58 protein-coding genes and 2 riboswitches (2 of these 60 running past the window's edge) are annotated in these 57,671 nt (G+C 38.2%); of the genes, 37 read left to right on the top strand and 21 right to left on the bottom strand.

Annotation, left to right across the window (positions count from 1 at the left end; all coding sequences use genetic code 11):
• The 3 genes in view from essC to essA are tightly spaced (each overlapping or abutting the next) and all read left to right on the top strand, a layout consistent with a single transcriptional unit that may run on beyond the window.
• Positions 1–32, top strand: the end of a protein-coding gene (gene essC, locus AC0C45_RS24470; protein WP_047931881.1) for a type VII secretion protein EssC. The gene continues 4,447 nt to the left of window position 1, outside the view; the window shows 32 of its 4,479 coding nt (coding positions 4,448–4,479); the start codon falls outside the window, past its left edge; it ends in the stop codon at positions 30–32.
• The gene (gene esaA, locus AC0C45_RS24475; protein WP_257064089.1) at positions 29–3,202 is read left to right on the top strand and encodes a type VII secretion protein EsaA; all 3,174 of its coding nucleotides are present in this window, start codon (positions 29–31) and stop codon (positions 3,200–3,202) included. Before essC ends, esaA begins: the two co-directional genes overlap by 4 nt.
• Positions 3,180–3,677: a type VII secretion protein EssA gene (gene essA, locus AC0C45_RS24480; RefSeq protein WP_016762830.1), complete on the top strand. Its 498-nt coding sequence runs from the start codon at positions 3,180–3,182 to the stop codon at positions 3,675–3,677. The genes esaA and essA overlap by 23 nt, the downstream gene beginning before the upstream one ends.
• Positions 3,678–3,727: 50 nt before the next feature.
• On the opposite strand, the gene AC0C45_RS24485 is transcribed toward essA, so the two are convergent.
• Positions 3,728–4,204, bottom strand: a complete 477-nt coding sequence (locus AC0C45_RS24485; RefSeq protein ID WP_013081504.1) for a hypothetical protein — start codon at positions 4,202–4,204, stop codon at positions 3,728–3,730.
• A gap of 288 nt (positions 4,205–4,492) precedes the next feature.
• Between AC0C45_RS24485 and AC0C45_RS24490 the strand changes: the two genes are divergently transcribed.
• Positions 4,493–5,647, top strand: coding sequence for an endonuclease (locus tag AC0C45_RS24490; RefSeq protein WP_257064091.1), 1,155 nt, complete (start codon positions 4,493–4,495; stop codon positions 5,645–5,647).
• Between the two features lie 104 nt (positions 5,648–5,751).
• Positions 5,752–7,389, top strand: coding sequence for a family 14 glycosylhydrolase (locus AC0C45_RS24495; protein WP_472928928.1), 1,638 nt, complete (start codon positions 5,752–5,754; stop codon positions 7,387–7,389).
• A 49-nt stretch (positions 7,390–7,438) separates the two neighbouring features.
• On the opposite strand, the gene msrA is transcribed toward AC0C45_RS24495, so the two are convergent.
• Positions 7,439–7,954, bottom strand: coding sequence for a peptide-methionine (S)-S-oxide reductase MsrA (gene msrA / locus AC0C45_RS24500; RefSeq protein ID WP_016762833.1), 516 nt, complete (start codon positions 7,952–7,954; stop codon positions 7,439–7,441).
• A gap of 368 nt (positions 7,955–8,322) precedes the next feature.
• Between msrA and AC0C45_RS24505 the strand changes: the two genes are divergently transcribed.
• On the top strand, positions 8,323–9,660 hold the full coding sequence (locus AC0C45_RS24505) for an ATP-binding protein (RefSeq protein ID WP_472928929.1): 1,338 nt from the start codon (positions 8,323–8,325) through the stop codon (positions 9,658–9,660).
• 163 nt (positions 9,661–9,823) lie between these two features.
• A complete protein-coding gene (locus AC0C45_RS24510; protein WP_128821326.1) occupies positions 9,824–10,720 on the top strand; it encodes an amidase in 897 nt (298 codons plus the stop codon).
• 194 nt (positions 10,721–10,914) lie between these two features.
• Here AC0C45_RS24510 and AC0C45_RS24515 read toward each other — a convergent pair whose 3' ends face one another.
• Positions 10,915–12,471: an ABC-F family ATP-binding cassette domain-containing protein gene (locus AC0C45_RS24515; protein ID WP_034654765.1), complete on the bottom strand. Its 1,557-nt coding sequence runs from the start codon at positions 12,469–12,471 to the stop codon at positions 10,915–10,917.
• Positions 12,472–12,732: 261 nt separating this feature from the next.
• Here AC0C45_RS24515 and AC0C45_RS24520 point away from each other — a divergent pair, with 261 nt between their 5' ends.
• Together AC0C45_RS24520 and AC0C45_RS24525 are read left to right on the top strand one after the other, a co-directional pair.
• On the top strand, positions 12,733–13,665 hold the full coding sequence (locus AC0C45_RS24520) for a D-2-hydroxyacid dehydrogenase (protein ID WP_171777753.1): 933 nt from the start codon (positions 12,733–12,735) through the stop codon (positions 13,663–13,665).
• A gap of 98 nt (positions 13,666–13,763) precedes the next feature.
• Positions 13,764–14,849, top strand: a complete 1,086-nt coding sequence (locus AC0C45_RS24525; RefSeq protein ID WP_171777752.1) for a nitric oxide synthase oxygenase — start codon at positions 13,764–13,766, stop codon at positions 14,847–14,849.
• Positions 14,850–14,898: 49 nt separating this feature from the next.
• On the opposite strand, the gene AC0C45_RS24530 is transcribed toward AC0C45_RS24525, so the two are convergent.
• Positions 14,899–15,030 (bottom strand): YflJ family protein, encoded by a 132-nt coding sequence (locus AC0C45_RS24530; protein ID WP_016762840.1) that lies wholly within the window; start codon positions 15,028–15,030, stop codon positions 14,899–14,901.
• Positions 15,031–15,203: 173 nt separating this feature from the next.
• Complete coding sequence (locus AC0C45_RS24535; RefSeq protein ID WP_047931889.1) at positions 15,204–15,653, bottom strand: RrF2 family transcriptional regulator; 450 nt, start codon at positions 15,651–15,653, stop codon at positions 15,204–15,206.
• A 216-nt stretch (positions 15,654–15,869) separates the two neighbouring features.
• Here AC0C45_RS24535 and hmpA point away from each other — a divergent pair, with 216 nt between their 5' ends.
• The 4 genes from hmpA (at position 15,870) to AC0C45_RS24555 (ending at position 20,175) form a co-directional block, all read left to right on the top strand.
• Entirely contained in the window at positions 15,870–17,051 is a 1,182-nt protein-coding gene (gene hmpA / locus AC0C45_RS24540; RefSeq protein WP_415761198.1) for an NO-inducible flavohemoprotein, read from the top strand.
• Between the two features lie 72 nt (positions 17,052–17,123).
• Complete coding sequence (locus AC0C45_RS24545; RefSeq protein ID WP_257064101.1) at positions 17,124–18,413, top strand: lysine N(6)-hydroxylase/L-ornithine N(5)-oxygenase family protein; 1,290 nt, start codon at positions 17,124–17,126, stop codon at positions 18,411–18,413.
• A 143-nt stretch (positions 18,414–18,556) separates the two neighbouring features.
• Positions 18,557–19,069, top strand: coding sequence for a type 1 glutamine amidotransferase domain-containing protein (locus AC0C45_RS24550; protein ID WP_013081517.1), 513 nt, complete (start codon positions 18,557–18,559; stop codon positions 19,067–19,069).
• Positions 19,070–19,428: 359 nt separating this feature from the next.
• Entirely contained in the window at positions 19,429–20,175 is a 747-nt protein-coding gene (locus AC0C45_RS24555; RefSeq protein WP_034654774.1) for a CAP domain-containing protein, read from the top strand.
• A gap of 238 nt (positions 20,176–20,413) precedes the next feature.
• Here AC0C45_RS24555 and ade read toward each other — a convergent pair whose 3' ends face one another.
• Both ade and AC0C45_RS24565 read right to left on the bottom strand, forming a co-directional pair.
• Complete coding sequence (gene ade, locus AC0C45_RS24560; RefSeq protein WP_237893348.1) at positions 20,414–22,150, bottom strand: adenine deaminase; 1,737 nt, start codon at positions 22,148–22,150, stop codon at positions 20,414–20,416.
• Positions 22,151–22,233: 83 nt separating this feature from the next.
• A riboswitch (purine riboswitch) is annotated at positions 22,234–22,335 on the bottom strand.
• Between the two features lie 182 nt (positions 22,336–22,517).
• Positions 22,518–22,745, bottom strand: a complete 228-nt coding sequence (locus AC0C45_RS24565) for a DUF1128 domain-containing protein (RefSeq protein ID WP_013055127.1) — start codon at positions 22,743–22,745, stop codon at positions 22,518–22,520.
• A 177-nt stretch (positions 22,746–22,922) separates the two neighbouring features.
• Here AC0C45_RS24565 and AC0C45_RS24570 point away from each other — a divergent pair, with 177 nt between their 5' ends.
• From AC0C45_RS24570 to AC0C45_RS24580, 3 genes are read left to right on the top strand one after another with little or no spacing between them, the layout of a single operon-like run.
• Positions 22,923–23,396 carry a low molecular weight protein-tyrosine-phosphatase gene (locus tag AC0C45_RS24570; protein WP_472928930.1) on the top strand — a complete coding sequence of 158 codons (474 nt, stop codon included), beginning with the start codon at positions 22,923–22,925 and terminating at the stop codon, positions 23,394–23,396.
• A gap of 39 nt (positions 23,397–23,435) precedes the next feature.
• A complete protein-coding gene (locus AC0C45_RS24575) occupies positions 23,436–23,774 on the top strand; it encodes a hypothetical protein (protein WP_047931894.1) in 339 nt (112 codons plus the stop codon).
• 14 nt (positions 23,775–23,788) lie between these two features.
• Positions 23,789–24,628, top strand: a complete 840-nt coding sequence (locus AC0C45_RS24580; protein WP_016762848.1) for a YihY/virulence factor BrkB family protein — start codon at positions 23,789–23,791, stop codon at positions 24,626–24,628.
• Positions 24,629–24,857: 229 nt separating this feature from the next.
• Here AC0C45_RS24580 and AC0C45_RS24585 read toward each other — a convergent pair whose 3' ends face one another.
• On the bottom strand, positions 24,858–26,777 hold the full coding sequence (locus AC0C45_RS24585) for a heavy metal translocating P-type ATPase (protein WP_095380375.1): 1,920 nt from the start codon (positions 26,775–26,777) through the stop codon (positions 24,858–24,860).
• A gap of 224 nt (positions 26,778–27,001) precedes the next feature.
• On the bottom strand, positions 27,002–27,151 hold the full coding sequence (locus AC0C45_RS24590; RefSeq protein ID WP_013055132.1) for a BH0509 family protein: 150 nt from the start codon (positions 27,149–27,151) through the stop codon (positions 27,002–27,004).
• A gap of 208 nt (positions 27,152–27,359) precedes the next feature.
• Here AC0C45_RS24590 and AC0C45_RS24595 point away from each other — a divergent pair, with 208 nt between their 5' ends.
• A complete protein-coding gene (locus tag AC0C45_RS24595) occupies positions 27,360–27,677 on the top strand; it encodes an ArsR/SmtB family transcription factor (protein ID WP_013081523.1) in 318 nt (105 codons plus the stop codon).
• A 15-nt stretch (positions 27,678–27,692) separates the two neighbouring features.
• Entirely contained in the window at positions 27,693–28,616 is a 924-nt protein-coding gene (locus AC0C45_RS24600; protein ID WP_013081524.1) for a cation diffusion facilitator family transporter, read from the top strand.
• Positions 28,617–28,631: 15 nt separating this feature from the next.
• Here AC0C45_RS24600 and AC0C45_RS24605 read toward each other — a convergent pair whose 3' ends face one another.
• Positions 28,632–29,816 (bottom strand): MFS transporter, encoded by a 1,185-nt coding sequence (locus AC0C45_RS24605; RefSeq protein WP_472928931.1) that lies wholly within the window; start codon positions 29,814–29,816, stop codon positions 28,632–28,634.
• A 375-nt stretch (positions 29,817–30,191) separates the two neighbouring features.
• Between AC0C45_RS24605 and AC0C45_RS24610 the strand changes: the two genes are divergently transcribed.
• Together AC0C45_RS24610 and AC0C45_RS24615 are read left to right on the top strand one after the other, a co-directional pair.
• A complete protein-coding gene (locus AC0C45_RS24610; RefSeq protein ID WP_016762853.1) occupies positions 30,192–30,680 on the top strand; it encodes a phenolic acid decarboxylase in 489 nt (162 codons plus the stop codon).
• 189 nt (positions 30,681–30,869) lie between these two features.
• Complete coding sequence (locus tag AC0C45_RS24615) at positions 30,870–31,253, top strand: OsmC family protein (RefSeq protein ID WP_472928932.1); 384 nt, start codon at positions 30,870–30,872, stop codon at positions 31,251–31,253.
• 145 nt (positions 31,254–31,398) lie between these two features.
• On the opposite strand, the gene AC0C45_RS24620 is transcribed toward AC0C45_RS24615, so the two are convergent.
• Positions 31,399–31,815 (bottom strand): pyridoxamine 5'-phosphate oxidase family protein, encoded by a 417-nt coding sequence (locus tag AC0C45_RS24620; RefSeq protein WP_016762855.1) that lies wholly within the window; start codon positions 31,813–31,815, stop codon positions 31,399–31,401.
• Between the two features lie 200 nt (positions 31,816–32,015).
• Here AC0C45_RS24620 and cax point away from each other — a divergent pair, with 200 nt between their 5' ends.
• Together cax and AC0C45_RS24630 are read left to right on the top strand one after the other, a co-directional pair.
• Positions 32,016–33,071 (top strand): calcium/proton exchanger, encoded by a 1,056-nt coding sequence (gene cax, locus AC0C45_RS24625; protein ID WP_016762856.1) that lies wholly within the window; start codon positions 32,016–32,018, stop codon positions 33,069–33,071.
• 178 nt (positions 33,072–33,249) lie between these two features.
• Positions 33,250–34,050 carry a YfkD famly protein gene (locus AC0C45_RS24630; RefSeq protein ID WP_013081530.1) on the top strand — a complete coding sequence of 267 codons (801 nt, stop codon included), beginning with the start codon at positions 33,250–33,252 and terminating at the stop codon, positions 34,048–34,050.
• 36 nt (positions 34,051–34,086) lie between these two features.
• Here AC0C45_RS24630 and yfkAB read toward each other — a convergent pair whose 3' ends face one another.
• Positions 34,087–35,205: a radical SAM/CxCxxxxC motif protein YfkAB gene (gene yfkAB / locus AC0C45_RS24635; protein ID WP_047931898.1), complete on the bottom strand. Its 1,119-nt coding sequence runs from the start codon at positions 35,203–35,205 to the stop codon at positions 34,087–34,089.
• A 203-nt stretch (positions 35,206–35,408) separates the two neighbouring features.
• On the opposite strand from yfkAB, the gene AC0C45_RS24640 reads away from it, so the two are divergent.
• The 6 genes from AC0C45_RS24640 (at position 35,409) to AC0C45_RS24665 (ending at position 44,069) form a co-directional block, all read left to right on the top strand.
• A complete protein-coding gene (locus AC0C45_RS24640; RefSeq protein WP_013081532.1) occupies positions 35,409–35,594 on the top strand; it encodes an SE1561 family protein in 186 nt (61 codons plus the stop codon).
• Positions 35,595–35,757: 163 nt separating this feature from the next.
• A complete protein-coding gene (locus tag AC0C45_RS24645; protein ID WP_016762857.1) occupies positions 35,758–37,299 on the top strand; it encodes a fumarate hydratase in 1,542 nt (513 codons plus the stop codon).
• A 94-nt stretch (positions 37,300–37,393) separates the two neighbouring features.
• A complete protein-coding gene (gene pdaA / locus AC0C45_RS24650) occupies positions 37,394–38,203 on the top strand; it encodes a delta-lactam-biosynthetic de-N-acetylase (protein ID WP_034654793.1) in 810 nt (269 codons plus the stop codon).
• Between the two features lie 162 nt (positions 38,204–38,365).
• Entirely contained in the window at positions 38,366–39,751 is a 1,386-nt protein-coding gene (gene rlmD / locus AC0C45_RS24655) for a 23S rRNA (uracil(1939)-C(5))-methyltransferase RlmD (RefSeq protein WP_047931899.1), read from the top strand.
• Between the two features lie 251 nt (positions 39,752–40,002).
• Positions 40,003–40,083, top strand: a riboswitch (glycine riboswitch).
• Between the two features lie 159 nt (positions 40,084–40,242).
• Complete coding sequence (locus tag AC0C45_RS24660) at positions 40,243–41,595, top strand: amino acid permease (protein ID WP_047931900.1); 1,353 nt, start codon at positions 40,243–40,245, stop codon at positions 41,593–41,595.
• A 332-nt stretch (positions 41,596–41,927) separates the two neighbouring features.
• The gene (locus tag AC0C45_RS24665) at positions 41,928–44,069 is read left to right on the top strand and encodes a PAS domain-containing sensor histidine kinase (protein ID WP_280168807.1); all 2,142 of its coding nucleotides are present in this window, start codon (positions 41,928–41,930) and stop codon (positions 44,067–44,069) included.
• A 426-nt stretch (positions 44,070–44,495) separates the two neighbouring features.
• Here AC0C45_RS24665 and AC0C45_RS24670 read toward each other — a convergent pair whose 3' ends face one another.
• The 4 genes from AC0C45_RS24670 to AC0C45_RS24685 form a co-directional block, all read right to left on the bottom strand.
• A complete protein-coding gene (locus AC0C45_RS24670; protein WP_013055148.1) occupies positions 44,496–44,612 on the bottom strand; it encodes a YfhE family protein in 117 nt (38 codons plus the stop codon).
• A 101-nt stretch (positions 44,613–44,713) separates the two neighbouring features.
• Positions 44,714–45,274, bottom strand: a complete 561-nt coding sequence (locus tag AC0C45_RS24675) for a GNAT family N-acetyltransferase (protein WP_171777746.1) — start codon at positions 45,272–45,274, stop codon at positions 44,714–44,716.
• Positions 45,275–45,529: 255 nt separating this feature from the next.
• On the bottom strand, positions 45,530–46,657 hold the full coding sequence (locus AC0C45_RS24680) for an amidohydrolase (protein WP_098622112.1): 1,128 nt from the start codon (positions 46,655–46,657) through the stop codon (positions 45,530–45,532).
• A gap of 61 nt (positions 46,658–46,718) precedes the next feature.
• On the bottom strand, positions 46,719–47,621 hold the full coding sequence (locus tag AC0C45_RS24685; protein WP_257064121.1) for a TIGR01777 family oxidoreductase: 903 nt from the start codon (positions 47,619–47,621) through the stop codon (positions 46,719–46,721).
• Positions 47,622–47,718: 97 nt separating this feature from the next.
• On the opposite strand from AC0C45_RS24685, the gene recX reads away from it, so the two are divergent.
• A complete protein-coding gene (gene recX, locus AC0C45_RS24690; protein WP_013081541.1) occupies positions 47,719–48,528 on the top strand; it encodes a recombination regulator RecX in 810 nt (269 codons plus the stop codon).
• A gap of 289 nt (positions 48,529–48,817) precedes the next feature.
• On the opposite strand, the gene AC0C45_RS24695 is transcribed toward recX, so the two are convergent.
• Positions 48,818–49,471 carry an SDR family NAD(P)-dependent oxidoreductase gene (locus AC0C45_RS24695; protein ID WP_016762864.1) on the bottom strand — a complete coding sequence of 218 codons (654 nt, stop codon included), beginning with the start codon at positions 49,469–49,471 and terminating at the stop codon, positions 48,818–48,820.
• An 82-nt stretch (positions 49,472–49,553) separates the two neighbouring features.
• Between AC0C45_RS24695 and AC0C45_RS24700 the strand changes: the two genes are divergently transcribed.
• Entirely contained in the window at positions 49,554–49,868 is a 315-nt protein-coding gene (locus AC0C45_RS24700) for a YfhH family protein (protein WP_034654804.1), read from the top strand.
• Between the two features lie 78 nt (positions 49,869–49,946).
• Here the strand turns inward: AC0C45_RS24700 and AC0C45_RS24705 are convergent, their stop codons facing one another.
• Positions 49,947–50,102: a small, acid-soluble spore protein K gene (locus tag AC0C45_RS24705; RefSeq protein WP_016762865.1), complete on the bottom strand. Its 156-nt coding sequence runs from the start codon at positions 50,100–50,102 to the stop codon at positions 49,947–49,949.
• Positions 50,103–50,237: 135 nt separating this feature from the next.
• Here AC0C45_RS24705 and AC0C45_RS24710 point away from each other — a divergent pair, with 135 nt between their 5' ends.
• A complete protein-coding gene (locus AC0C45_RS24710; protein WP_013055156.1) occupies positions 50,238–50,507 on the top strand; it encodes a YfhJ family protein in 270 nt (89 codons plus the stop codon).
• A gap of 63 nt (positions 50,508–50,570) precedes the next feature.
• Here the strand turns inward: AC0C45_RS24710 and AC0C45_RS24715 are convergent, their stop codons facing one another.
• The gene (locus tag AC0C45_RS24715; RefSeq protein ID WP_171777872.1) at positions 50,571–51,551 is read right to left on the bottom strand and encodes a metal-dependent hydrolase; all 981 of its coding nucleotides are present in this window, start codon (positions 51,549–51,551) and stop codon (positions 50,571–50,573) included.
• 239 nt (positions 51,552–51,790) lie between these two features.
• On the opposite strand from AC0C45_RS24715, the gene mutY reads away from it, so the two are divergent.
• Positions 51,791–52,885, top strand: coding sequence for an A/G-specific adenine glycosylase (mutY, locus tag AC0C45_RS24720; protein WP_047931906.1), 1,095 nt, complete (start codon positions 51,791–51,793; stop codon positions 52,883–52,885).
• A 33-nt stretch (positions 52,886–52,918) separates the two neighbouring features.
• On the opposite strand, the gene AC0C45_RS24725 is transcribed toward mutY, so the two are convergent.
• A complete protein-coding gene (locus AC0C45_RS24725) occupies positions 52,919–53,143 on the bottom strand; it encodes a hypothetical protein (RefSeq protein WP_014461827.1) in 225 nt (74 codons plus the stop codon).
• Positions 53,144–53,259: 116 nt separating this feature from the next.
• Between AC0C45_RS24725 and fabL the strand changes: the two genes are divergently transcribed.
• The 5 genes from fabL (at position 53,260) to AC0C45_RS24750 (ending at position 57,503) form a co-directional block, all read left to right on the top strand.
• A complete protein-coding gene (gene fabL, locus AC0C45_RS24730; protein WP_016762867.1) occupies positions 53,260–54,009 on the top strand; it encodes an enoyl-[acyl-carrier-protein] reductase FabL in 750 nt (249 codons plus the stop codon).
• Between the two features lie 97 nt (positions 54,010–54,106).
• A complete protein-coding gene (locus tag AC0C45_RS24735) occupies positions 54,107–54,400 on the top strand; it encodes a gamma-type small acid-soluble spore protein (protein WP_013081547.1) in 294 nt (97 codons plus the stop codon).
• A 189-nt stretch (positions 54,401–54,589) separates the two neighbouring features.
• Positions 54,590–54,850 carry a YgaB family protein gene (locus tag AC0C45_RS24740; RefSeq protein WP_014461824.1) on the top strand — a complete coding sequence of 87 codons (261 nt, stop codon included), beginning with the start codon at positions 54,590–54,592 and terminating at the stop codon, positions 54,848–54,850.
• 195 nt (positions 54,851–55,045) lie between these two features.
• Positions 55,046–55,582, top strand: a complete 537-nt coding sequence (ntdP, locus tag AC0C45_RS24745) for a nucleoside tri-diphosphate phosphatase (RefSeq protein WP_013055163.1) — start codon at positions 55,046–55,048, stop codon at positions 55,580–55,582.
• A 169-nt stretch (positions 55,583–55,751) separates the two neighbouring features.
• Positions 55,752–57,503, top strand: a complete 1,752-nt coding sequence (locus AC0C45_RS24750; protein ID WP_016762869.1) for an ABC transporter ATP-binding protein — start codon at positions 55,752–55,754, stop codon at positions 57,501–57,503.
• A 35-nt stretch (positions 57,504–57,538) separates the two neighbouring features.
• Here the strand turns inward: AC0C45_RS24750 and AC0C45_RS24755 are convergent, their stop codons facing one another.
• Positions 57,539–57,671, bottom strand: the 3' portion of a protein-coding gene (locus tag AC0C45_RS24755) for an FUSC family protein (RefSeq protein WP_013081550.1). It continues 956 nt past the right edge of the window; 133 of the gene's 1,089 nt are visible here — the last part of the coding sequence; its start codon lies off the right edge, out of view; the stop codon is at positions 57,539–57,541.

A 57,671-nucleotide genomic window follows, 5' to 3' on the forward strand; every position in this document is an offset into this window, starting at 1 on the left:
TATGTGTAAGTGAAAGGAAGATCTTAACATGACCGAACAGCGTAAGTATACACTTAAAGTCATATTAGCTGTTGTTTTAATTTTGGCTCTTCCTTCTTTCTTTTTCCAGTATATTGGAGACAACCCGCTGCAAGTCACAGAAAACTCAACAAGAACGATTGCGGTGGTTAACGAAGATAATGGAGTAAAAGAAAATAGTGAAAAAGCGATAGAGTTTGGAGAAAAAGTGACTCCTCTTTTACAGGAGGGGTCGGATTATCAATGGACCGTGCTTGGACGAAGCGCAGCTACAAGCGGTTTACAGAATGGAAAATATGATGCGGTTATCTATATTCCCTCGACCTTCTCACAAAATATTTTATCGTATCAGGAAAAAAAGCCAGAAAAAGCTACTTTGGAATACAAAGTTCAAAGTCAGCTTAACGCAGTTAATAAGGAAAAAGTAGTAGGGGAATTAGAAGATGCTACTACAAAGGTTAATAATGAAATGTCCTCTTTGTACTGGAGTTATGTATCACAGGAAGTGGATAAGGTACGCGGACAGTTCGATAAAATTCTAAATAAAGAAATAGCCTTTCAAAAAACAATGGTCGCTTTTTATAAACCGAATTCAAAAGATTTAGCAGGTGAATTAAATGATCAAAAGAAAATTCTTCAGCAAATCCAAGATAATGTAAATAAAGCGGAAAAAGGTTCGAGTGACAGACAAGGCGACGTAGAACAGGTTGAAAAGAATTTAAACAGCTTTATTGAATATGTAAATCAATATCAAACATATCAAGAAACACAGAAACAAATGCTTGAAAAAACGCAGGCTCAAAGCGTCACTGCGATTCAAGAAGGGCTGTCTTCCCTTGAATCTAATCAGCCAAGCTCTAAGCAAAATTTTAATGAGCAGGCCAATCAAGTGTTTAGTGGCTTATCTTCCATTCAACAGCAGTTGGATCAAAATCAAAAAGCCGTCGGAGAACTTGGAGACCAACAAGCGGATAACGTCATTGAACAAGAAAAAGCTCTGCAAGATTTAAACGGCCAAATAGTCAGTTCATATAAACAGCAGTCTGAGCAAACAACCCTAAATCAAATTGAAAGTAAGCTAAAGCCGCTTCGTGCGCAGCTAGAGACAGCTTCATCAAATGAGGGTGGCGGAGGCTCAACGGATCCAGGAGAAGACGGCGAAACTCAGCCAGATCCAAATCAAGGCGGAGAGACGCCAACGGACCCTGGGGAAGGTGACGGAACTCAGCCAGATCCGAATCAAGGTGGAGAGACGCCAACGGATCCTGGAGAAGATGATGGAACTCAGCCAGATTCCGGTCAAGGTGAAGGAACGTCAGAACCAATTAAAGTGGATTTATCTCAGCAAACAGCAAAGCTTGATGATATATCAAAAGGGCTTGAAGACTTAGAACAGCAGCTCCAAGGAATGGTGAACGAAACACCTGAAGCGCCTGAAGTACCTGAGACATCTGAGGGAACGGAAACGCCTGAAACACCGGACACATCCGATGCATCAGGTACATCCAATGCTGTGAAAAGTGCGCTTGAAAAAGTGGCTAATCTGAAAACACAGGTACAAGCAGTCAAAGATGAGCTGCAAAATGTAACAGTTCAGCCGGAAGCTTCAGGAGAAAATACGGATGAGCTGAAGCAGAAAATTGCCAGTTTGGAAGCAGACGTTAAGTCTTTGACAGCACAGAAAAACAAAGCAGAGAAAGACTTAGAAGAAGCGACCAAGTCGTCGAGCAGTCAAATTGCTAAGCTTCAAGAAGAAAATGAACGATTAAAAAAAGAGAATGAAAAGTTGAAAGAAGACGGCAAAAAGCCTTCTAAAGGTAGTGTGAATGTAGACAATCTCATTACGATGATTACAAACAAAGAAGATAAAATTTTATCTTCTCCAAACCTTTCAGCTTCTCGCAAGGAAAAGTTGAGCAATACATTCTCAGGTAAGATTCAAAGCAGCAGTGCAGAAGATCTGCTAAAGTACTACGGTGATTTATCGCAGTATGATTTGACTTTAGCTCAGGTAGGAAATACAGACATACAGAACAGCGTCCTTAACAATGACTCTATTAAAGGAAGTTTGCAGCAGGCGTTAGCTGGCACCGTCTCTTCTCAAGATGCACGTAAGCAAATCCAACAAAACCTGTCTCTAACAAAAGAAGAGTTAGCACAGTTCCAAAGTTCAGTGCAAGATTTTGCTGATCAATATGGACAAACAGTTGATGCTGAACAAGCATCTATTATGGAAGAGCTATCAGCTATTCAAGAAAAAGCAAATGCAATGAATCAAGAGCTTCAATCTAGCGCAGGTGAAGATCAAGCATTAGAAAAGAAAGAAGCTCCGGACGTAACGGGCTTAATGACGTTGCAGCAAAGTATGGGTCAAGAGTTGAAGGGAATGAACGAACTCATTTCATCTTTAGGTGAAAGACAAGCAAATGTTGTCACATACACAGATGAATTGCAGAAGCGTGTAAATGAAGTCCAGGATAAAGCTGACACGCTTAACAGCAAGTGGGCCCAAAACGTGGATTCAACGAAGTTGGTTCGCGGCCAGGTATACCGTTTGTTAAATAATACATTAATAGATGGACAGAATAATGATTACGTTTATCATTATTTAGCTAATCCTCTTCAAGTAAGCGGTGAAGTGCCGGCTGAAAAAGTAAAAGAGGTTCCACCAGTTGTCATTTTGGTTATTATCTTAATCAGCAGCTTACTAATTGGCTATTTCAGTCAATACTACCGACATGCACCTATGCTTGTGAAAGGTACGCTGTTTGGGTTATTGAATTTGATTGTAGGGTTAATGGTAAGTATCTTTAGCCTTAATATTTATTCGTTATCGGGAGACCGGGCAATGGAATGGTCAATCTTTACGATCGTCTTATTGCTTGCTACATCTACACTCGTACGTATTGCTTTCTTATTAGGAAGCTTCGCTGGATGGGTGACGACAGTAGGGTTGATTTTATTTTATATTACCCCGCTTCTTAACTTATCTATGCCAAACTTTAATTACGAAGATCCAGTATCTAAAGTATATATGTCAATTCAATATGATACGCAGTCTCTGTTTGGACAGGCGCTTATTGTATTACTGGGAATGACTGCCGTTTTAAGTGTTCTGCCATCTATTATTCGTGCTTTAAAGACGACTAAAGAGGTTGAAAATGATGAAACCTATAGTGCTTAATAAGAAGATTGGAAGTATTGTTCTTATTTTTTCACTTCTTTATTTCCCTATAGCAGCAGCGGCTGAAGCTGATGACGGAAACGTTGAAGAGATTAAACCAAATGTATATAAGGATGATCCGATTAACTTGGACCCCGAATCTTTGCTAGAAAATAAAAAAGAAGTAGGAAATATTCCGGAGGAAATAAAGGATCTTACATTTGAAAAAGAGGAAGATGTAGAGAAAGAGAGCTTAAAAGAAAGTCTTTTTGCGAACGCATCAGCTGAAGATAATACGATTTCTGCGAAAGCAAAAGAATATAACTTGTTTTCTTCTAAAAACACTTCCTACAAGAAAGATCGAACAGAACAAACTGCTTCTGAAAAGTCATCAGACCTACAATGGTTTTATTTATTATTGATTGGTGTGGGGGTTGTTGTATTATTTGCGGTTTTAATACCGCGCATTAGCCCTCAGCCTTCTGTGAAAAAATGAAAAAACCTCGCTGTTAATCAACAGCGAGGTTTTTGCGTATAGACGCAAGCTTATAGGCGGCGGAAGCCTTCTTCAAACAAATAATCTTCTGCTTCTTCGTAAGATAGAAATGCTGCCTCTAAATTCAAGCCAGAATAAACATTCCACAGATCATCTTCATGAACAAGTAAAAGCGTTGCATTGTCTGGGCCGTTCCAGCGCTGTTCATTTCCATTCCCTACAATAGCTTCTTCTCTAGCTGTATCAGGAAGGGTTGACAAAGATTCAATAGAAGCTTCAATAATTGAGCGAAGCTCTTCTTCTGTATAATCACGGATATTTACAAGACCTTTGTCATTTGTTTCATATCCTTTTAAAAACCCTCCATATACAAATCCATTTCCGTTAGGATGCAGATGATGCACAACAACCGTTTTATCGTACACGCTTTCTTCATAATGAAAATTCACGCGTCCTAAAGATACATCTTTTCGATGCAGCTCTGGAAACGATGAAATAATAGCTAATTTTTCGTCAAAACTAAGCATACACAATCCTCATTTCTATTTAAATCATTTCATTTTCTGAAATGGTATAAGCTCTTTTACGATTCGGTTGATTATACCATATATAAAGAAAGACACATAATGCTTTTTCCAATGTGGACTTTTAAAAATATAACCCTTCGCATAAAGTGGCCGTCACTGTAAAGAAGAATACATCTTTTTCACTATAAAACTTAACAAAAAAGAGGCAGGGAATTCACAGTGAAAAAATAATATAAAGAGGTAGAAGAAAACTAGTTTTCAAACCTATCATATAGGAGGAATAAAAAAGTGAAATTATACGCTCTGTGTAAAAAAATATGGGCAATATCCCTGCTTGTTTTTGTTCTTTTAGTGAGCTTAACTCCTGTTAGTCAAGCAGCCGCATTTTTATCTGTTGCACAAGCTCTTGAGAATCAAAACAATAGTGTACAAACGGTCAAAGGATATGTAGTAGGTCAACCTACAGGCACATCTACAGTTATTACGAACAATTACCCAAACGATTATGCACTTGCTCTTGCTGACAGCTCAAATGAAACCAATACAGACAAGATGGTGTACGTTCAAATTCCTTCAAATTTGCGAAGTACATTTGGACTTCAAAGTCACTCGGAGTTAAGAGGGAAAAGTCTTACTGTTACGGGCACACTCACTCCTTATTTTTCACACCCAGGAATAAAATCAGTTACTTCTATCAGTACAGAAACAGGAGGAACTGATCCGGCTCCAGATCCCACAGAGCCAACCGTTCCAGTAGAAGACTACTATCGTACTGCAGCTGAAAAAACAGGAAACAGCTTAAAGACAGAGCTTCATAACATTATTGATCATCACACAGAACTGTCGTATTCAGCCGTATGGGAAGCTTTAAAGAAAACGGATGAAGATCCAGCTAACGCAAATAACGTTATTTTGCTCTACACAGGGCGTTCACAGGCTAAGAGTACAAATGGAGGCGGAGTGGACGATTGGAACCGTGAGCACGTCTGGGCAAAGTCTCACGGGGATTTTGGAACAGCTATGGGACCTGGAACAGATCTTCATCACTTACGTCCAACCGATGTATCTGTAAACAGTACGAGAGGAAACTTAGATTTTGATAACGGAGGGACGGAACATAGCGAAGCACTCGGAAATTATTTTGACAGTGATTCATGGGAACCTCGAGATGAAGTAAAAGGCGACGTGGCTCGTATGTTGTTTTATATGGCCGTGCGCTATGAAGGCGATGTAAGTGATGAGCCTGACTTAGAACTTAATAACACAGTGAATAATGGCACTGCTCCTTATCACGGGAAATTATCTGTGCTTCTTCAATGGAATGCCCAAGACCCAGTAGATGATCGAGAACGACGTAGAAATGACATTATTTATTCAGACTATCAGCATAACCGCAATCCTTTTATTGACCATCCTGAATGGGTGAATGAGATTTGGAACTAATGAAGAAGGCGTCCTGGCGGGGCGTCTTTTTTTATAAAAGAAAAAGGAAAAAACTAAAATCCGCCGAATACCTATAGGTGATTTTGAAAAAATGGAGGGAAGATATGAAACAGCTATGTAAAAAAGGGTTGGCTTTCGTTTTGATGTTTATTTTTGTTAACGCTTTCATTTTGAGTCCAATTAACGGAGCGGCTGCCGTAGATGGAAAATCAATGAATTCAGGTTACAAAACCTATTTAATGGCGCCTTTAAAAAAGGTAACAGACTATACAACATGGGAAGCGTTTGAGAACGATTTACGCAAAGCGAAACAAAATGGATTTTATGCAGTGACAGTAGACTTCTGGTGGGGAGATATGGAGAAAAACGGCGATCAGCAGTTCGATTTTTCCTATGCGCAGCGCTTTGCTCAAGCAGCTCGTAATGCAGGTATAAAGATCGTTCCTATTATTTCTACTCATCAGTGTGGAGGCAATGTAGGAGATGATTGTAACGTTCCGCTTCCATCTTGGGTATGGAACTTAAAAAGTGATGACAGCCTTTACTTTAAATCTGAAACAGGTACGACAAATAAAGAAACGCTAAGCCCGCTTGCAACGGACGTTATTTCTAAGCAATACGGAGAGCTCTACACTGCATTTGCGCAAGCGTTAGCACCTTATAAAGACGTGATTGCTAAAATCTATTTATCAGGAGGCCCTGCAGGTGAAATTCGTTATCCGTCTTATACAGCAGCAGACGGAACCGGCTATCCGTCTAGAGGGAAATTTCAAGTGTATACGAACTTCGCCAAAAGCAAGTTTCAATCATATGCTTTGACTAAATACGGTTCACTCGCCGGCATTAATCAAGCATGGGGAACCAATTTAACGTCTGCATCGCAAATTTTACCGCCATCAGATGGCTATCAGTTCTTAAAAGATGGTTATTCAACAGCTTATGGAAAAGATTTCTTAGCATGGTATCAAGGAGCTTTGGAAGATCATACAAAACGTATTGGACAGTTAGCTCATCAGGCTTTTGATTCCACCTTTAACGTACCAATCGGTGCAAAAGTGGCAGGAATTCATTGGCAGTATAACAATCCCACGATTCCTCATGCTGCAGAAAAACCTGCTGGATATAATGATTACAACGCGCTTTTAGATGCGTTTAAAATAGCTAAATTAGATATAACGTTTACGTGCTTAGAAATGACGGACAGCGGAAATTATCCGGAATATTCTATGCCAAAGACGCTTGTACGCCAGGTAGCAGGTATTGCGAATGCAAAAGGAGTTGTTTTAAACGGGGAAAATGCTTTAACTATAGGCAGTGAAGATCAATATAAAAAAGCAGCTGAAATGGCCTTTAACTATAATTTTGCAGGATTTACTTTGCTTCGTTTCTACGATGTTATTAACAATGATACGCTGATGGGGCAATTTAAAAATACGTTGGGCGTTACACCACTTGCGCAAACGGTTGTAGTAAAAAATGCGCCAACTGCATTAGGAGAAACGGTTTATATTGTTGGAGACAGAGCTGAGCTAGGTCAGTGGGATACGTCCATTTATCCAATTAAATTAACATATAATTCATCTACAGCTGATTGGAGAGGCACCGTCCATTTTCCTGCGAGTCAAAATGTTCAATTTAAAGCAATTGTGAAGAGAGCTGATGGATCGTTAAAAGCATGGCAGCCTTCGCAGCAATATTGGAGCGTGCCGTCAACAACAACGACTTATACAGATAATTGGTAAAACAAAGCCGCATAGCAAACGCTATGCGGCTTTGTTTTGAACACAAGAATTATTTCCAGTTCGTTTCAATAAATTCATCTCGACCAGACTTAGCGCGGTCTTCTTTATAATGCTTTGGATTTTTCTTGTGAAAATCTTGGTGATACTCTTCGGCTTCATAAAACGTAGAGGCAGGAAGAATGCTTGTTACGATTGGTTTTTTAAAACGTCCGCTTTCTGCGACCTCTAGCTTCGTCTCTTCAGCTGCTTGTTTTTGGCTGTCGTTATGGTAAAAAATTGCTGTTCGATATTGCGAGCCGCGATCTTGAAATTGACCTCCGTCATCTGTTGGATCAATTTGCGGCCAATAAAGATCTAATAAACGTTTATACGGAAACACTTCGGGGTCAAATGTGATTTGAACCACTTCGTAGTAACCGCTTGTTCCAGATTTTACTTGCTCATAAGTAGGGTTATCCACAGTTCCCCCCATATATCCTGATACAATGCCGTGAATACCTTCTAGCTCTTCAAAAGGTGTAACCATACACCAGAAACATCCACCTGCAAATGTAGCTTTTTCCATACGTAATCCCTCACTTAATCCGTTGTTATGAAGGGTATTATAACAAATTTCTATTAAAACAGCTAGAAAAGGGTTTGTAGTCTGTGTAAAAGCTGTGGATAAAGGTGAATATCCACAGCTTTTACACAATAAACTCGACTGTTTTGAAGATTGAAAAATGAAGGAGAGAATAAAGAAAAAATGATAGAATAGATAAGATGTATATATCGTTTTAGAAGAAATTGCATAACAGAAGTACAATCTACGGACTGGACTTTGGGGTGCTGATGGCATCTAGATAAATAAAGTTAGTACGTTAGTAACAAGAGGTAAGAAACAGCATATTCGCGCTGTTAAATAAATATACAAAGATAATAGGAGAGTTGAATATGTTACAAGATAATCTCATCCTAGAGCACTATGGATTAAACGAATTAAATTTTGATACGATCAAAAGCTATCGGGATCGGTTTGCTGAAGTAAAACAAGCTCATCCTTGGAATGCGCTTGAAACAAAGGAGTTTTTATACAAAGTAGGAGCTTGGGGAAAGGTTAGAGATACCCATAAAGAAGGAGTCACACTCGCAGGCCTGCTTTTATTCAGTGAAGAACGGATTATCACAGAAGTTTTACCACAATACTTTTTAGAATACCGGGAAAGTAAAGGGAACGAAGAATGGACAGAGCGCTTTACCTCTCAAGACGGGACGTGGTCAGGAAATATTTTTGATTTTTATTTTCATATTCATGAAATTGTTCGTAATAGCGAACCTCAGCCGTCAATCGCTTCCTCTTTAACAGAAGTTTTGATTAATATGCTTATTCATGCAGATTATAATGGCGAGGGCGGCGTTATTTTAGAAAAGCAACCTTCTCATTACGTTTTTTCTAATCCAGGTCTTTTGTTAGTACCTACAGATTCAGTTTTTAGCAATACCGTTAGTCAGCTTCGAAATCCAAATATCGTTAAGCTATTCAGTTTACTAGGGCTATGTGAACGTTCGGGCTCTGGTTTGAAAAAAGTAAAGCAAAATTGGAGCCTGCATCATTATAAAACGCCAGCTATTGATCAAGATGTTTCTATGCATCGTACAGTGGTCACGTTATCTTTGTCCACTCAAGAAAGACAGGTAAGTTCTTCTGAAAAAGACACTTATCATACGTCTGCAACTGATTCGGGAAATAATTTTAAAGATGTCGAAAAATATCAAAATACACCTGGAAACAATGTCGAAATTGACTCCTATAATAAAAATAAGTACTCCTATAATAAAGGATTAATAGAGGAGTTTAAGTCGTATAATAACGATGTTAACTCCTTTAATAAGGAAGGTAACTACTATAATAATGATAGTAACTTATATAATAACGATGTTAACTCCTATATTAATAACCACAACTCCTATAATAATGAGCAAGAAGAGGATTCTTCTAATTTGGTAAATGTAGAGAATATTGATACGAAGCTATGGGATATTGCAGCGCTGGCTCGTGAAAAAAAACGGCTTTCGCCGAATCAGATGGAACATATTATTCTTGAGTTATGTAAAGAAAAACCGCTCATGCTTAAAGAGTTTGCTTATTTACTAGAAAGAACGCCGGATGGAGTACGTAATAATTATTTAACAAAGCTATTACGAAAAGGACAATTACAGTTGAAATATCCAAATCAGCCAAACCATCCAAAACAGGCATATTTATTTAATAAGAAAGATATAGAGAAATAAATCAAGCAACCGATAGAACATATAGAGATTAAGCTGCAAAAAATTGATAAGGAGGAGTTTGCTAAAAGCTACAGATTTAAGGGGGAAATTCAGCATAAAGTTGTGCCAAGCTGTCAGACTCTCTTTATATGAGTTCTGGCTCGTATAAAGGAGGAAAAAGAGTGTGAAAAGCAAGTGCGTTCTTATTTTTCTGGTGGTTGTATGGCTGTTTAATATGGGGAAAGGAATAGGATGTGGATCAAAGGTGAATGCAGAGATAAATATACCGCTGTCGACGTGGGTGTGGGATACAAAGAAATGGATGCTGAACCAAGAAGCTATCCTCGAAAAGCTTCAAGAAAAAAAGGTGACAAACGTTTATTTACAAATTGATACTCATCTTTCACCTTCCGTATATCGGCATTTTATCCAACAAGCACAAGCCCAGGGCATAAGTGTTTACGCACTTGACGGCGCTCCTTATTGGATAGGGCCTTCTGGTATAGAAGAGCAGGAAGCATTTTTTAATTGGATAACAGCTTACCAAGCACAAGCAGACGAGCCACAGCAATTTTTAGGGGTTCATTTGGATGTAGAGCCTTATTTGTATAAAAGTTGGGAAAATAATCGAGCGAAAAGTATTCTGCAGTATCAATATGTTATTTCTCAAGCCGCTGTACAGTCTCATGAGTTACACTTGCCGCTTGCTGTAGATATACCGTTTTGGTTTGACGAAGTTCCATTCAAAAATAGCAACGGTTCCGGTTTGCTGGGGCGGTGGATTATTCAGTACGCTGATGAAGTCACAATTATGGCGTACCGAAACCACGCAGATAAAGAAAACGGTATTGCTGAAATAACAGAAAATGAACGCAAGTGGGGACGTGTACTATCTACTCCGATTGAAATAGGGGTGGAAACGATGGCTTCAGATGAAGGAGAATACATTTCTTTTTCTGCTAAAGGAGAAGAAAAGATGATGCAAGAGCTGGATATGTTGCTTACGGAGTGTCAAGCTGAAAATCCTCCAAGCAGTATAGCTGTTCATCATTTTGATAGCTGGCTACAGATGAAGCCATGACAACGAAAAGGCCGCTGCATCGCTGCAGCGGCCTTTTTGGGTTTAGGGAGTATAGATACAATATAGCCATTTTCTTAAAGGACTATACATAAAAAAAGTAACCATTTAAAAAATGGCTACTCACACAAAGGGGGGGAACTTAATCTTATCATTCCCACTTTTTCTAAAAGATATGCCTCTTTTAACCCGTTTTTTTAAAATAATTTAGTCGTCCAAGATTCGCAGTTCCACACGTCTGTGACAACATCTTGATAAAATTCAGGTTCGTGGCAAATAATTAAGATACTTCCTTTGTATTCTTTTAAAGCTCGTTTTAATTCATCTTTCGCATCTACATCTAAGTGGTTTGTAGGCTCATCCAGTACAAGAATGTTGGTTTCATTGTTAATTAGCTTACATAGACGAACTTTTGCTTTTTCTCCACCGCTTAGAACTTCTACTTTACTTTCAATATGTTTTGTTGTTAAGCCGCATTTAGCTAAAGCTGCACGAATCTCGTATTGGGTAAAGTGAGAAAACTCATTCCATACTTCTTCAATACACGTATTGTAATTAGCGGTTTTGATTTCTTGTTCAAAATAGCCAATATGCTGGTAATCTCCTTTTTCTACAGAGCCTGAAATCGGTTTGATTTCTCCTAAAATACTTTTTAAAAGAGTTGTTTTCCCGATTCCATTTGCTCCTACAAGGGCAATCTTTTGACCTCGCTCCATTTTTAAATTCAGTGGCTTAGAAAGCGGCTCTTCGTATCCAATGACTAAATCAGATGTTTCAAAAATTAATTTGCTTGAAGTACGAGCACCCTTAAAGTTAAACTCTGGTTTTGGACGCTCCTGAGCTAGTTCAATTACTTCCATTTTATCGAGCTTTTTTTGACGGGACATAGCCATATTTCGTGTCGACACACGGGCTTTGTTTCTCGCTACGAAATCTTTTAAATCTGCCATTTCTTGCTGTTGTTTTTTATACGCTGCTTCAAGCTGCTGTTTTTTCATCTCATATACTTTCATAAAATCGTCGTAGTCTCCTACATAGCGATTTAACTCTTGGTTTTCCATATGATAAATTAAATTGATCACGCTATTTAAAAATGGAAGATCGTGAGAAATTAAAATAAAGGCATTTTCATATTCTTGCAAGTAGCGTCGCAGCCACTCAATATGCTGTTCATCCAAGTAGTTTGTAGGCTCATCAAGTAAAAGAATTTCTGGTTTTTCAAGCAGCAGTTTGGCTAATAATACTTTCGTACGCTGTCCGCCGCTTAAATCCTGTACATCGCGATCTAAGCCGATATCTTCTAATCCTAATCCGCGTGCAATTTCTTCGACTTTCGCATCGATAACATAAAAGTCATTGTTTGTTAAGAGGTCTTGAAGCGTACCGACTTCTTCTAATAGTTTTTCGAGTTCTTCTGGTGATACCTCCGCCATTTTCTCGTAGAGGCCATTCATTTGAGCTTCTAAATCAAATAAGTATTGAAAAGCACTTTTTAGTACATCACGAATAGAAAGGCCGCGCTCTAATGCTGTGTGCTGATCTAAATAGCCAACGCGCACTTTTTTAGACCATTCTACTTTTCCAGCATCCGGTTCTAGCTTGCCTGTAATGATGTTCATAAATGTTGATTTACCTTCGCCGTTTGCTCCAATTAAGCCGACGTGTTCACCTTTTAACAATCGAAATGATACATCGTTAAAAATCGCACGGTCACCAAAACCGTGGCTTAGATTTTTTACGTTTAATACACTCATGCTGACACACCTTTTCTTTTAAAATATCTATCGTACGTTTCGTTATAAACAAATTGATTCATAACGATTATAGCGAACTTATATACATAAATCCATATGAGTTTTCCAGCCTTGAAAGTCATATAAAATTCACTCGCGTCTTCCTTTCACTTCATTCATACTATATATATCAATGTAGAAAATCCTTCATGACGAAGGGACGGTTATATCGAATCATTCAAATAAAGTATATAAAAGAATAAAAAGGCAGGGGGAAAAGAAATGAACATTCATACGATACTAGTGGCAGGAAGAATGCATAAAGAGCTGGAGGAGATAATCAAACAAAAGCAGCTGCCTCAGACGTTTCGATTTATGGAAGAGCAAGACGTAACAATTGAAGATTTAAACTGGGCTGACGCGCTTTTATCCTTCGGTCCAACGAATTGCTTTGAAGATCATAGCTTTAAATGGATTCATTCTCTCGGCGCAGGAGTCGATCGGTTCTTAGAAAGCGGTAATTGGAAAAAGAGTGTGATGTTAACACGTACGGTTTGTTCATTCGGTCAGCGAATCAGTGAATATTGTCTTAGCTATATGCTAGCTGAACTTCAGCACCACGCACAGTTTCAGCATCAGCAAAAACAAAAGCAGTGGAAAGTGATAGAGCCTAAGCAGCTTTCTACTCAAACGGTCATAATTTACGGAACAGGTGAAATCGGCGGGCGTCTTGCAGCCGTTTTAAAATCTTTTGGTGTACGAGTAATGGGTGTATCTAAAAGTGGAAATGAAAAGCCGTCATTTGATCAAGTGGTCTCGATTTCGAAGGAAAAAGAATTGCTAAAAGAAGCCGATTGGATTATTAGTACAATGCCGCTAACACATGAAACAAAAAGCTACTTTGATCCAAAATGGATGAATGTAGTTGAAAGTGCATACTTTATAAATGTTGGACGAGGAGCAACTGTAGATGAAAATGCGTTAGTAGAGGCTATTGAGAAAAAACGTATTCGAAAAGCATACATAGACGTGTTTGAGCATGAGCCGTTAACGAAAGAATCGTCTTGGTGGGATCATTCAAACATCATCATAACACCTCATATTTCAGCGGTGACTACGCCTGAAGAAGCCGTCGGGTGCTTTGTTGAAACGCTGCAACAAGTTGAGCAAGGCGGATTGCCTTCTAACTTGGTTAATATTGAAAGAGGCTATTAAAGCATTATGATGCGCGTTTCCGCTATGAGAATGGTATACTGAAACTTGCTTTTCTTGAACGAAAAGAATGAAATCTGTTCTTCTAGGGGGAACAAACGTTGAAGCAAGAAGAATTATTTGAACAAGCACGTGTATTTATAGAGACGTGTTACGCTGAACTTGAAAAAAGCGAAGCGGATAAAAACAAGCGGTTAAAAGAAATCCATCAGCAAATTATGTCACTCGGACATTATGATCATACATTTGAAGAGTTAGAGCATGGAGCTCGTATGGCTTGGAGAAACAGCAATAAATGTATTGGACGATTATTTTGGCAATCGCTTAATGTATTTGATAAGCGAGAGGCAAGCACAGTTGAAGAGGTAAGAGACGCCCTTTTTCACCATATTGAATATGCAACAAATGACGGGAAAATCCGGCCTACTATTACGGTGTTTAAACCGAAAATGAAAGCAAAAGAGCCAGTTAGAATATGGAATCATCAGCTAATCCGCTATGCTGGGTATGAGACGGAATGCGGTATGGTAGGAGATCCTGCTTCTATTGCGTTCACGGAGGTTTGCCGAAATTTGGGGTGGGAAGGTGAGAGAACTCACTTTGATGTTCTTCCTCTAGTCTTGCAAGTGAACGAAGGGTCGCCTCGATGTTTTGATATTCCAAAACATTTAGTGAAAGAAGTAGCTATTACGCATCCAGAACTTCCTGAATTTGAAGACTTACAGTTAAAATGGTACGCTGTCCCGATGATTTCAGATATGAAGCTAGAAATTGGAGGGATTGATTACGTGGCGGCACCGTTTAATGGATGGTACATGGGGACTGAGATTGGGGCGCGAAATTTAGCGGATACGTATCGCTATAATCAACTTCCAAAAATAGCTTCTATGATGGGATTGAACATGGATTACAACGCGACGCTTTGGAAGGACAAAGCTCTTGTGGAATTAAATGTCGCAGTGCTTTCTTCTTTTAAACGAGAAGGCGTTAGCATTGTAGATCATCACACCGCTGCTCAGCAATTTCACTTGTTTGAAGAAAGAGAGCAAAAAAATGGCCGCGAAGTGACTGGGAACTGGACGTGGTTGATTCCGCCAGTTTCGCCAGCTACCACGCATATTTTTCATAAGCCTTATAAAAATAAAGTATTATCACCAAATTACTTTTATCAAGACGCTGCTTATTAAATGAACAAAAAAAGAGAGTACGCATTTGTACTCTCTTATTACACGTTAATTAATTTTTGTGTTTATCAAGCAAGTTAGCAAGTACATAGGTTTTGTACTTTTCTACTTTGCGGCCTTCGTGGTTGCGAACTCCTCGTTTCTTAAGTTCCTCAACATACCAACCTTTGCTTCCTACGTGCATACTCAAACACCCTTTCGTCATTTTTTTAGGATGAACAGAATGAGGTTCATTGTCTGCTCGAATGGAGACATCTTGTCTTTCCAATACGTGCCTCATTGTAACATCTTTTATTTTATGATGAAAGGGAAAAAGGTTAAAAAAACGGGAATGGTTTCAAATGAATTTTAGTTTACTCATTCTTCGTTTTTTTGAGATAGAAGGAGGAGGTTTAATTCATCTTTATTTTGAATTAGATCTTCTAGCGTATATTGATCTAACACCTTAATGAAAGCTTGCATGGCTTCATGTAAAACATTTTTTAACTTACAGACGGGGCTAATAACGCAGAAGTTTCCTTCACGATCAAAACATTCAACGATATGAAAATCTTCTTCTGTTTGAAGTACCACTTTTCCGATATTAATGTCTTTTGGAAGCTGAGCTAAACGAATACCGCCGTTTCGTCCTCGGATCGTTTCAATTAAGCCAAGTTTTCCAAGCTCGTGAATGATTTTCATAAGATGGTTTTTTGAAATATTATACGCTTCAGCAATTTCTTTTATATTGCTTAGTTTATTATTATCGCGAACGCCTAAATATAATAAAACTCGCAGTGAGTAATCTGTATATTGTGTGAGCCTCATCTTTTTACCTCTTCTCTTATCAGCAGCTGATATATCTATAATAGCATGTCTATATCTAAGAAATACAGAAAGAATGCTCTCATTTTTGACAGGGTGAATTTGTGAACATTTCTTTAAATATGTATATAAAATATATCTTTTTAAGTAGGGTATGAGTATTATAAAGATGCATTAAAAATATATCTTTTAAAAATGAATCTTTCGGAGGCGAAAGTTATGAAACAAACAACTATTTCTATTGTAAAAAGTACAGTCCCTGTTTTAGAACAGCATGGTCAAGCAATTACAACTCGTTTTTATGAGATGCTTTTTGAACAGTATCCTTCTTTAAAAAATGTATTCAACCAAACAAATCAAAAAACAGGCCGTCAGCAAATGGCGTTAGCTAATACAGTTTATGCCGCTGCGCAGTACATCGATCGGCTTGAAACGCTGCTTCCCGTTGTAAAGCAAATCGCTCATAAACACCGCAGTATTGGCGTAAAAGCAGAGCACTATCCAATTGTCGGAGAGTTCTTATTAAAAGCAATTAAAGATGTTTTAAAAGAAGCTGCGACCGATGAGATTATGGAAGCTTGGAAAGAAGCATACGGTGCCATTGCGGACGTGTTCATAAGTGTGGAGCAAGAATTATATGAAGAAGCCGAAGAAAAAGGATGGAAAGATTATAAAAAACTAATGGTTCATAAAAAAGTAATAGAAGCAGAAGACGTGTACTCGTTTTATTTAGTATCACCTGATCAAAAAGCGCTGCCTGCTTTTCTGCCAGGTCAGTATGTCAGTGTACGAATTCCTGGTCAAGAGTATTTATCCATTCGTCAGTACAGCTTATCTGGCTATCCAAACCAACCATACTATAAAATTACGGTGAAAAAAGAAAAGCAAATGGAAGACGGGGTCGTGTCAACTTATTTACATGACCAATTGAAAGAAGGAGACTTGCTTGAAGTCAGCGTTCCAGCAGGAGATTTTGTCTTAAAAGAAAATAGTAAATCAGTATTTATCAGCGGAGGTGTAGGAATTACTCCAATGATGTCAATGCTTCATCAAGCACTGGAAAACAATCAAGAAGTAAGATTTATTCACAGTGCTAAAAATGAGCAGTTTCATGCAATGAAACAAGAGCTTCAATTGTTGTCAGAGACATATAAGTTTGAACAACACGTTTTTTATAGTCAAGCGCAAACAGACCAGCATGAGGAACATATAACGTATGGTCGCTTAACTAAAAAAGAGCTAGCTAAATATGCCGGCGATAAACATGCATATTATTATGTTTGTGGATCTTCTTCATTTACGCAAATGGTGTTAGAAGGCCTAGCTGAAATGGGTATTTCCCAAGAAAATATCATGTATGAATCGTTTGGCCCGAAAATGAGTATGACTCCTTCCGCATAAATGTATGGAAAAAGGGTAAAAAGCTAACAGTAGACAATACTGTTAGCTTTTTTTATGAAAGGGAGTTTAAAGATGACAAATAAGCAGTATGACATGGTGGGAATAGGAATAGGACCTTTTAATTTAGGCTTAGCGGCCCTTGCTGAGCCTATTGATGAAATTGATGCCGTCTTCTTTGATAAAGAAGAGAAATTTGAATGGCATCCGGGCATGTTAATTGACGGCACGGACTTGCAGATTCCGTTTCTAGCAGACTTAGTTACATTTGCGGATCCAACAAGCCCCTATTCTTTTCTAAATTATATTCATAAGCAAAAACGCTTGTATCCGTTCTTTTTCTTTAATCGTTTTGATATTCCGCGTCAAGAATACAACGAGTACGCAAAATGGGTAGCGGAGCAGCTATCTTCCTGCCACTTTTCTTCAAAAGTTGTGGACGTGATACCGAAAAATGAAGAAGAGTATTATGAAGTAAAGGTAGAAACACCTGAGGGAATTCAAACGGTAAATGCTAAACACGTTGTAATGGGAACAGGAAGCATTCCACTTGTACCTCCGGCTTTTGAAGAAAAGCTTAATGAGCATATTTTACACAGCAGCGGCTATTTACATAAAAAAGAAGAGATTCAAAAAGGAAAGCATGTAACGATCGTTGGTTCAGGGCAAAGTGCTGCAGAGATTTTTCTTGATTTACTAGAAGAACAGACTGAACATCATTACCACCTTACATGGTTTACAAGATCTTCTAATTTTTTTCAGCTTGATCAATCCAAGCTTGCTCAAGAGTTATTTTCGCCAGACTATGTAGATTACTTTCATTCGCTGCCTTTTGAGGAACGTACAAGCACGGTAGAAGATTTAAATCCTTTACGTCACGGAATTGAATCTTCTACCTTAACAAAAATCTATGATTTACTTTATCATCGTTCACTTAAAGGAAAAGTACCCGTTACGATTCAAGCTTCGACTGAAGTAAGTGATATTCATAAAAAAGGGAATGGATATGAGCTGGAGTGCAAACAATTAAAGGCTGAACGCTCTTTTCAATACGAAGCGGATCGTTTGATATTGTCCACGGGCTATAAGCCAAAAATTTCGCCGTTCATCGAACGAATAAAAGATGATATCGAATGGGAAGATGACAAGCGTTTTAAAGTCACAAAAGATTACCGGCTTGTCTTTAAACAACCTCGTAACCACCACTTTTTTACGTTAACCAATATTGAACATTCACATGGATCTGGTGCAACAAATCTTGGTTTATCCGTTCAGCGCAATCAGCGTATTCTGAACGTGATGGCAGGGAGAGACGTGTACCCAGTTCCAGAAGAGACGACGTTCCAGATATTTAATTTGTTTTAAATTTCTTCTTTATAAAAATCTTCAATGTGGTTTTTGATTATTGTAGAAAAGTTTTTTACCCATAAACTATGTTTAAAAGAATAGTGTACGGGTATTTTATTTATAGAAAATTAGTACACAAATCAATTAAGGAGTTGCTTAGAATGAGTAAGAAAATTGCAGTATTAGTAACAGATTTATTTGAAGATGTGGAATATACAGATCCAGCCAAAGCCTTTGAAGAAGAAGGCCATACGCTAACAAAAATCGATGTTAAAACAGGTGAAGTAACAGGTAAACAAGGCGAAACAACATTAACAATTGATAAAGCAATTGCGGATGTAAAACCAGAAGATTTTGACGCATTGTTTTTACCGGGAGGTTTCTCACCAGATATCTTACGTGCGGACGATCAAGTCGTAGCTTTCACAAAATCATTTATGGATGAAGGCAAACCGGTTATGGCTATCTGTCACGGACCACAGCTGCTAATCAATGCTGAAACGTTAAAAGGACGTGACGTAACTGGTTTCAAATCAATTGCTATTGATTTGAAAAATGCAGGTGCAAACTTCCATGATAAAGAAGTGGTGGTATGCGGTAATCAACTAGTTACAAGCCGTACACCAGACGATATGGAAGCATTCGTACGTGAATCAGTAAATGTCTTAAAATAAGTAAATAATATTAGTAAAACTTTCTGTAAAAGGCGATAACAGGGTGGTTTACCACTCTGCTGTCGCCTTTTTTGTATGTAACGATTTTGACGAGGAATTTACAGTTATATTACTGCATTGGATGAAACGGTTTCTAAAAGGATATGAAAACCTTTTACTATCAATAGATAGAAGCCACGTAACACAATCGAAATACTTTTTACATAAATGAAAGTATAATTTTGGTAGCTTAAAAGACGTTGCGAGTTTCATAGTTTTCATGCAACAATGAGGGTGCATCACGAGATTGGCTTGCTACAAGCTTAGATGCGTTGCGGTTTTACAAAAAAACTTTATTATCACATAGGAGGATTTCAAACATGAAGAAAAGGTTTCGTATTGCCACTGTCGCAGGTGCCGTATCATTAGGATTACTAACAGCAGGACAAGCAAATGCAGCAGCTCCTGATTGCAACACTCCAAAACAAATCACTATTAAAGATGCTCAAGCAGCACAAAATATAAATGTAGATGAGCTATTAAAGAAATTTAACGCTCAAGGACAATCTGCTCAAGCAGCAGCTCCACAACAAGAAACACAAGCACCAGAGCAAGCTGAAGCAGCTCCACAGGAACAAGCACAAGCACCAGAGAAAAGTGAAGAAGCAAAAGCTCCAGAGCAAACACAGCAAAACACAAAAGCTCAACAATCAGAAAATACTGATAAAGCAGAACAAACAAAAGATGCTAGTCAATTCGAACAAAAGGTCGTAGATTTAGTGAACCAAGAGCGTGAAAAACAAGGTTTAAAACCTCTAACACTTAACAAAAAATTAAGTGACGTTGCACGCACTAAATCAAAAGATATGATGGACAAAGGGTACTTTGACCACAATTCACCAACATATGGTTCACCATTTGATATGATGAAACAATTCGGCATTGAATATACAACTGCAGGTGAAAACATTGCAAAAGGTCAGCAATCTCCTGAAGATGTAATGAATGCTTGGATGAATAGTGACGGTCACCGCAAAAACATTCTAAACCCTGATTTCACTGAAATTGGTGTTGGATACGTAAAAGGTGATACTACGTACTGGACTCAACAATTTATCGGTAAGTAATACAAAAAGAGCAGGATATACCTGCTCTTTTTTGCGTTTTTAGCTGTCCAATTTGGGTATAGTAAAGTAAGAACACGTAAAGGAGTGCCTTAAATTGGGACGTATATTAAAAAAAATTCTAGTCGCTGTTTTTCCTATCCTTTTAAAAGAAGGATATCGTCATTATAAAAATCGTAAAACTCGAACTGCGCCGTCTAAAGGATATAAATAAAAAGGACTCGAAAGAGTCCTTTTTATTTTATGCTTGAACGGTGATATGCTTAAATTCTTTTATGTTAAATAATCCTTTATCGGTTAATTTTAGACATGGGATAACAGGCAAGCTTAAGAAAGATAATGTCAGCAGCGGGTTGAATTTCTGTGAAATATCAAGCTCATGAAGAGCCCCGTGAAGCTGCTTAAGTAAGCTGTTTACTTCATTGTAAGGGTGAGGTGACATTAATCCTCCAATGGAAAGAGGGAGGGAGCCAATCACTTCATTGCCTTTTACAATAACAATACCTCCGCCGATTTCTTCAATTGCCGCAATTGCTTTTGCTAAATCTTCATCATTTGTTCCTACGGCTACGATATTATGTGAATCATGAGCAATCGTGGTAGCAATCGCTCCGTCTTTTAACTGAAAACCTTTTACAATCCCAAGACCAATATTCCCTGTTAGATGATGACGCTCAACAACAGCCATTTTCAGCTGATCGTTTTCTACAGAAGACTGAAATTCGTTTTGCTTCACTTGAACTTCTTCTACAATATGATTTGTAATCAGGCTGTTTGGATTAATTTCAATAATATTAGCGTGATTGTGCTGAAGTGGTATCGTAAGGTTTTTAATGGAAAAATTTTTGAGATGAACAGAATTCATTAGTTCTGTTGGAAGATCAATTTGTTCTTCTTGAACAGAAAGCATCTCTCCATTTTCAGCAATAAGCTCTCCGTTTTGATAGACATGTGCTGCAGATATATCGGTTAAGTCGTCTAATAGAATAAAATCCGCTTTGTAACCAGGAGCAACCGCACCTCTATCTTTTAACCCGTAGCATTCAGCGGCATTTAACGAAGCCATTTGAATCGCAATTAACGGATCCAGCCCGAGTTCAATAGCAAAACGAACATTGTAATCAATAGAACCTTCCGTTAATAAATCATCTAGGTGTTTGTCATCGGTACAGAATAAAAATCTGCGCGCGTTGCGTTCATTTACAGCAGGTAATAGTTGTTTCAAATCTTTAGCGACAGAACCTTGGCGGATCAGAACATACATCCCGCGCTGAATACGCTCAATTGCTTCTTCTGCTGTTACGCATTCATGATCTGTTGAAATGTCAGCGGTACGATAAATATTAACGCCCGTAGCATCTAGCCCCGAACCGTGCCCATCAATTACGCCGTTTGCATCGTTAGCTGCTTGTAATTTATCGAGCATATCGTCATCGCCATCTCGCACAGCAGGGAAATCCATCACTTCTGCTAATCCAAGCACGCGAGGGTGAGAGAAAAATGGCGCTAAGTCAGTTGCTTTTAAGACGGCTCCAGAGCTTTCAAAAGGAGTTGCTGGCACGCTTGAAGGTAAGTTCACAAATACGTCTAAAGGAATGGAATCCGAGTTTTGAAGCATAAACTCAATGCCAGATTTCCCTGACACATTCGCAATTTCATGAGGGTCCGTTACGACAGTTGTCACGCCTCTAGGTACAAGAAGTTTTGAGAACTCTTTAGGTGTAACCATTGATGATTCAATGTGAACGTGTCCATCAATGAATGTAGGAGAAATGTATTTTCCTTTTGCATCCACGACGTTATTCCCATCGTATTGACCTATTCCAACAATCACTCCATCAGCAATCGCAATATCGGCTTCAATGATGGAAAGCGTAAAGACATCGATAATTTTCCCGTTTTTCACTACAAGATCTGCAGGTATTTTTTTATTGGCAACAGCAAGCTGTTTTTTTAAGGTTGTTTTTGTATTTGACATGAATGTGACTCCTCTCATTGTATAACTGAATAACAATGAAGGACTATGTAAGGGAGAACATAAAGAAGAATAAAAATGCAGTATGAATGATGTTCAACCCTCGTAGTCCAACTATTTACGGTAGTTCGGTAGAAACTCTTGGACCCTATTTCCAAGACTATACGAGCTTTAGGTATTTCGGTACATTCTATAGACAAATAATAAAAACGTCAATTCCTAATAAAAAAGAAAGATTTTTGGGAATATTTCATCTATGTGTATGTAAACGATTTAACTCTTATTTGCTCGCTAAAAGGCGCAGCATTCATGTATAGAAAAAAATGTAGAAAAAACCGTCAATGGCTATTAGTCATTGACGGAGTTGTCATTAAGCTTGTTTACGCAGTGTACCTAATTCTTCCGCGATCGCTTGCATTTCACTTGGGCTAAAAGAATCTTTTCTCATTACCATATCGTATAAGTACTTTAAGTCTTCATACATTTCTTCGTCAAAAGCTTCAGCTTTAATTGCTCCGATATTTAGCATGCGCAGTTTTTCACTAATGCTATCGACCATATGTTTAATATTCTCTGGAGATTTTACTGATAAATCCACTTTGTTCATCCTTCCAGTTGCGTTTTTTTTTATTGTAACATGTTTTTATCGTGTGAACACTTTTATGTCAGGTTCTTATCCACAGAAGAGTGAAAACGATATAAATAAAAGAAAACTATTTTTTAGTTTAAAAATGATTGTATATAATGTTTGTAATAAGGGAAAGGAGTCGAGACTATGATTAACGTATTATTCGTTTGTTTGGGAAATATTTGTCGTTCACCCATGGCAGAAGCGGTCTTTAAAGATATGGTGAAGAAAAAAGGGCTAGAAGGACAAATTTACGTAGATTCTGCAGGCACAGGAGGCTGGCACAAAGGCAATCCTCCTCATGAAGGAACGCAATCTATTTTAACGAAAAACAACATTAATTTTAAAGGGCAAACAGCAAGACAAGTGATTCAAGAGGATGTAGCTAAATTCCATTATATTATTGGAATGGATGTCGAAAATGTAGGAAACCTGAGAAGGATGGCTGGACATACTAAAACAGGTTATATTGCAAGGCTTTTGGATTTTGTGCCCGATTTACATATTGAAGATGTGCCTGATCCTTATTTCACGAGAAATTTTGACGAAGTATATGACTTAGTTCAAGAAGGATGCAAGGCTCTTTTAGAAGAAATTATAGAGAAGCATTTTTCGGAATAAGCGATACTTAAAAAATAAAAAACGGAGGAGAAACGACAAATGGGTAAACGAAATAAGCTAGTAGAAGGTATTGTCATTGGAGCAATTATAGGAGGAGCTGTTTCTTTATTTGATAAAGAAACAAGAAGATCCGTCATTCAAGGAAGTAAAAAACTGAAAGACAAAACAACAACTCTTATTCAGCACCCTGAACTTGTAACGGATACTGTCAAAGAGAAATATGAAACCATCCGTACGACCATCGAGCAAGTTTCTGAAGATGTATCATTTGTAGCAGGAAAAGTAGAAAAGTTAAAAGAAACAACACCTCAGGTGATGGAAATTGTAAACGATACAAAAGAAGCATTTGTGGAGAAGTATGGTGATGAACAAAAATAAATAAGGAGGCACATATGGCTGGAATGTACATAAATAACATCGTAAGGTTTGGCAAAGAACTGATGGGCCGCATTCATCGAGATGAGCTGCCCAGTTTATCAGCTGAATTGGCTTATTATCTGCTGCTCTCGCTATTTCCTTTTTTAATTTTCTTAATTACGCTGATTGGATTTTTGCCATTAGAATCAACAGACCTGCTTGACCTGGTCGAAAATGTAGCGCCACAGCAAACGCTGCACATGATTGAAAGCAACGTTTCCCATATCATTGGTTCTCATAATGAAAAGCTATTATCCTTTGGTATCATTGCCACGATGTGGTCTGCTTCAAATGGAATTAATGCGATCGTAAGAGCATTTAACCGAGCATATCACGTACAAGAAAATCGGCCTTTTTTAGTGGCGAGAGGTATGGCAGTTCTCCTTACTTTTGCGATGATATTTGTTATTATTGTAGCGCTTTTACTTCCTGTTTTCGGTCATATGATAGGCCTTTATTTATCGTCTACGTTTGGGTTTTCAGAAACTTTTCTCGCTTTATGGTCTGCTTCCCGCTGGATTATCAGCGGCCTCATTTTATTTACTGTTTTTACGGGGTTATATTACTTTGCTCCTAATAAAAAACTGCTGATTCGAAATGTTGTAAAAGGAGCGGCTTTTGCTACGATCGGATGGACAGTGGTATCGATGCTGTTTGCATATTACGTAAATCATTTCAATAACTATACAGCTACATATGGAAGCTTGGGCGGAATTATTATCCTGCTTATTTGGCTGTACCTATCGGGGATGATTATCGTTATTGGAGGAGAAATTAACGCTATTTTCTACGACCGTCGAGTCAAATCTTCATAGTCATAAATTGGGATGAAATCATTCGCAAGATATGAGCATACTAACAAAGTGAAAGGGAGGTTTTACATCATGACAAAGCATACAAAAAAAGACGGAAGCAATACAAAGCAAAATAAAAAGAGCCAGCCAAAGCATAAAACAAGCAACAGCCAAAATGGACAAAACGGTTACCATTAAGGCATTGATTTCCATAATAAAAAGCCTAACAAATACGTTAGGCTTTTTTGCGTTAAGATTTTAGCAAGCGAAGGCCGTTTAAGATAACTAAAATGGTGCTTCCTTCGTGACCTATAACACCAAATGGCATATCAAGCACTTGGAAAAAATTCGAACAAATTAATAAAAAGATGACGGCAATAGAAAAAATAACGTTTTGTTTCACAATTGAGTTCATTCGTCTGGAAAGAGCTACTGCATCCGAAATTTTTGATAGATCATTTTTCATTAAAACGATATCGGCTGTTTCAAGTGCCACATCCGTTCCTTCTCCCATGGCTACTCCAACGTTAGCAGTAGCAAGAGCAGGGGCATCGTTAATGCCATCTCCCACCATTGAAACGGTAGGGAATTTTTCTTTTAACGCTTTAATTTTATCTACTTTCGCTTCAGGCAAACATTCTGCAATGTATTCATCGACTGCACACTCTTTTGAAATAGCTTCGGCTGTTTTTTCGCTGTCTCCTGTAATCATGACGGTATGAATGCCCTGCTCTTTAAGAGATTTAACAGCGTCTACAGCTTCTGTTCGTACAACGTCTTTTAGCGCAAGCAATCCCACAATACCATGCTGGTCTTTTGCGTACACAATCGTTTTTCCTTCACTGGCAAGCGTAGATGAAATCCCATTTTCAAATTCAGCTGCATCTTCTTTACCTACAAAATCTGCTTTTCCTATTTTCCACGTATCTCCTTGAAGAGACCCAATGACACCGTATCCGGGAACGTCTTCAAGCGAATCTGGCTGAACAAGCGTCAATTCCTGCTTATTTTTCACAAAGTCAACAATAGATTGAGCAAGCGGATGATTGGACTGACGTTCAATTGATGCGATTTTAACAAGAAATTCCTGTTCGTTTATATCAGAACGGACAATGACATTTGTTACTTCTGGCTTTCCTTTTGTTAACGTTCCTGTTTTATCAAAAGCAATTGCGCTTAAATGGCTTAACCTTTCCAAATGCACGCCGCCTTTGAACAAAATTCCTTTTTTTGCTCCGTTTGAAATAGCAGATAGCGAAGCAGGGGTGATAGATGCAACCAGAGCGCAAGGAGACGCTACAACTAAGAGAATCATTGCACGGTAAAATGTCTCGGTCCAGCTCCATCCAAGCACATAGTGTGGGAGAAATAGCATAACTGCCACAACCGATAGAACAATTTTTACGTATGTGCCTTCAAATCGTTCAATAAACAATTGAGAAGGCGACTTTTCACTTTGAGCCGTTTGAACAAGTTGAATGATCTTTTGAAACAGCGTCTCAGCACTTGGCTTTGTCATTTTAATGGTAATGGCGCCTTTCACATTCACCGTGCCCGCGAATACTTCATCATCGAGCTGTTTTAGTACAGGAACAGATTCCCCTGTAATAGCAGCCTGATCAATCGTTGTTTGACCTGAGACAACAATACCATCGGATGGCACTCGTTCACCCGGCTTAACTAACAGCAAGTCACCGATTTGTAAATCCGAAATGGATACAATTTCTTCTTGATCTCCAATCAGACGCGTTGCTTCTTGCGGCTGTAAATTCATCAAGGCGCTAATTTCTCGGTTGCTTTTATTCATGGTGTACGTTTCTAATGCACCGCTTAATGCAAAAATGAAAATAAGCATAGCACCTTCTGTCCAGTAGCCAATTACAGCCGCTCCAATGGCTGCAATAATCATTAACATTTCGACATTCAATTCTTTATTTTCAATCGTTTCTTCAATGCCTTCTTTTGCTTTAGCAAATCCGCCTATCACGTAAGCTAATACAAAGAGCGTAATAGATACAACAGTATCCTGCTGTTTTGACAGCAGCCAGCCGGCTAAAATCAGCACTCCGCTCAACAGTGCAGCAATGAGTTCACCATGTGTTTTTAATACGTTGACAGCAGAAGATGTTTGAGGCGTTTGTTCTTGTTTTTTAGGTAACGCATTTTCCATACAAATCCTCCTTGAACGATAATTGAGAAGAATAATCACAATCATTACCCCTAAAAAAACACGAAAGCTGCCATCTCAGCGATAGCAGCACATTTTTTCAGTTCTTCTCTTTTAAATTGGGATATTTAGTATAGTATAGCACGGAACAAGCAAGGAGGTAACGACTAACGCCTAAAAAATAAAAACAGAATGCAGCTGGACGTCTGCATTCTGTAAAAAACGTACTACATATCTAAATGCTCTTCATAATATTTATAAGCGGAAGTGTAAATGTGCTCGATATCGGCATCCGTCATGTACATTAAGGTTTCACGGTCAATCCCCTTCATTGTTTCAATAAATGTAATCATGTTTTTGCGTTCTTGTCTGCTCATTTATTATTCTCCTCTCCATCTGTTTTAATACAGTTTATTATATTTAATTGTATTATATAACAGAAAAAGTATTTTGTGTGGATTTTTTTTAAAAATAGGCAAAAAAATTTAGAAAGACGTAAATAATTGACTATATAGAAAAAGGTGTTTTATAATTTATATATGAACATATGCTCATATACTTGCATATAATGAACGGAGAGATGGTATGAAAAAAGATGAACATTCGTTTTTATCGCCTCAAACAGTAGAAGAAGCGTCAAGAATACTAAAAGCTATTTCAGATCCTACGAGAATGAAAATTCTTTATTTGCTATTTCAAGAAGAGTGTTCAGTCGGTCATATGGTTGAAGTGCTTGGTGTTTCACAATCAGCTATTTCACATCAGTTAACTCACTTGCGTCATTTACGTTTAGTAAAATATCGCCGTGAAGGCAATACGTATTTCTATACGTACGATGATGAACACGTGGTTGGAATATTGCATCAAGTAATTCAGCACGTAGAATGCGCACATAATGAATAAAAGGAGGGGCTTTGCATGAGTCATGATCATCACCACCATCATGGTCACCATCACCATTTTGATACACAGCGTGAAGGCAACAAAAAAGGTCTGTTAATTGCACTCATTATCACCGCGGGTATTATGGTTCTTGAGTTTGTTGGAGGGCTTTTTACAAATAGTTTAGCGTTATTATCCGATAGCGGACACATGCTTTCTGATACAAGCTCACTTGCTCTTAGCCTTGTAGCGATATGGTTTGCTAACCGAGCTGCATCGGCTAAAAAAACGTACGGTTACTATCGTTTTGAAATATTAGCGGCTCTTTTTAACGGAGTGGCACTGTTTGTAATAGCAGGATTTATCATCTATGAAGCCTATCAGCGCGTATTAGAGCCGCAGTCTGTAGCAAGCGGCAGCATGATGCTGATTGCTACTGTTGGTTTACTCGCTAATTTAATCAGCGCATGGTCACTTATGAGACAAGGCGATGTAAAAGGAAATGTAAATTTACGCAGCGCTTACTTACACGTATTGGGAGATGCTTTAGGATCTATTGGAGCTATTGTAGCAGGACTTCTTATGATGATGTTTGGATGGTATATTGCTGATCCTATTATTTCTGTAGTTGTGTCTGTATTAATTTTAAAAAGCGCTTGGGGCGTGCTTGCTCATAGCGTTCATATTTTGATGGAAGGCTCTCCTGAAGGGGTAGATCACAGTGAAATAAAAAACCTTCTTAAAAACATTGAAGGAGTCAAAGATGTGCATGATTTACACATTTGGACGATTACTTCAGGACTGGACTCATTGAGCTGTCATATGCGCGTAGAAGATGAAAAAGATTGTCAGCAAATTTTGCAAAAAGCCATCGATTTAGTACATGATCACTGCGGCATTGAGCATACCACGATACAAATTGAAAAATCAGCTCTTCAGCATCGAACGCTAAAAGTTTAAAGAACGAGCGAGAACCTATAGGTTCTCGCTCGTTTTTTGTTGCATAGGCATCTTTTGTCCGAATACAAAAAGAATAATAAAAATAAAGCCAAACATCCCGCTAATAATATTAAAAAAGCTGATATGGTGAAAGAACTGAATAAAAGTACCGCCTATGTAAGGGCCGGCAAGGCTTCCGATACTAAAAGCAATGCCGCATAGTAAATTACCTGTAGGCAGTAGACGAGCAGGAATCAAATCCGTCATATAGCTGATTCCTAAACTAAACGTCGAGCCTACAACCATGCCAGCTATAAATAAACAAGCTACTAATGGAATAGCGGTCTCTTCCAAGAGGCTTGCTGTAAAAAACGTAACGGCTCCAATGGATAAAATCCATCCTAATACTAATTTCCGTCCAAATTTATCGCTCAGTATTCCGAGAGGAAGCTGAAATACAATAGCTCCAACTGCAAAGGAAGTCAGCAGCAGTGAAATAAACTCTACTTGCAAACCAATTCGTAAGCCATATACAGGAAAGCTTCCGTTCAGTGATGATTCTAAAAATCCATATCCAAAAGGAGGCAAAAAAGCAATCCAAGCATACTTAGCCGCCTTAGAAAATCGCTTAGCCGTTTCTTTTAATGAATTAACCTCCACTTCCTGTAGGGGAAATTCATTTTTTATCAAAAATAAAAACACCCATGTTATGAGGCAAAGAGCTGAAGAAATCATAAAAGGAAGCGCTTGATTAATTTTAATTAACGGCGTCATTAAAGGGCCAACAGCAAAACCAATACCGAAAAAAAGCCCGTACAATGAAATGTTTCGACCTCGTTTATCAGCAGGTGAAGACGATGTAATCCACGTTTGAGTACCAAAGTGCAGCGCGTGATCTCCTATTCCAATAAATAAACGGAGCACAAACCAAAAAACAACAGATTTCCACAGGGGAAACAAAGCTAAAGATACAATAACTAAAAGTCCCCCTGCTGCGATAATTGGTTTATATCCGTATCTGCGAAGCGGCCCTTCCATGAAAGGAGAAATAAATAAAATACCTAGATACAATCCAGTTGCGTTTAATCCGTTTATAGTAGAAGAAAGACCATCTTTCTCAAAAATAATAGCAATTAAAGGAAGCAGCATACCTTGGCTGAATCCAGAAATGGCGACAAGGCTAACTAAAATCCAGAAACGTTGTTTATGAGTAGCACTCATAGCATTCAACCTCTTTTTATCTATATTTTGTCAATCCAACTGTTTAATCGTACAAGGAAAACGCTTTATTGACAAGGATGTAGACGTGCTGTGCTGTTAATTTGACATCTTTTTATAAGGAAAGTAGAATAAAACATGTAAATAGTTACATGTTTTTATTTACAAGTAAAAGGTGATCGCTAGAATACAAACAGTGCTTAGGAAAATAGCGACATTCACAATCAATGTCGGTACAACAAGTGTCATTGGTCATACAGGAAGTGCAAAATATAAACGCTTACACAACTGCGTTTTTCTAGGCATTGCTGTGAGACACTTAGATCGCGTTGTGTCAGACATATACGAAGTGTTATAAATCAAAGGAGCGATATAAAAATGGAAAAATTTATTGGAAATCATATGATTTACACATACGAAAACGGATGGGAATATGAAATTTATATCAAAAACGAAAATACAATCGATTACCGTATTCATAGCGGAATGGTGGCAGGACGATGGGTTCGCGACCAGAAAGTAGATGTTGTGAAATTAACAGAAGGTGTATATAAAGTATCGTGGACTGAACCGACTGGAACAGATGTATCTTTGAACTTTATGCCTGATGAAAAACGGATGCACGGCATTATTTTCTTCCCAAAATGGGTACATGAACATCCTGAAATTACCGTGTGCTATCAAAATGACCATCTTGATTTAATGCATGAATCCCGTGAAAAATACGAAACATATCCTAAATACGTTGTACCCGAATTTGCTGACATTACATTTATCAAAAATGTCGGAGCGAACAATGAGGAAGTTATCGCTCAAGCGCCTTACGAAGGAATGACAAATGATATTCGCGCCGGAAAATTAATTTAACACAGAGTCATAAAAAAGACTGAGACAAAAGTATTATAGCTGAAGGAAGATCCGAACGATGAATCGAGATTCTTGATGGAGAATCAAATTCGTTCGGATCTTTTTATGGTGACGGTGTAACAAGTATCCGTATTGAGAATAGTTGGTTATATAAAAAGCGGTTTATAATGAAGTAAAGGAGTGAAGGAAATGGAATTTAACATGAAAAAAGAGGCGGGATTTACAACAAATCTTCCTTATGGAGAGCTACATATCGCCGGAGATGAAGAGTATGGCTTTCGTCCGTATCAGCTAATGGTATCGTCCATTGCTGTTTGCAGCGGAGGCGTGTTAAGAAAGATTCTAGAGAAAAAAAGAATTGCTTTTTCTGATTTACGCATCCAAGCTGGTGTGACGCGGAATGATGAAAAAGCGGGGCGAATCGAAAAAATTCATTTGCACTATATCATTACAGGAGAAGAGGTTCCATTAGACAAAATTGAAAAATCAATTGAGCTAGCACGAAAAAATTGTTCGATGCTACAGTCGGTTATTGACAGTATTGAAGTGACAGAAACCTTCGAAATTAAATGAGGTTGGGACAAAAGTATTTTAGCTGAAGAAGATCCGAACGATGAATCAAACTCGTTCGGATTTTTTATGGTGTTATTACAAGCGGTGCAGCGCTTTGCACCCATTTGTTCGTCTTTAGATGAATGGACTTAGCTACGCCTCAATCTCATATTTCCTTCGGTTTGCTGCCGGCTTTATCAAAATAGCGCATGCGTTCAGGAGTCAGCTGAAGAAGCAAATAATTTGGGTCATCTGGACTTTTAATCCACTCTTTTAACTTTTCATTCCAAAATTTCTTTTTTAACTCTTCGTTTGTTTCTACATTTACTTTGGCTTCTACCTCTACATACGGATCACTCCAACCTTGCCCATCATAGCCTAACAAAATATGAACATAAGGGTTTTTTTCTAGTTCTTCGACTTTATGGGTATCTTTATTGGTGGCGGTGTAGAGCACAAGATCTTCATGAAAAAACATCATAAAGCGTGAATAAGGATTTCCATCTTGAATTGTAGCTAATGTTCCAATTGTATAGTCATCCAGTACGGATAAAATTTGATTTTTCACATCATTATTGCTCATTTTTTCACTCCTTATTATATCTTTTCACCCTTGGTAGTTTGGCTGATTTTTAACTATCTTAAACAAAAATCAATTAAGGGTTTATCATTTATAAAAATAGGTTAAAAATACTAACATTGACGGTGAGTCTATACAAATTCCATTAATTTGATATGATTGATTTTGTTGTCAAAAAATGAATAAGGTGGGTGTACATATCGATGATCAATCGGATTTTTCTTATAGCGGTTATTCTTGGGGTGCCGCTATCTGTTATTGGGCACATGATGCACTGGTCAGATGTTCTTATGTTTATTATTTACTGTTTAACAATCATTGCCCTCGCAGCTTTTATGGGGAGAGCAACAGAGAGCTTAGCTGTTGTAGCTGGTCCTCGAATAGGCGGTCTATTAAACGCTACGTTTGGTAACGCTGTAGAATTAATTATTTCTATTTTTGCTCTAAAAGAAGGCCTTACAGCGGTGGTGCTTGCATCGTTAACGGGTTCTGTATTAGGAAATCTTCTTCTTGTAGGCGGTCTTTCATTCTTCATTGGAGGATTAAAATTTAAGCGTCAAGAGTTTAATGTCTATGATGCAAGACATAATTCTGGATTATTGATCTTTGCCGTTATCGTTGCGTTTGTTATTCCTGAAGTGTTTGCTAGCGAAATGGACGAAGCGAAGACCATGTCCCTGAGTGTCGGAATCTCCATTATTCTCATCATCTTGTACTTAGCGGCGTTATTTTTTAAGCTGGTAACGCACCGAGGGGTGTATCAGCATAAAAGTGAAGAAGTGGAAGAACATGAGGAGCCAGAATGGTCAATGTGGAAAGCGATTACTGTTCTCTTTTTGTCTACGTTAGCTGTAGCTTACGTATCCGAAAGCTTGGTTAGTACAATCGAAATTGTATCGGAAAGTTTTGGGTGGAGTGAGCTGTTCATCGGGGTCATCATCGTAGCGATTGTTGGAAACGCAGCAGAACACGCTTCGGCTATTATTATGGCCGTTAAAAACCGCATGGGTGTAGCTGTTGAAATTGCTGTGGGATCCACTTTACAAGTAGCGATGTTTGTAGCACCAATATTAGTATTAGTTTCGCTGATGTTCGAAAACCAAATGTCTCTTGTCTTTACTTGGCCTGAGTTGATTGCGATGGTAACGGCCGTATTTTTAACTATTGCTATTTCTAATGACGGAGATACAAACTGGTTCGAAGGTGCAACTCTTTTAGGTGCTTATATTATTATGGGAATTGGTTTTTATCTTATTTAAAAAAGAAGAGGCTGAGACAAACATGTTTTAGTTGAAGGAAGAATCCGAACGATTAATCGTTCGGATTCTTTTTGTGTAAGTGAATAGAAGAATTTCCCTTTTGGTATTCAGGATAAAACAGGAGATGTTTGAAAAAACTATGGTTGCATTCATTAACGATGTTGAAAGGAGTTTCTAGATGTTACGTAAATTGCTTTTATTTGTGTTTACCATCATTATTTCATTTTCATGTTCAACGAAGATCGCCATTGCGAAAACAGCTCAGCCGACCATCAACGTGCCTTCTTCAGCTTTAAATATTTCAAAAGAAAATACGTATCCAAATGCTAGTCAAGATACGCCATATTTGCAGCCAAGTGAGTTTACAAAAGAGCTCATTGAAACATCAAATGTAAAAATTGAAAACCCTGATTTAATTCGTATATTAAATGAATCAAACATTTCTAAAACTCCATGGGCAATTGGTTTTAGAGCAACCGTCTTTTTAGGACAGTGGCCATTAAATTACGAATCAACAGAAACAAACGTTAACTGGCAACACCAGCGAATCAATACAAATCATTATGATAACAGAGCAGGAAAAACTCAGTACAAAATGATGTACAGTCAGGAAAATCAAAGTCATGTAAAAGGCGGATTAACAGCAAAAGTGCCTCAGCCTGATCATGTTAAACAAATGATGCTAATTGAAGCAGCTAAAAAAACAAAGCTCACTTTATCATTTCAAACGTTTGTAGGTGCCGGAACGAAAAAAGACCAGGTCTATAACGTAGCTCCTAAAAAAGTAGGTTATCTGTATGCGTATACGCCTGCTGTAAGTGAAAAGGGGAAAGTAACATATGGAGAAGTGTATGTTACAGTAAAAGGCAGCAAGCGCTCAATTGTGGTGAGAAATGTAACATCTCAAGGAATTGGAGCATGGATTCCAGTACAAGATTATGTTTCCTTAAGCTTTGGAGCTTATGACCAGCCGAGATAACAAAAAAGAGATTCCATCGTGGGAATCTCTTTTTTGTTATTTTGTAATGCTCGCTTGGAGTTTGCTAAAATCAGTTTCTTGATAATAGCTGTTTTTCACCAAAATATTAGGTCCTAAACAAGACACTGCTGAACAATGACAGCTAAGTTCTTTAGAAATCGTGCTTTGCTGCCACATATCAAAAGCGTCTGTAAGCTTTGTATCTTGAATGTTGCCAAGAGGAGGCGTATCACCAAAATCCGTTACGATAATATCTCCGTCGAAAATATTTACATTTAGGCGAGAGCGCCCGTCTGGATCGTTTCGAACGGTTACATTTTTACTGCTAAACAAGCGCTGTAAAAGCGATAAGTCTTCCTCATTATTACTGCATGCATAAAACGGTAACGTACCGAATAGCATCCACACATTTTCATCTCGAATATCAAGAAGGTGATGAATAGCTTTGCGCATTTCAGGAAGAGATAATGTTTCTAGAGTGCTAGCAAAGTCACTTGGATACATAGGGTGTACTTCGTGACGCTGACAAAGCATTTCATCAACAATTTGACGATGAATCTTTTCCATGTGAGGAAGCGTACGTTTGTTTAACATCGTTTCAGCTGATACGGTTACACCCGCTTTTACAAGCGCGCGGCTGTTTTCAATCATACGATCGAAATATTTGGCGCGCTGCTCATAAGTAGGCTTTCGCTCCATCATTGCAAAGCCAGCTTCCACAAAATCGTCCATCGTTCCCCAGTTGTGAGAAATATGTAAAACATCTAAATAAGGAATGATTTGTTCGTAACGAGCAAGATCTAATGTTAAATTTGAATTAATCTGTGTACGGACACCTCGTTCATGTGCATACTTTAATAAAGGCACCACATAATTTTTCACAGAAGATAGAGACATCATCGGCTCTCCGCCCGTAATGCTTAACGCTCGAAGAGTTGGGATTTCATCGAGACGTTTTAAAATTAAATCAAGCGGCAGTGCGTTTGGGTCTTTTGGCTGCAGCGTATATCCAACTGCACAGTGCTCACATCGCATATTACAAAGCGTCGTTGTGGTGAATTCAACGTTTGTAAGCGTCGGTTTGCCATATTGTTTCATATCTAAATACGCTTCCCACGGATCGAACTCCGGGGTAATTCGTTGTAAAGTGGCCATAAAAAAACTCCTTTTATTTTTCCGTAAAGTGAAATGATGATGAAAACATCTCACGGTCCGTCCTGCTAGACTAAATTATACGTCTCATTCAAAACGGACACCAGTGACTATTATGGATTTTATTGCTTTTAGTTGTCAAATATGAAAGTATTCGTTAGGATATAAGGAAATACGAATGAAAAGCTATATCAGGAGGGTTTAAAATGGGAAACGCCGTTCGAGATAAAGATTCACAAGTACGTTATTTAAAAGATCGTTTAAATATGTTTGTACACGTATTAGACTCTATGGAGCCTGAAAACACAGACCTAGAAGACATTGACCGTTTGATTACGATGATTGATGACCTCGAAGCAAAATGTGAGCAGTTTAAAAAAGATAAAGAATGAACAAAGAAAAAAGCGCTAGAAAAACTAGCGCTTTTTTGCTTGAAGTGGAAATCCTCCTATAAAGGTCTTTCGAAACAATTTTTGAAGGAGTATAATAAATTTTGAAAGTTGTACGACAGATAGATAAATACATACATTAGCGGGATATGGGAGGAATTAAGAGATGATTGAAGCTTTAAAACAAAGCATGTACGATTTAATTGTTGAAACATCTACAAAATTGCCAAAAGACGTTCGACGTGCTATCGCAAAGGCAAAAGCGCGTGAAAATGCAGGAACGCGTGCAGCAATGTCTTTAGCGACCATTACCAATAATATTAAGATGGCAGATGATAATTTATCGCCAATTTGTCAAGATACAGGTATGCCAACATTTAAAATTAAAACCCCCGTAGGAGTGAATCAGCTTCAAATTAAAGAAGCGATTTATTGGGCAATTGAAGAAGCAACAAAGCACGGAAAGCTTCGCCCTAACTCCGTAGATTCGTTAACGGGAGAAAACAGCGGTAATAATTTAGGCGGAGGCACGCCGGTTATTAAGTTTGAACAGTGGGAAAATGACTATATTGATGCGCGTCTTATTTTAAAAGGCGGCGGCTGTGAAAATAAAAACATTCAGTATAGCCTGCCTTGTGAAGTAGAAGGGTTAGGTCGAGCTGGCCGTGATTTAGACGGCATTCGTAAATGTGTGATGCACTCAGTATACCAAGCGCAAGGTCAAGGCTGTAGCGCCGGCGTCATTGGTGTTGGAATCGGTGGCGACCGTACAACAGGCTATGAATTAGCAAAAGAGCAGCTGTTCCGAAACTTAGATGACGAAAATCCAAATGCTCAGCTGAAAGAATTAGAAGAGTATGTAATGGAAAATGCTAATAAGTTAGGAATCGGTACGATGGGTTTTGGTGGAGAAACGACATTACTTGGCTGTAAAGTCGGCGTAATCAATCGTATTCCTGCTAGCTTCTATGTGTCAGTTGCGTATAATTGCTGGGCTTACCGCCGCTTAGGTATTAAAATCAACGCCGATACAGGAAGTGTTCAAGAGTGGCTGTATCAAGAAGGCGAAGAAGTAGATTTTAATAAAAATGCAGGCGCCGAAGAGAAGCAAAATGCGGATGAAACAAAAGAAGTTGTATTACAAGCACCTATTACAGAAGAGCAAATTCGTGAATTAAAAGTTGGTGACGTGGTGCGCATCAACGGTATGATGTATACAGGACGCGACGCTATCCATAAACATTTAACAGATCACGATGCACCAATTGATTTAAATGGACAAATCATTTATCACTGTGGTCCGGTTATGTTAAAGGACGAAGACGAAAAATGGCACGTAACCGCTGCAGGACCAACAACAAGTATCCGTGAAGAACCTTACCAAGGGGATATTATGAAGAAATTTGGTATCCGCGCGGTTATCGGTAAAGGCGGTATGGGTCCTAAAACGCTTGCTGCTCTTCAAGAGCACGGCGGCGTGTACTTAAATGCTATCGGCGGAGCTGCACAGTACTATGCTGATTGTATCAAGAGCGTAGAAGGCGTTGATTTGATGCAGTTTGGTATTCCTGAAGCAATGTGGCATTTAAAAGTAGAAGGCTTTACAGCTGTAGTGACGATGGATTCACATGGAAACAGCTTGCATGCAGATGTAGACAAGTCTTCATTTGAAAAGCTTGAGCAATTTAAAGAGCCGGTATTTAAATAAACATACATTCAAAGCGTATGGTAAAAAGTAACGTTCATGAACGAGAAAATTGAGTGGATACTAAGCGTAAAATGACTTCCGAAAGGAGCTTCTTATGCGCCGGTTCACCTTTTTTCTCGTTTTTTTATTCGTGATGTCAACAGGCATAGCATCTGTTGAAGCACAAATGTATCCAAACACTCCGATCAGCTGGGGATTTCAAAAAAGTAAAAATCACAAGCCCGCATCCGCAGGTACAGCTTATGAACAAATTCTTGCTAAGTATGATGCTTTTTACCTCGGAGATACAAATAAAAAAAATATTTACTTAACGTTTGATAATGGTTATGAAAATGGTTATACACCGCAGGTATTAGACGTGCTCAAAAAAAGAAAGGTTCCTGCCACATTCTTTGTAACAGGACACTATTTAAAAGAAGAGCCTAAGCTTATTAAGCGAATGGTAAAAGAAGGGCATATTGTCGGGAATCATTCATGGCATCACCCTGACTTAACTCAAGTGGATGACGCACGTTTTAAAGAGGAATTGCAAAAAGTAAAAGATGAATACAAGAATATTACGGGTCGTGATGAAATGAAATACCTTCGCTCACCTAGAGGGGTATTTAGTGAACGAACGCTAGCTCTTTCAAAGCAAGAGGGCTATACGAATGTATTTTGGTCACTTGCATTTGTTGACTGGAAAGTGAATGAACAAAAAGGCTGGCGCTACTCATACGACAATATGATGGCTCAAATACATCCAGGTGCGATCATGCTTTTGCATACCGTTTCAAAGGATAACGCAGATGCGTTAGATCAAGCCATTGTGGATTTAAAAAAGCAGGGCTATACGTTTAAAAGCATTGATGATTTAATGAACGAACGCAAACAAATGAAGAAAAGTCCTTCTAAAACGAAATAAAGATAAAAACCGATGGGAATGTTTCTCCTGTCGGTTTTTTGCTGTTGAAGTGTTATAATATGCGTTGATGTCTTTTTTAAAGCAATACGGTCTAATAGGTTTTAAGCAGATAAAGACCGTTAATAACTATATAAAGAATTTAAACTAATCGGAGTTGGTCTCATGAATAAACCAAAAACTGAAATGAAAGTTCAAAAAGGACAAACGTTTCCGTTGACTATAAAAAGACTCGGTATTAATGGAGAAGGCGTAGGATATTTTAAGCGCCAAGTCGTCTTCGTGCCGGGAGCATTGCCGAATGAAGAAGTGGTTGTAGAAGCAACAAATGTTCAGCAAAAGTTTGCCGAAGGAAAAATTAAGCGAATTCGCAAAAAATCTCCTCACCGCGTAGAAGCACCCTGTCCTATTTACGACCAGTGCGGAGGCTGTCAGCTTCAGCACTTATCCTATGAAGGTCAGCTAGAATCTAAGCGCGATATTGTTCTGCAAGCGTTCGAACGTCACAGTTCATTAAAAAAAGTAGAGGAAAAAACACGCCAAACAATTGGCATGGAAGATCCTTGGGGCTATCGTAATAAATCACAGTTCCAAGTAGGTGTGGATAAACAAAAAGTTATCGCTGGTTTGTACGGACTGAATTCTCATCGACTGATTGACATTGAAAACTGTCCGATTCAGCATGGAGCCACAAATCACGTGACAAAAGAAATAAAACGAATTTTACAAGATCTTCAAATTCCTATCTACAATGAGCGCAAACGCCGTGGTATTGTACGTACCATCGTATCTCGAGTAGGATTTGAAACGGGTGAAGTGCAAGTTGTCTTGATTACGGCCAAACAAGAAATTCCGAAAAAAGAGCTTGTGATCAAAGAAATTAAGCGCCGTCTACCGGAAGTGAAATCGCTCGTACAAAACGTAAATGGTCAAAAAACATCGCTTATCTTTGGAGACGAAACGTTTACGCTATCTGGAAAATCGGTGATTCAAGAAACGTTAGGCGATATTTCATTCGAACTTTCAGCGCGTGCATTTTTCCAGTTGAATCCTCTTCAAACAGTGAAGCTGTATGACGAGGTGAAAAAAGCAGCTGCGCTAACGGGCAATGAAAAAATTGTAGATGCTTACTGCGGAGTAGGTACAATTGGCTTATGGCTTGCTAAAGATGCCAAAGAAATTCGCGGAATGGATACGATTGAAGAATCGATTGTAGATGCGCGAAAAAATGCCAAAGATCATGGATTTGAACACGCCACATATGTGACGGGTCCAGCTGAAAAGTGGATGCCGCAGTGGGTAAAAGAAGGCTGGAAGCCAGATGTTATCGTCGTTGACCCGCCGCGAACAGGTTGTGATGACAAGCTTCTAAAAACGATTTTACAAGTAAAGCCACAGAAAGTGGTTTACGTATCTTGTAATCCATCCACATTAGCGAAAGATGTGCAGCAGCTGTCGAAGGCTTATTATGTGGATTACATTCAGCCTGTGGATATGTTCCCTCATACGGCGCATGTGGAGAATGTGGTAAGTTTGACGTTAAAGAAATAAATAGATGAAGAGTAAAGGGCAGATTTGATTCTGCTCTTTTTTGTTTGTAATAGGGTGATCTTTGTCACAAGTAAAGAAACAAGATTTTTATGTAGTGTCTTCTTTTAAAGAAGGTAAATAAATGAAAATTATTTTTCCTGTTGACAAAGCATCCAACTGGTATTAGAATAAACAACTATTCGACAGTCATTCTATTGATTGAAAAATTGAATACGTAGAAAGCTATGATTGCTATGGATCACACTATAGCAGGAGCAGCTTCTGGAGAGATCGCGATAGTTTCGCGACGCCGAAGGGTTCACAATCTCAGGCAAAAGGACAGAAGAGTACCGGATATTTATTTGGCATGTTACTAATTGTTAGTATGTACCATAATATTTGTTATTCTTATGACCATGAGATTGGAGCGCATCCAATCTCTTTTTTTATTGGGCTTTATTTTGTAGTCTGCACGATCGTATCAAAGGTTTTATTGTTAGGAGGAGTTAGAGTTGGAACAACGAGAATTAAAGAGGGATTTATCCAATCGTCATGTTCAGCTAATCGCGATTGGAGGAACCATTGGGACGGGATTATTTTTAGGTTCTGGTAAAGCAATACAGCTTGCAGGTCCCTCTATCATCTTTGCTTATTTAATTGTGGGTATTGCTCTTTTCTTTGTGATGAGAGCGCTAGGAGAACTACTGCTGTCTAAAGCAGGTTATCAATCGTTAACTGATATTGCTGAAGAGTATCTTGGACCGTGGGCGTCGTTTGTAACGGGATGGACGTACTGGTTTTGCTGGATTATGACAGCTATGGCTGATGTGATTGCAGTTGGCGTATATGTGAAATATTGGTTCAATATTCCTCAGTGGATTCCCGCACTTATTTGTGTAATCATTTTATTAGGTCTTAACTTATTAACCGTAAAATTATTTGGAGAATTAGAGTTTTGGTTTGCTTTAATAAAGGTTATTACGATTCTTGCATTAATTATTATTGGCGTTATTTTGCTGGTAATGGGATTTAAAACAGACGCGGGATCCGTTACCGTTCAAAACCTTTGGAATCACGGAGGGCTATTTCCAAATGGGGTTTCAGGTTTCTTACTTTCATTCCAAATGGTTATATTCGCATACGTCGGGGTTGAATTGGTAGGGGTATCGGCAGCGGAAACATCAAATCCCCAAAAAAATATTCCATCGGCCATTAATAAAATTCCGCTGCGAATCTTATTTTTCTATGTTGGAGCGCTTATCGTCCTTTTATTTATTAACCCGTGGATGGAATTAAATGCGGCAGAAAGCCCATTTGTTAAAACCTTTAGTTTAGTCGGAATTCCGCTTGCTGCTGGAATTATTAATTTTGTTGTACTAACTTCAGCCGCTTCTGCCTGTAATAGCGGAATGTTTTCAACAAGCCGTATCTTATATAATTTAAGTAAAAATGACCAAGGGCCATCTAAGTTTGCAAAACTGAACAAAAACCACGTACCAAGCAGCGGATTGTTTGTATCTACGCTAGTTATCTCAGCGGGAGCTTTGTTAAGCAAACTGATACCAGACCAAGCTTTCGGCATTGTCACGACCATTAGCGCTATTTGTTTTATTTGGGTGTGGAGTATCATTCTCATTTGCCATCTAAGGTATAAAAAGACGCGTCCGCAGCTGCATGCAACATCAGCATTCAAAGCACCGTTAACACCATTTATAAACTATGTTGTGTTAGCTTTGTTTGCGGCGATTCTTGTTATTATGCTGTTTTCTGACGCGACGCGCCCAGCCTTATTGTTGACGCCCGTTTGGTTTATTCTCTTATTTATTTTTTACTGGACTAGAAGGAAAAAGAAAATAAATCTTTAAAGGCTAGAAAATCAGTAGGGAACAAACATAATTTTTTATAAAAGAATATAGTAAATTTCTGACCTCATCACTCTGTGATGAGGTCTTTTTAGTGGAGGATAAATAATTGATTTCTACTGCATGAATAAAATGCAGGAAGCAAAGTTTATAGAAGAAAACTAAAAATTTGTTCTAACAGAAAACACAGTGAGAAAGCTCGTAGTTTTCTGATAGGAATGTAGAACAAATTGCTTTTCTTCTGTGTCTAAAGATGGAATTCCGTCATTTATATGGAAAAGTTTTCATTTTGCAGTACAATGGAGGTAGACTTCATTAGATTAAGGTGAACAAACATGAAATGGTTTAAATCTCATACGTTTTGGAAAATCTTCACGATTAATGTGCTTCTTATTTGTACCGTACTGACGCTAATGTTTATTGTTTCAAGAGTGATGCTGCCTAATATTTCTCAAGATCAATATCGGCAGGTAACTGATAAAACCGTCAAGAGAATGAAAGAGCAAATTAACGTCGTCATTAAAGATATTTGGAGCCTAGGCGACGAGGTACAGCAAAATCCTATTTTTTTATCGGATGATGAACAAGAAATAGACAAAGAATTGCAGAAAATAGTTAATATTTCACCGTATATCGATAGCGGAACCATTTTTAACGTAAAAGGGTATGTTGAGCATTATTACCCGAACGATTTAAAGAATATGAAACATGTGAACTTAAGTAAAAGAAAATATTTTCAAGAAGCGCTGCGAACCAAAAAAATATATTTAAGCGATGTCGTTTCAGCAGATACAAAGCACTACATTGTGGTGATGGCGATTCCTATTTTGGATGGGCAGCAAAATGTAAAAAAGGTCGTAAATTTAGCGCTGCGAATTGAAGAAAATAAAAGTTTTCAATCCATCTTTCAAACGTTCGATATAGGAGAGAACGGCTATACATTTATTGTAGACCGCAATGGTAGAATTATTTCCCACCCAAAGAAACAGAGAATCGGTGAAAATGCTAAGAAAAACGAAATCGTTCAGAAAACGATGAATCATAAATCAGGATATCAGCGCGTGGTGAACACCGAAGGTAAGTATTTCTTTGCGTCTTTCGAATATATTCCTGTTTTAGATTGGGGAATTGTCGCTGAATTACCCGTTGAAGACATTTACAGGCCTTATAAAATGTTTGAAAAAACGCTTTGGATTGTTTCAGGTGTTACGATTTTACTGCTTTCTTTTTTTACTGCGTTATATGCAAGGCAAATTGTGAATCCAATTCATAAACTATATGAATTGGCGGGACAAGTAGCGCGCGGGAATTTTAATCAAAAAATTCCGGAACGAGAAATTGAGCGGGGCGAAATCGGTATTTTATCTAAACAGTTTAATGAAATGATTAGCTATATACGCCATTCTAAAGCGAATTTACAGCAAAAAGAAAATCAGCTGGAGGAACAAAAAACGTTTTTAAGACAAGTTATTGACATTAATCCAAGCTATATTTATGCTATCAATCAAAAAAGGGAATTCATTCTCGTCAATGAATCTTTTGCGATGCTCTTAGGTGAAAAATCTGATGACTTAATTGGACAATCAATTGATAAATATCAGTTCAACCTTCAATCAGATCTTTTATATAAAGGAGCGTTTTCAAACTGTACCCAAAAAGGGACGGTATTAGAAGAACAGTTTAAAGATTCAAAAGGAAACCGGCGCTGGGTCGAAACAGCAAAACTTCCTATTATGAATGAAAAACAGGAAGTGATTCAAATGCTGTGCGTATCGACAGATATTACGGAGCGTAAAAAGGCAGAAGAGAAGCTTAGAACTTCTGAGAAGCTTGCCGTTGTAGGAGAACTTGCAGCTGGAGTTGCCCACGAGATCAAAAATCCTTTGACGTCTTTAAAAGGTTTTGTTCACTTATTAAAAGAACAAAATCCCAAAGATGCTTTGTATATAGATATCATGGAAACTGAATTAGAACGAATGAATGGAATCGTAGAAGAATTTTTGATGTTGGGAAAACCTCAGGTTATGAATGTTGAAACCTTGAATATGCAAGCGCTTGTTCAAGAAGTGTGCTTGCTTCTTGAACCTGAAGCAGTAGAAAAAAAGGTAGCTTTCATATTTGAAAGGGACGACCAGTTACCACAGGTATATGGAGATAAAAATCAGTTAAAACAAGTATTTATTAATATTATTAAAAACTCTATCGAAGCAATGCCGGAAGGAGGAGGGATTCATATTACTATTAAAGCAAAAGAAAACCACCTTTGGCTGCAGCTTGCTGATGAAGGGCAAGGTATTCCTCCTGAACGGTTAATGAAGATAGGTGAGCCTTTTTATAGTACAAAAGAAAAAGGTACAGGTTTAGGGCTGATGGTCAGCTACCGGATTATTAAAGCTCACCGTGCGCAGATGACATTTTCTAGTCAGTTAAATCAAGGAACAAGTGTGGATATATTGTTTCCAATAATAAAAAGGTAGGGGAAGTTTCCCCTACCTTTTTATTATTATACTTATAATATATCGAAAGCCTTGATGGTATTAAAATAAATGAAAGTACTAAAGAAGATATCCACAGGTTAACAAGAAGTTAACTGCTGAATTATATAGGATATTCACAATTTTATCCACACTATTCACATTTTTTCAGAAAATTTACATAAAAATTACCCACTGTCATTTCAAGTTATGAAAGCGGTAATATGCATATTCAATAAAGTTATGCACATTATCCACATAATTGTGGGTAAACTTTGTGGATATAGTAGAGTAGTAAAAAAACTTCAATAACATCTGTAAAATCTTCGTATTATTATGTCTACATAATATAAAAACGTCCTTCCGATACAAACTGTACAGAAAGGACGTTAAGATGATCAAGCGTTGGATAGAGATGTTTTGCCTCACTTATTTTTTCGTGTAGCCGCCTGCACGGTCTGCTTTTTTAAACTCACGGCCGTAATAGATTTCTTGAGCGCTACTTAACGTATTTTTTGCGTTTTCTTTTCGTTTTTTTTCAGACATAAAAAAACCTCCAATTAACGTTTTTCGATCATGCTACTTATTTTTTCCAGAATCTCTCGTTTTTAATCATAAAAAAAGCTCTCCGTTACACGGAGAGACTCTTACGCTTCTTTAAGCTGGTGATCCTCTTGAACGTCTTGTTCGTGACGCAAGTAGTATAATGTATACAAGTCTTTTGGAATTTCGTATAAATCATATACGTCTTCATGTTGATTAACTTCATCGTATAAAGCTTTGTGTGTTTCATTTGCAAGTACTGCATAAGGCAGTTTTTCTGCAGCCTTAATAGACCTGATATTGATTTTACGAATTCGCATAAAAATTCGCTCTATATTTAACTCAAAGAACAGTTCATTAAAGAACGCTTCTTTTGCAATTTGATTATATCCTTTTCCATGAAACGGTTTGCCAAGCCAAGTGCCTAAAAAACCAGCTTGGTCCTGTACATCAAATAAATTAATGGTGCCGATAGGGTTACCCCATTCGTCTAAAATCGTGCGAGAAATAATTTCTCCATGATCTTCTGCTTCCATCGTTTGTTTAGTCACAAATAAAAATTCTTCATAGGAATGGGCTTTATGACGAACAAAAGGGAAGACATCAGGATGTACCATGAGTTCGTATAGAGATTGACAGTCATTTAGGTCACGTTTTTTTAACATAACTTTTCCCTCCTGATCGAGGGTATATACAGACTCCAATCAAGTCCCCACCCTCGAAATTTTTTAATAATTAAAAAAATTTCGGGGTGGGAATCGAACCCACTAGAACCAGTTACCTGGTGGCGCACCATTTGCCTTCCCATTACAAGTCAACAAACATAAAAAGTCAACGTGTGATGTTTATGCTTTTGTGAAATTCACATGCTTCTAAACGTATCATACTAAAAAAAATAAAAAAAGAAAATAGGTAAAATGTTAATTTTTTTTAAATAATATTTTACCATCTATCATGGTGAAAAGGGGCTTTGCTAAGTAGTGAAAGGGATGATGGCTCCATAGCACTAAATCAGCGTCTTTTCCTACTTCGATGCTGCCGATTCGCTGATCAATACGAAGATTTCGAGCAGCAGCAATCGTGATGCCTTCTAATGCTTTTTGTTCTTCGAGCCCTTCACGTACGGCAATGGATGCACAAATATTTAGGTACTGAATGGGCGTATAAGGATGGTCTGTTGTAATAGAAACTTCTACTCCTTCATTGCAGAGAGCTTGATAGGTTTTCCATGTTTTATTCTTCAGTTCAACCTTTGAGCGGCGTGTTAAAGTTGGTCCCACGCTTACTTTTAAGTTTCTTCCGCCTAGCTCTTTAGCAATTAAGTGACCTTCTGTACAGTGTTCAATACGAACGTCTAAATTAAATTCATCTGCCAAGCGCAGAGCTGATAGAATATCATCGGCTCGGTGAGCATGAATTCGAACGGGAATCTCTCTATTCAGTGCTTGAATGAGTGGTTTGATTCGCAAATCATCTTTATTGTCACTGCTTTTTGCATGATAAAAGGCTTCTCTCAGCATCCCCATAATACCCATTCGTGTAATGGATTCCTTGTTGCCATGGCTGTGGATTCGTTTTGGATTTTCTCCTAGCGCAATCTTAAGTCCAGCTGTCTCTTGAATCAACATTTGAGAAATACTTGTTCCGGCTGTTTTAATAACGGACGTTGTACCTCCGATCACATTTGCACTTCCAGGCATAATGTGTACAGACGTAATACCCGCTTCAATGGCATCTTTAAACCCAGGATCTAAAGGATGTACGCTGTCAAAAGCTCGGATATGCGGAGTCATAGGCTCGATTGTTTCGTTAGCATCATTTCCGGCCCAGCCGGTTCCTTCATCATATAGTCCTAGATGTGTATGAACATCAATAAATCCAGGGAATAAGTAACGCTGTTTGCAGTCAATGACTTCTACTTGAAGAGGAGGCTGCAAGTTTGGCCCAATTAAAACAATTTTTCCATCTTGAATGAGCACATCACTATTATAAATAGGTTTTGACGTAATAGGATAGAGCGTTGCATTTTTCAAGAGAATGGTTTTCATAAAGGATGCTCCTATCTATCGGCAGCTTAGTCACCTGTTTTAGGTAAATATCAGGAAATAACTAGAGTAAATCTCGCAATGCATCTTCTAATACAGTATATGTAAAAATGTAATTCTGTTGAATCAATTTTTCAGGTAAAACACGCTGTCCTTTCAAAATAATCATACTCATTTCTCCCATCAGCAGCTGAAGGCCAAAGCTAGGTACGGGCATCCAGTGAGGGCGATTTAACACTGTGCCAATCGTCTTTCCAAACTCTTTCATTTGGACGGGGTTTGGGGCAGTTACGTTAACAGGTCCTTCTATTTGTTTGGTATGAATACAATAATCAATAATTTTGACGACGTCTTGAAGATGCACCCAAGACATCCACTGCTCTCCTGAACCAACTGTTCCTCCTGCAAATAATTTATAAGGAAGGGCAGTAGAAGGGAGTGCCCCGCCATCTTTGCCTAATATAACGCCGAACCTTGTTAAAACAGTACGAATATTGAGTTCCATCGCTTTTAACGCTTCATTTTCCCACTTTTTTACCGTTTCAGCTAAAAAGTCTGTGCCGATGGATGGAGAAGCTTCTGTGAATGTTTCTGTAGTTGATGTCCCGTAATAACCAACTGCGCTTGCATTTACATAAAGGGACGGTTTTTCGGGTAAGGCAGCCATAATACGAAGGATTTCTTGAGTAGAAGAAAGGCGACTTTCCACAATGGCTTTTTTGCGCTCGTCCGTCCAGCGGCCGCTGTTAAGTGAAACGCCAGCTAAATTGATAAAAACGTCTGCTCCTTCTACATGCTCTTCAGGTTGGCTGCTTTCTTGCATCCACTCTACATATTTAAGTTTCGGATCTCTTGCAGCTTTATCTGCATTGCGTGTTAAAATATATACATAATGTTTTTGTGTTAAAAAATGTTTTGTTAAAGCTTTACCTACGAACCCAGTTCCTCCAGCAATAACAATTTTCATACGAATTTCCTCCTTTATTGAGATAAATAAAAATGTGTATGATATGTTTGGCGGTTCTTCAGCCATCAATTTAATAAGAAATATGAGGTGAAGGTGTATGCCTGTTGTCACAAAAATCACAACGCAAAAGAATAGCGGTGAACGTTATAATGTGTACTTAGATTATGGTAAAGGTGAAGAGTTTGGCTTTGGTGTTGACGAAAATGTCCTCATCAAATATGACTTAAAAAAAGGTCGTGAGCTTGATGAATTTGAATTAACGGAAATTCAGTACGCAGATGATGAGAAAAAAGCTTATAATTTAGCGATCACTTACTTATCTTATCGAATGCGCTCTGAAAAAGAGGTACATGATTATTTGAAGAAAAAAGAAATTAACTCTACTATTATTCAACAAGTTATTCAGAAATTAGTCAGCCACCGTTATTTAAATGATGAAGAGTTTGCAAAAGCATTCGTGTTAACTCAAATGAACACGACATCAAAAGGACCAAGTGTGATTCAAAGAGAATTAAAAGAAAAGGGAATTTCTGATTCCACTATTACCCTTAGTTTATGTGAATACCCTGAAGAACAGCAAATTCAAACTGCTGTGAAATTAATTGAAAAGTTAAAAGGAAAATATAAAAAATTATCTCAAGTAATGATGAAACAAAAAATGGAACAAGCATTGGCAGTGAAGGGCTATTCATTTTCTATTATTCAAGAAGCATTTCAGCGCACGAATACAGAAAAAGAAAGCGATGAGGCATGGGAAGCTCTGCAATACCAAGGAATGAAAGCTCATCGTCGTTTTTCAAAGTATGAAGGCTGGGAATATCAGCAAAAAATGAAGCAGGCTCTTTATAGGAAAGGATTCTCTATTGACCAAATTCAATCATTTCTAGATTCTATTGAAGAGGAATAAAGGCGGGACAAAAGTATGTTAGTTAAAGGGAAATCCGAACGATGAATCGAGATTCTTGATGGAGAATCCAACTCGTTCGGATTTTTTATTGTGATGGTAAACGTAAACTTCATGTGTTTAGTTGGTTCTAGCAGTGGATTGGAGGGCAAGACGAAGACTCCTGCCGTCCCCGGAAAGGGAGAAGTCCTGCACGGAAATCACCCGCTGTGTCACAAGCAATTCCTATAAGATCATTTATACAATGTGTTTATCTTTAGAATAGATTAATGCAGTTATGTTTCACTCTTTTTTAAAACAAAATATCTTCTGAGTCATTCTGCTGTTTATAAATAATCTCAGCAATTTCGGAAGCCGAGCGCAATCGGCTTTTATCTTTAATGTGGTTGTTGTGATCCCAAAAAGGGGTATTCATGCCTCCCATGTAAGCTGCAATCACATGAAGGCTGGTATCTTGGTATTCCACTTTTAAACTTTCTGTAAATCCCCTTACGCCAAACTTACTTGCCACATAGACGCTTTCATTAGCTTTCCCGCGAAGTCCTGCAGTTGAAATGATATTCATAACTTTAGGTTCAGGTCTCGTCAAGAGATGAGGCATAAGCGCTTGTGTTAAAAAAATAGTTCCTTTTACATTTGTATCGATGACTTCATCGATGGCTTGTTTTGTATAATCGGTCAAAGGACCAAAATGTCCAATGCCTGCATTGTTGATAAGGATATCTACTGAATGCTGCATCAGCAGTTTTTCTACAGATTTTCCTACTTCTTCATACTTTGTAATATCTACAGACATCGTATATACGTTGTCTCCTAGCTCATGCTGCGCCTCTTTTAATTTATGTTGATTGCGTCCAGCTAGAATGACGTTGTAGTCTTTTGCGTAAAGTTTAGCGAGCTCTTTTCCAAGACCCGTCGCACCGCCCGTGATTAGCACTGTTTTCATTCCCAAAACTCCCTTTTCATAGTCTCCCTTTAGTTATACCTTTTGTTATAATAAAATGAAAGCAAACAAGGGGGAAAACAGCATGTCTGAAAAACGTTACAGTGATATGACGACGTATGAACTTCAACAAGAAATTGGGTCTCTTCAAGAAAAAGCACGAAAAGCTGAGCAGCTTGGCATGGTCAATGAGTATGCAGTATTAGAAAGAAAAGTAACAATGGCTAGGTCGTATTTATTGGATCCCGAAGCGTTTAAAGCAGGGGAAGTATATGAAATTCAAGGAGATCCGGGTTCATATTTTAAAATTGATTATATGAACGGAGTTTTTGCGTGGGGATTTAGGCTTGGCTCACCGCAAAACGAAGAGGCACTGCCTATTTCCATGTTGAAAAAATAAAGGGATGAACAAGCAGCACGAAGTGTGCTGCTTGTTTGATTTCTATATTCACTCTATTTTTAAACGTAAAGCAAGCGGTTATTCTTCGCGCTCATTAGAAGCATGCATACGTTCTTGAGGATGCGTGTTAATTGTTCCATTTGCACGTTTTGAAGCGTACTCAGCTTTTGCGCGAGGTTCGCCTTCAAGCTTAGTATGATGTTGGTTTGTAAAATCTTTTGCTTTATTGCGCATAGATACCTCTCCTTTTACAACAGAAAGCGTTGCGGTTATGATATAGTACATGAGGGAGTGAATAACTCCGCATTTATAGTGTAAGTTAAAAGTGCAAACATACTCATAAAGAATTTTGGTAATCGAGGTGTTCTTATGAACGATATATTTGAAAGATTAACGAATCAGCTCTTAAATAAAAACAGTTCGCTCTCATATGCTCAAGCACGCACGTGGGTCGAGCTTTTCTGGGAAGATTTTGAGTCATCTTACGCAAAAGCAGGATATGATTATAAAGGGAAAGAAGCGACGGAAAAGGTTGTTACGATGTATATCAACAGCTACGGAGACAAACTTCATGAAATCGCGGTTAAAAACCCTAAATATCAGCATTTATTAAATAACGATGACTATTTAAAACATTAAATAAAAACGAACCGTCTTCTCAAGACGGTTCGTTTTTGGGTTTCATATTTGTTCTTGTTATGATTAGTGCGGGAGATAATCAAGCTTTTTACGCAATTTTTTCTCGCTGAAAATCCAACCTGTGTACGAACAGATGATATTTAAATCGTAATCAAGCTGGACTACGGCTACAAATGGATAGTAGTCTTTGCTGCGGTAGCGTAAATCAATAAAGCGCACTTCAATGTGGTCGTTATATTCATCCAGTTCCCATCTATAAATAGGTGAAAATGAAAGAAAAGCAGATAAATTTTCATCTTTTTTCGCTACTTCAATTACGGCTGATTCGGGAATTGGAACTTTATCAAACGTATCATAAATAAAAATTTCTTCTCCGATTGCTCTTCCTACATGAAAATACCTTTCGGTCGTCACAGCTAAGTGCCAGTGAGTGAAACGCAGCGTAGGAGAAATATTGAGCTTGATAACATCAGGAAACTGTTTTCGAAGCTTCTTGGCGATTTGGTGGCGCATATAAAAGCGCAATCCATAGTAAAATGCCAATAACACATACAGCGTAATGAATGTTGGTCCTGGCTCTGCTCCAATAAACCAGATTAAAATGGCAAGTACGTGAGCTGAGAAAATCACGTAATCAAACGTGTTGATTACGCCAAGCGCAATCCATTTATTTGTGAAAGGCCGTAAAGCTTGCGTACCATAAGCGTTAAAGATATCAACAAAAACGTGAATAATGACGCTTGCAAAGGTCCACATCCATAGATGCAGCAAGTTAGCTCCTGGCAGCAGAAGCGAAAGAATGAGCACAATAAGCAAAGGCCATAAAATAACGGCCGGGATAGAATGTGTAATTCCACGGTGATTGCGGATATACTGTGCATTGTTTCGCAACTTTAAAACAGTGTCTAAATCAGGTGCTAATGACCCGGCCATTACGCCAATCATTACAGCATCCAGTGTGGCTGTATTCGCAGATACAGTGGGGTCTAATGTTGCAAGGCCGCCTAAAGCGATTCCCATTGCAATGTGTGTACCAGTATCCAGAGCGAACTCCTCCTTTGTAAAATGACAATCTGAGAGTATCCTAATTCAGCATGGAAGCTTGATTCAGGGCGAAAAATCTCGCTTTATTACTAACGCAGCAAATTAGCTGTTTTTATTCATTATTTGAACAATTCATTTTACTATTCATATTTGTAGTTGTTATAAGGTTATCATAAAGTTACTAAGATTCAAAAAGCAACACATTGTATATGTATAGTTAATACCTCGGAGGCTATGACGTGAAACAAAGTAAAGATATTGTACAAAATTTCGATATTCGAGCATTTCAAGATGACTTAATCTCTTGGTTTGAGCAGGAACAGCGCATTCTACCTTGGCGTCAAGATCAGGACCCTTATAAAGTGTGGGTATCTGAAATTATGCTTCAACAAACGAGAGTAGATACGGTCATTCCGTATTTTAATAATTTTATTAGCAAATTTCCCACTATTAAAGATTTAGCTTATGCGAATGAAGATGATGTGTTAAAAGCGTGGGAAGGATTAGGCTATTATTCCCGTGCCCGTAATTTACAAACCGCCGTTCGAGAAGTTCACGAACAATACGGGGGAGAAGTTCCGAATACGCCAGCAGAAATCTCTAAACTAAAAGGAGTAGGCCCTTATACAACAGGAGCTATTTTAAGTATTGCATACGGAGTGCCGCAACCTGCTGTAGATGGAAATGTCATGCGTGTGCTATCGCGCATTTTATCCGTTTGGGATGATATTGCAAAACCGAAAACAAGAAAGCTGTTTGAAGATATCGTGCATGAAATTATTTCAAAAGATAATCCTTCCTATTTCAATCAAGGCATGATGGAACTGGGCGCCATTGTCTGTACACCAACTTCTCCTTCCTGTTTGTTATGTCCAGTTCGCGAACACTGCCGCGCGTTTGAAGAAGGAGTGCAGAATGAGCTTCCTGTTAAATCAAAGAAAAAAGCGCCGCGTGCTCTTCAGCTTGCTGCAGCGGTGATTAGAGACGAGGACGGAAATTATCTGATTCATAAACGTCCAAACAAAGGACTTTTAGCTAACCTATGGGAATTTCCAAATATAGAAGTAGATCTTAGTATAGCGCCAGATCATCAGCAGCTTCAGGCATTTATTCAAAATGAGTACGGAGCTGATATTAAAATTAATGCGCCGTTTACCACAATTCAGCACGTATTTTCTCATATCGTCTGGAACGTCACAGTATATGAAGCAGAGCTGGTAAGTGATATCAGTGCATTAAAAAACTTGAAAGTAGTTTCTGAAAAAGATTTAGAACAATATGCATTTCCTGTTTCCCATCAAAAAATCTTAAAAGAATATTTACTTGTTAAATAAAAGAAGCGTGGATAAACTCCGCGCTTCTTTTATTTAATCATATGAAACATGCGTGCCGTGTGTATAATCTGCTTCGTGGCGCTGTAACCCGCCCCGTGCTTCAATTTCTTTAATAATTTGCTGATGAATACTTTGTCCTTCAGCATTTAAATACGGCGTCATTTGCTGTAAAGAGTGATGGAAAAACGCAAGCTCGCTGTCTTTCCACTCGCTTTTAGAAATCATTGAAAGAGCCGTCATGTCTCTACCTACATACATTCTATTCACCTCGTTCATTTTATCAAGTTTTATCTATTTTCCCTATATTACTTGTTTCTTATGCGATAAAATCAGTACAATGTAAAGATAATATGATACATAAGGGAGATGACATCATGTCACAAAAGGTAGCACTAGTTACAGGAAGCAGCAGAGGTATTGGTAAAGAGATTGCCTTACGTCTGGCTAAAGAAGGATACGATATTGTATTAAACTATGCACGAAGCAAAAGTGCAGCTCAGGAAGTAGCGGAAGAAATCAAAGCATTAGGCAGAGAAGCATTAGTTGTTAAAGCAAACGTAGGAAAAGTAGAAAAAATTAAAGAAATGTTTGAGCAAATTGATGAAGCATTCGGTCGCTTAGACGTATTTGTAAGTAATGCGGCTTCAGGGGTTTTACGTCCTATTATGGAATTAGAAGAAACTCACTGGAATTGGACAATGGACATCAATAGTAAAGGATATTTATTCTGTGCACAAGAAGCGGCTAAACGTATGGAAAAAGTAGGGGGAGGAAAGATTGTTACCATCAGTTCGCTTGGGTCTATTCGCTATTTAGAAAATTATACAACAGTAGGCGTGTCAAAAGCTGCTGTAGAAGCGTTGACCCGCTATTTAGCAGTGGAGCTGGCTCCAAAGAATATTGTGGTAAATGCTGTATCTGGAGGGGCTGTGGATACAGAAGCATTAAAACATTTCCCAAATCGCGATGAGCTCCTAGATGATGCGCGCAAGCATACTCCAGCTGGTCGTATGGTGGAGCCAAAAGACATGGTAGATGCAGTTATGTTCTTAGTGTCCGATCAAGCAAATATGATTTGCGGTCAAACGCTTATTATTGACGGAGGGCGTTCACTTTTAATGTAAGGTAAATGTGTTTTTTGCTTACACCTTAAAATACTGAAAAAAGTTTGCATACCCTATTTACCTCCCGGGCATATTAATTTTCGTGGAGGTGATTACAATGGCAAAACAAACAAACAAAACAGCATCTGGTACAAGCACACAACACGTGAAACAACAAAATGCTCAAGCATCTAAAAACAATTTCGGTACTGAATTTGGTAGCGAAACAAATGTACAAGAAGTGAAACAACAAAATGCTCAAGCAGCGGCAAACAAAAGCCAAAATGCTCAAGCATCTAAAAACAACTTCGGTACTGAATTTGCTAGCGAAACAAGTGCTCAAGAAGTGAGACAACAAAACGCACAAGCTGAAGCAAAGAAAAACCAAAACTCTGGTAAATACCAAGGTTAATATCAAAAGCGAGCTTAACGTCTTTCATACGGCGATGTTAAGTTCGCTTTTTCTTATATAAAAAGCAACAAAGTATGACAAAACTTCTTGAAACTTTACACAGCTCGTCAAAGGAATCTGGATCACCTAAACAGAATGTTAACAGAAGTGCCGCGTGTATGGTTAAAGCAAATAGGGAGGAGCTATCGTATGAAAAAATTTGATCAGCTAGTGACTCAACAATTGGAGACCATGGATCAACTTCTGTTTTTGCAGTCTGAGATTGAGCGCTGTCAGGAAATTGAAGGTGAACTAGTAAAACTTCATGAAGAAGCAAAACTGCATTCTGTGCAAGATGAAATTAGTGAAATGAAGCTAAAATTAAAAGAGATTCAATTGACGTTTGAAGCACAAACCGAAGACATTATTCGTACATATAAAAGTGAAGGGGCTTGCTCTACACTTGCTTAATGAACATTGATGGGTCACTTCCTCTCTTTTTTAAGGCTGCCAAGCAAAGGAAAAGTAGGGGAAGTGACTTTTTTGAACTCAAGAAGGTTAGCACATTTGTGTTAAAATGAGAGAGAAACCGTTATAATAAACATAAGACAAATGGAGACGTTATATGAATTTTTTTAAGTGCTAAAATGAAAGTAGGTATTGGAGATGGGAATTCCGGTGGAAGGAGAAACAATTCAAATACACAGCTACAAGCATAATGGACATATTCATCGCGTGTGGGATCGGACAACCGTATTAAAAGCAACCAATAACTTAGTGATTGGAGGAAATGATCGCACGGTCGTTACAGAATCAGATGGACGAACATGGGTCACAAGAGAGCCTGCAATTTGTTATTTTCATGCTCAGCAGTGGTTTAATGTCATTGGGATGATCCGCGAAGATGGAATTTATTATTACTGCAATATTAGTTCGCCGTTCATTTATGATGACAATGAAGCGCTCAAATATATTGATTATGATTTAGATATCAAAGTCTATCCAGATATGACATACACCCTTCTTGATGAAGATGAATATGAGAAGCATCGAAAAGAAATGAATTATCCAGAAGTGATTGACCGTATTTTACATAATCACGTTGAGGAGTTAAAAGGTTGGATTCGACAGCGAAAAGGCCCGTTTGCTCCAGATTTCATTGACATTTGGTATGAGCGCTTTTTAACATATCGGCATTCTTGATGAATGATCTAGAGAACATTATGTTAGGCCGTCTAAAGCTGACTGTTTGATATAATGTTCTTTTTGGCGTTATGCTCACCATCTTTTAGAAGAGATAAAAGCACTAAAAAATCGACGCGTGTACATATACTAAGAAAGCTTGCCCTCATAGATAGAAAGGGGAGATTTTATGGGAAGTATAAGACGCTACATGAAGTTTGTACAGCCATACAAATGGCAAATTGTCGGTACTGTATTAATTGGTATTATTAAATTTGCTATTCCTTTATTAATTCCGCTGCTTTTGAAATATGTGTTGGACGATATCGTAAATGGACATGGCATGTCCTCCTCTGAAAAAGTTCATAAAATGGTGACGATTATGGGGATTTCGTTTGTTGTATTTTTAGTGTTAAGACCTCCCATTGAATATTACAGGCAGTATTATGCTCAGTGGGTATCGAGCAAAGTACTATATGATATACGAGATCAGCTGTTTAGCCATATTCAAAAGCTTAGCTTGCGTTATTATGCAAATACGCGAGCGGGTGAAGTGATTTCACGAGTCATTAATGATGTAGAGCAAACAAAAAACTTTGTTATCACAGGTTTAATGAACGTATGGCTTGATATGATGACGATTGTAATAGCCATTGTGATTATGTTTACGATGAATGTACCTTTAACACTGGTATCGATTATTTTGCTGCCGGTTTATGCGTTCTCTGTAAAATATTTTTACAGTCGTCTTCGCCATTTAACAAGAGTCCGTTCGCAGGCTTTAGCGGAAGTGCAGGGGCATTTACATGAAAGGGTTCAAGGGATCTCTGTTATTCGCAGCTTTGCTATTGAGCCTCATGAGCAGAAGCAATTTGATAAGCAAAATTCAAATTTTCTACAAAAAGCAATCAATCATACGAATTGGAATGCAAAAACATTTGCAGTAGTGAATACCATTACCGATTTGGCACCTTTAATCGTGATTACATTTGCTGGATATCAAGTCATCACAGAAAGTCTTAGCGTAGGAACGATGGTAGCATTTGTGGCCTATATTGACCGCTTGTATAATCCGCTTCGCCGCTTGGTCAATTCATCGACTACGCTCACGCAGTCTGTGGCATCTATGGACCGGGTGTTTGAGTTCATTGATGAAGAATACGATATTACAGACAAGAAAGATGCAAAAGAATGTACTGAGCTTCATGGAAAGGTGCAGTTTGAGCACGTTTCATTTGCTTATGAAGAAGAAGAAAAACCTGTGATTCATGATATTAATTTAGATGTAGAAAAAGGAAAATCCGTTGCGTTTGTTGGAATGAGCGGAGGAGGGAAATCCACGCTTATCAGCTTAATTCCGCGCTTTTATGATGTGACAGAGGGTAAAATTCTCATTGATGACATTGATATCAAAACCTATAAAGTACGCAGCCTGCGAGATAAGATTGGAATCGTCCTGCAGGATACGGTGTTGTTTAGTGACACGGTTAAAAACAATATACTGCTTGGAAAGCCAGGAGCGACAGATGAAGAAGTAATTGCTGCGGCAAAAGCCGCAAATGCCCACGATTTTATTATGAATTTGCCCGAAGGATATGATACAAAAGTGGGAGAGCGGGGAATGAAGCTATCAGGAGGACAGAAGCAGCGTATTTCCATTTCGCGCGTATTTTTAAAAAATCCAGCTATTCTTATTTTTGATGAAGCCACTTCAGCTCTAGATTTGGAAAGTGAGCACTATATTCAAGAAGCATTAGCTGAACTAGCAAAAGACCGTACGACTTTCATTGTAGCCCATCGTTTATCTACAATTACTCATGTTGATGAAATTGTACTTTTAGAAAATGGAAGAGTAGTCGAACGAGGTTCTCATGAGGAGTTAATTAAGAAAAAAGGTCATTACTATCAGCTCTTTAACGTTCAGCAGCTTGATACAATTTAAAAACACCACCTATTGTCTAACAATAGGTGGTGTTTTTAATCTTCTTGTCGCTGATGATTAATATCAAATGAGTTAGCATCCTTGTGATAGTTTTGGAACGTATCAATCAGCTTATCAAGATGCTCTAACTCTTCACTATACTCAATGATGACAGAAATTAAAGGGAAG

It is taken from the genome of Priestia sp. VA7 (assembly GCF_055710015.1).

Coding starts and splice junctions, on each gene's coding strand:
- AC0C45_RS24515 (WP_034654765.1), bottom strand. CDS start 12,471: ATGAGTGTATTAAACGTAAAAAATCTAAGCCACGGTTTTGGTGACCGT.
- AC0C45_RS24550 (WP_013081517.1), top strand. CDS start 18,557: ATGAGTAAGAAAATTGCAGTATTAGTAACAGATTTATTTGAAGATGTG.
- AC0C45_RS24595 (WP_013081523.1), top strand. CDS start 27,360: ATGAAAAAAGATGAACATTCGTTTTTATCGCCTCAAACAGTAGAAGAA.
- AC0C45_RS24695 (WP_016762864.1), bottom strand. CDS start 49,471: ATGAAAACAGTGCTAATCACGGGCGGTGCGACGGGTCTTGGAAAAGAG.
- AC0C45_RS24645 (WP_016762857.1), top strand. CDS start 35,758: ATGATTGAAGCTTTAAAACAAAGCATGTACGATTTAATTGTTGAAACA.
- AC0C45_RS24485 (WP_013081504.1), bottom strand. CDS start 4,204: ATGCTTAGTTTTGACGAAAAATTAGCTATTATTTCATCGTTTCCAGAG.
- AC0C45_RS24520 (WP_171777753.1), top strand. CDS start 12,733: ATGAACATTCATACGATACTAGTGGCAGGAAGAATGCATAAAGAGCTG.
- AC0C45_RS24600 (WP_013081524.1), top strand. CDS start 27,693: ATGAGTCATGATCATCACCACCATCATGGTCACCATCACCATTTTGAT.
- AC0C45_RS24590 (WP_013055132.1), bottom strand. CDS start 27,151: ATGAGCAGACAAGAACGCAAAAACATGATTACATTTATTGAAACAATG.
- AC0C45_RS24725 (WP_014461827.1), bottom strand. CDS start 53,143: ATGTATGTAGGTAGAGACATGACGGCTCTTTCAATGATTTCTAAAAGC.
- AC0C45_RS24705 (WP_016762865.1), bottom strand. CDS start 50,102: ATGCGCAATAAAGCAAAAGATTTTACAAACCAACATCATACTAAGCTT.
- AC0C45_RS24530 (WP_016762840.1), bottom strand. CDS start 15,030: ATGCACGTAGGAAGCAAAGGTTGGTATGTTGAGGAACTTAAGAAACGA.
- esaA (WP_257064089.1), top strand. CDS start 29: ATGACCGAACAGCGTAAGTATACACTTAAAGTCATATTAGCTGTTGTT.
- cax (WP_016762856.1), top strand. CDS start 32,016: ATGATCAATCGGATTTTTCTTATAGCGGTTATTCTTGGGGTGCCGCTA.
- msrA (WP_016762833.1), bottom strand. CDS start 7,954: ATGGAAAAAGCTACATTTGCAGGTGGATGTTTCTGGTGTATGGTTACA.
- AC0C45_RS24665 (WP_280168807.1), top strand. CDS start 41,928: ATGAAATGGTTTAAATCTCATACGTTTTGGAAAATCTTCACGATTAAT.
- rlmD (WP_047931899.1), top strand. CDS start 38,366: ATGAATAAACCAAAAACTGAAATGAAAGTTCAAAAAGGACAAACGTTT.
- fabL (WP_016762867.1), top strand. CDS start 53,260: ATGTCACAAAAGGTAGCACTAGTTACAGGAAGCAGCAGAGGTATTGGT.
- AC0C45_RS24700 (WP_034654804.1), top strand. CDS start 49,554: ATGTCTGAAAAACGTTACAGTGATATGACGACGTATGAACTTCAACAA.
- AC0C45_RS24735 (WP_013081547.1), top strand. CDS start 54,107: ATGGCAAAACAAACAAACAAAACAGCATCTGGTACAAGCACACAACAC.
- AC0C45_RS24750 (WP_016762869.1), top strand. CDS start 55,752: ATGGGAAGTATAAGACGCTACATGAAGTTTGTACAGCCATACAAATGG.
- AC0C45_RS24610 (WP_016762853.1), top strand. CDS start 30,192: ATGGAAAAATTTATTGGAAATCATATGATTTACACATACGAAAACGGA.
- recX (WP_013081541.1), top strand. CDS start 47,719: ATGCCTGTTGTCACAAAAATCACAACGCAAAAGAATAGCGGTGAACGT.
- AC0C45_RS24505 (WP_472928929.1), top strand. CDS start 8,323: ATGTTACAAGATAATCTCATCCTAGAGCACTATGGATTAAACGAATTA.
- AC0C45_RS24575 (WP_047931894.1), top strand. CDS start 23,436: ATGGGTAAACGAAATAAGCTAGTAGAAGGTATTGTCATTGGAGCAATT.
- AC0C45_RS24670 (WP_013055148.1), bottom strand. CDS start 44,612: ATGTCTGAAAAAAAACGAAAAGAAAACGCAAAAAATACGTTAAGTAGC.
- AC0C45_RS24545 (WP_257064101.1), top strand. CDS start 17,124: ATGACAAATAAGCAGTATGACATGGTGGGAATAGGAATAGGACCTTTT.
- AC0C45_RS24630 (WP_013081530.1), top strand. CDS start 33,250: ATGTTACGTAAATTGCTTTTATTTGTGTTTACCATCATTATTTCATTT.
- yfkAB (WP_047931898.1), bottom strand. CDS start 35,205: ATGGCCACTTTACAACGAATTACCCCGGAGTTCGATCCGTGGGAAGCG.
- AC0C45_RS24685 (WP_257064121.1), bottom strand. CDS start 47,621: ATGAAAATTGTTATTGCTGGAGGAACTGGGTTCGTAGGTAAAGCTTTA.
- AC0C45_RS24620 (WP_016762855.1), bottom strand. CDS start 31,815: ATGAGCAATAATGATGTGAAAAATCAAATTTTATCCGTACTGGATGAC.
- AC0C45_RS24570 (WP_472928930.1), top strand. CDS start 22,923: ATGATTAACGTATTATTCGTTTGTTTGGGAAATATTTGTCGTTCACCC.
- ntdP (WP_013055163.1), top strand. CDS start 55,046: ATGGGAATTCCGGTGGAAGGAGAAACAATTCAAATACACAGCTACAAG.
- AC0C45_RS24580 (WP_016762848.1), top strand. CDS start 23,789: ATGGCTGGAATGTACATAAATAACATCGTAAGGTTTGGCAAAGAACTG.
- AC0C45_RS24640 (WP_013081532.1), top strand. CDS start 35,409: ATGGGAAACGCCGTTCGAGATAAAGATTCACAAGTACGTTATTTAAAA.
- AC0C45_RS24535 (WP_047931889.1), bottom strand. CDS start 15,653: ATGAGGCTCACACAATATACAGATTACTCACTGCGAGTTTTATTATAT.
- essA (WP_016762830.1), top strand. CDS start 3,180: ATGATGAAACCTATAGTGCTTAATAAGAAGATTGGAAGTATTGTTCTT.
- AC0C45_RS24740 (WP_014461824.1), top strand. CDS start 54,590: ATGAAAAAATTTGATCAGCTAGTGACTCAACAATTGGAGACCATGGAT.
- AC0C45_RS24585 (WP_095380375.1), bottom strand. CDS start 26,777: ATGGAAAATGCGTTACCTAAAAAACAAGAACAAACGCCTCAAACATCT.
- AC0C45_RS24710 (WP_013055156.1), top strand. CDS start 50,238: ATGAACGATATATTTGAAAGATTAACGAATCAGCTCTTAAATAAAAAC.
- AC0C45_RS24675 (WP_171777746.1), bottom strand. CDS start 45,274: ATGTTAAAAAAACGTGACCTAAATGACTGTCAATCTCTATACGAACTC.
- AC0C45_RS24495 (WP_472928928.1), top strand. CDS start 5,752: ATGAAACAGCTATGTAAAAAAGGGTTGGCTTTCGTTTTGATGTTTATT.
- pdaA (WP_034654793.1), top strand. CDS start 37,394: ATGCGCCGGTTCACCTTTTTTCTCGTTTTTTTATTCGTGATGTCAACA.
- AC0C45_RS24605 (WP_472928931.1), bottom strand. CDS start 29,816: ATGAGTGCTACTCATAAACAACGTTTCTGGATTTTAGTTAGCCTTGTC.
- hmpA (WP_415761198.1), top strand. CDS start 15,870: ATGAAACAAACAACTATTTCTATTGTAAAAAGTACAGTCCCTGTTTTA.
- AC0C45_RS24615 (WP_472928932.1), top strand. CDS start 30,870: ATGGAATTTAACATGAAAAAAGAGGCGGGATTTACAACAAATCTTCCT.
- ade (WP_237893348.1), bottom strand. CDS start 22,150: ATGTCAAATACAAAAACAACCTTAAAAAAACAGCTTGCTGTTGCCAAT.
- AC0C45_RS24680 (WP_098622112.1), bottom strand. CDS start 46,657: ATGAAAACCATTCTCTTGAAAAATGCAACGCTCTATCCTATTACGTCA.
- AC0C45_RS24555 (WP_034654774.1), top strand. CDS start 19,429: ATGAAGAAAAGGTTTCGTATTGCCACTGTCGCAGGTGCCGTATCATTA.